The organism is Nocardia veterana NBRC 100344 (genome assembly GCF_000308855.1).
In the GTDB taxonomy this organism is placed as follows: Bacteria; Actinomycetota; Actinomycetes; order Mycobacteriales; family Mycobacteriaceae; genus Nocardia; species Nocardia veterana.
In genome coordinates, this window is record NZ_BAGM01000132.1 from 1 (window position 1) to 56,764 (window position 56,764).

58 protein-coding genes and 1 pseudogene are annotated in these 56,764 nt (G+C 67.8%); 32 read left to right on the top strand and 27 right to left on the bottom strand.

All coding sequences use genetic code 11. The features are described from left to right. Positions 1-503: pseudogene (locus ON37_RS25390) on the top strand (hypothetical protein); the annotation flags it as partial. A gap of 302 nt (positions 504-805) precedes the next feature. Here the strand turns inward: ON37_RS25390 and ON37_RS25395 are convergent. The 6 genes from ON37_RS25395 to ON37_RS25415 form a co-directional block, all read right to left on the bottom strand. Beyond that, complete coding sequence (locus ON37_RS25395; RefSeq protein ID WP_040722860.1) at positions 806-1,684, bottom strand: hypothetical protein; 879 nt, start codon at positions 1,682-1,684, stop codon at positions 806-808. Between the two features lie 6 nt (positions 1,685-1,690). Continuing rightward, positions 1,691-1,819, bottom strand: a complete 129-nt coding sequence (locus tag ON37_RS34515) for a hypothetical protein (RefSeq protein ID WP_281004699.1) — start codon at positions 1,817-1,819, stop codon at positions 1,691-1,693. A gap of 210 nt (positions 1,820-2,029) precedes the next feature. Further along, positions 2,030-2,743: a DUF1707 SHOCT-like domain-containing protein gene (locus ON37_RS25400; protein WP_083893282.1), complete on the bottom strand. Its 714-nt coding sequence runs from the start codon at positions 2,741-2,743 to the stop codon at positions 2,030-2,032. 90 nt (positions 2,744-2,833) lie between these two features. Further along, positions 2,834-3,502 (bottom strand): response regulator, encoded by a 669-nt coding sequence (locus ON37_RS25405; RefSeq protein WP_040722861.1) that lies wholly within the window; start codon positions 3,500-3,502, stop codon positions 2,834-2,836. After that, on the bottom strand, positions 3,499-4,656 hold the full coding sequence (gene macS, locus ON37_RS25410; RefSeq protein WP_040722862.1) for a MacS family sensor histidine kinase: 1,158 nt from the start codon (positions 4,654-4,656) through the stop codon (positions 3,499-3,501). Before macS ends, ON37_RS25405 begins: the two co-directional genes overlap by 4 nt. Before the next feature lie 5 nt (positions 4,657-4,661). Beyond that, a complete protein-coding gene (locus ON37_RS25415; RefSeq protein WP_083893283.1) occupies positions 4,662-5,837 on the bottom strand; it encodes an AI-2E family transporter in 1,176 nt (391 codons plus the stop codon). 307 nt (positions 5,838-6,144) lie between these two features. Between ON37_RS25415 and ON37_RS25420 the strand changes: the two genes are divergently transcribed. Further along, positions 6,145-6,342: a hypothetical protein gene (locus ON37_RS25420; protein ID WP_157171587.1), complete on the top strand. Its 198-nt coding sequence runs from the start codon at positions 6,145-6,147 to the stop codon at positions 6,340-6,342. 190 nt (positions 6,343-6,532) lie between these two features. Here the strand turns inward: ON37_RS25420 and ON37_RS25425 are convergent, their stop codons facing one another. Next, entirely contained in the window at positions 6,533-6,760 is a 228-nt protein-coding gene (locus tag ON37_RS25425; protein WP_157171588.1) for a hypothetical protein, read from the bottom strand. A 315-nt stretch (positions 6,761-7,075) separates the two neighbouring features. Between ON37_RS25425 and ON37_RS25430 the strand changes: the two genes are divergently transcribed. From ON37_RS25430 to ON37_RS25455, 6 genes are all read left to right on the top strand, one after another. Next, positions 7,076-7,324: a hypothetical protein gene (locus tag ON37_RS25430; RefSeq protein WP_245553456.1), complete on the top strand. Its 249-nt coding sequence runs from the start codon at positions 7,076-7,078 to the stop codon at positions 7,322-7,324. Continuing rightward, positions 7,302-7,823, top strand: coding sequence for a DUF6879 family protein (locus tag ON37_RS25435; protein WP_051032032.1), 522 nt, complete (start codon positions 7,302-7,304; stop codon positions 7,821-7,823). The genes ON37_RS25430 and ON37_RS25435 overlap by 23 nt, the downstream gene beginning before the upstream one ends. Next, entirely contained in the window at positions 7,820-8,656 is an 837-nt protein-coding gene (locus ON37_RS25440) for a helix-turn-helix domain-containing protein (RefSeq protein WP_051032033.1), read from the top strand. Before ON37_RS25435 ends, ON37_RS25440 begins: the two co-directional genes overlap by 4 nt. A 140-nt stretch (positions 8,657-8,796) precedes the next feature. Next, a complete protein-coding gene (locus tag ON37_RS25445; RefSeq protein WP_040722899.1) occupies positions 8,797-10,272 on the top strand; it encodes an adenylate/guanylate cyclase domain-containing protein in 1,476 nt (491 codons plus the stop codon). 119 nt (positions 10,273-10,391) lie between these two features. After that, on the top strand, positions 10,392-11,573 hold the full coding sequence (locus ON37_RS25450; RefSeq protein WP_245553458.1) for a lysylphosphatidylglycerol synthase transmembrane domain-containing protein: 1,182 nt from the start codon (positions 10,392-10,394) through the stop codon (positions 11,571-11,573). A 49-nt stretch (positions 11,574-11,622) separates the two neighbouring features. Then, positions 11,623-12,033: a DUF3054 domain-containing protein gene (locus ON37_RS25455; RefSeq protein WP_040722864.1), complete on the top strand. Its 411-nt coding sequence runs from the start codon at positions 11,623-11,625 to the stop codon at positions 12,031-12,033. 21 nt (positions 12,034-12,054) lie between these two features. Here ON37_RS25455 and ON37_RS25460 read toward each other — a convergent pair whose 3' ends face one another. Continuing rightward, the gene (locus tag ON37_RS25460) at positions 12,055-13,737 is read right to left on the bottom strand and encodes an NTF2-like N-terminal transpeptidase domain-containing protein (protein WP_040722901.1); all 1,683 of its coding nucleotides are present in this window, start codon (positions 13,735-13,737) and stop codon (positions 12,055-12,057) included. Positions 13,738-14,006: 269 nt separating this feature from the next. Here ON37_RS25460 and abmR point away from each other — a divergent pair, with 269 nt between their 5' ends. Next, entirely contained in the window at positions 14,007-14,618 is a 612-nt protein-coding gene (gene abmR / locus ON37_RS25465; protein ID WP_040722865.1) for an ATP-binding transcription factor AbmR, read from the top strand. A gap of 109 nt (positions 14,619-14,727) precedes the next feature. Beyond that, positions 14,728-15,156, top strand: a complete 429-nt coding sequence (gene aroQ, locus ON37_RS25470; protein ID WP_040722867.1) for a type II 3-dehydroquinate dehydratase — start codon at positions 14,728-14,730, stop codon at positions 15,154-15,156. Between the two features lie 8 nt (positions 15,157-15,164). Here aroQ and ON37_RS25475 read toward each other — a convergent pair whose 3' ends face one another. Continuing rightward, positions 15,165-16,016 (bottom strand): NAD(P)-dependent oxidoreductase, encoded by an 852-nt coding sequence (locus ON37_RS25475; protein WP_040722902.1) that lies wholly within the window; start codon positions 16,014-16,016, stop codon positions 15,165-15,167. Between the two features lie 138 nt (positions 16,017-16,154). Between ON37_RS25475 and ON37_RS25480 the strand changes: the two genes are divergently transcribed. Continuing rightward, on the top strand, positions 16,155-16,502 hold the full coding sequence (locus ON37_RS25480; protein ID WP_040722868.1) for a winged helix-turn-helix transcriptional regulator: 348 nt from the start codon (positions 16,155-16,157) through the stop codon (positions 16,500-16,502). A 37-nt stretch (positions 16,503-16,539) separates the two neighbouring features. Here the strand turns inward: ON37_RS25480 and ON37_RS25485 are convergent, their stop codons facing one another. Next, positions 16,540-17,760, bottom strand: coding sequence for a glycerate kinase (locus ON37_RS25485; RefSeq protein ID WP_040722869.1), 1,221 nt, complete (start codon positions 17,758-17,760; stop codon positions 16,540-16,542). A 62-nt stretch (positions 17,761-17,822) separates the two neighbouring features. Beyond that, complete coding sequence (locus ON37_RS25490) at positions 17,823-19,424, bottom strand: alpha/beta hydrolase (RefSeq protein ID WP_245553462.1); 1,602 nt, start codon at positions 19,422-19,424, stop codon at positions 17,823-17,825. Positions 19,425-19,553: 129 nt separating this feature from the next. On the opposite strand from ON37_RS25490, the gene ON37_RS25495 reads away from it, so the two are divergent. From ON37_RS25495 to ON37_RS34520, 4 genes are all read left to right on the top strand, one after another. Beyond that, complete coding sequence (locus tag ON37_RS25495) at positions 19,554-19,883, top strand: GNAT family N-acetyltransferase (RefSeq protein ID WP_245553464.1); 330 nt, start codon at positions 19,554-19,556, stop codon at positions 19,881-19,883. Positions 19,884-19,939: 56 nt separating this feature from the next. Then, positions 19,940-20,563 carry a YqgE/AlgH family protein gene (locus ON37_RS25500; RefSeq protein ID WP_083893285.1) on the top strand — a complete coding sequence of 208 codons (624 nt, stop codon included), beginning with the start codon at positions 19,940-19,942 and terminating at the stop codon, positions 20,561-20,563. Between the two features lie 81 nt (positions 20,564-20,644). After that, complete coding sequence (locus ON37_RS25505) at positions 20,645-21,181, top strand: sigma-70 family RNA polymerase sigma factor (protein ID WP_051032042.1); 537 nt, start codon at positions 20,645-20,647, stop codon at positions 21,179-21,181. After that, positions 21,178-22,086: an anti-sigma factor family protein gene (locus ON37_RS34520; protein ID WP_051032034.1), complete on the top strand. Its 909-nt coding sequence runs from the start codon at positions 21,178-21,180 to the stop codon at positions 22,084-22,086. Before ON37_RS25505 ends, ON37_RS34520 begins: the two co-directional genes overlap by 4 nt. A gap of 10 nt (positions 22,087-22,096) precedes the next feature. Here ON37_RS34520 and ON37_RS25515 read toward each other — a convergent pair whose 3' ends face one another. After that, positions 22,097-23,119, bottom strand: a complete 1,023-nt coding sequence (locus ON37_RS25515; protein ID WP_157171589.1) for an AraC family transcriptional regulator — start codon at positions 23,117-23,119, stop codon at positions 22,097-22,099. A gap of 117 nt (positions 23,120-23,236) precedes the next feature. Between ON37_RS25515 and ON37_RS25520 the strand changes: the two genes are divergently transcribed. Beyond that, complete coding sequence (locus ON37_RS25520) at positions 23,237-23,818, top strand: UbiX family flavin prenyltransferase (protein WP_040722870.1); 582 nt, start codon at positions 23,237-23,239, stop codon at positions 23,816-23,818. 16 nt (positions 23,819-23,834) lie between these two features. Beyond that, positions 23,835-25,367 (top strand): UbiD family decarboxylase, encoded by a 1,533-nt coding sequence (locus ON37_RS25525; protein WP_210741297.1) that lies wholly within the window; start codon positions 23,835-23,837, stop codon positions 25,365-25,367. A 24-nt stretch (positions 25,368-25,391) separates the two neighbouring features. On the opposite strand, the gene ON37_RS25530 is transcribed toward ON37_RS25525, so the two are convergent. The 5 genes from ON37_RS25530 to ON37_RS25550 form a co-directional block, all read right to left on the bottom strand. Further along, positions 25,392-25,868: a hypothetical protein gene (locus tag ON37_RS25530; RefSeq protein ID WP_040722872.1), complete on the bottom strand. Its 477-nt coding sequence runs from the start codon at positions 25,866-25,868 to the stop codon at positions 25,392-25,394. A 109-nt stretch (positions 25,869-25,977) separates the two neighbouring features. Continuing rightward, positions 25,978-27,078, bottom strand: a complete 1,101-nt coding sequence (locus tag ON37_RS25535; RefSeq protein WP_083893278.1) for an aminotransferase class I/II-fold pyridoxal phosphate-dependent enzyme — start codon at positions 27,076-27,078, stop codon at positions 25,978-25,980. Then, on the bottom strand, positions 27,075-28,115 hold the full coding sequence (locus tag ON37_RS25540) for a 3-oxoacyl-ACP synthase III family protein (RefSeq protein ID WP_051032036.1): 1,041 nt from the start codon (positions 28,113-28,115) through the stop codon (positions 27,075-27,077). The genes ON37_RS25535 and ON37_RS25540 overlap by 4 nt, the downstream gene beginning before the upstream one ends. An 11-nt stretch (positions 28,116-28,126) precedes the next feature. After that, entirely contained in the window at positions 28,127-28,795 is a 669-nt protein-coding gene (locus ON37_RS25545) for a DUF8713 domain-containing protein (protein WP_040722873.1), read from the bottom strand. Next, positions 28,792-30,483, bottom strand: a complete 1,692-nt coding sequence (locus ON37_RS25550; RefSeq protein ID WP_040722913.1) for a thiamine pyrophosphate-binding protein — start codon at positions 30,481-30,483, stop codon at positions 28,792-28,794. The genes ON37_RS25545 and ON37_RS25550 overlap by 4 nt, the downstream gene beginning before the upstream one ends. 158 nt (positions 30,484-30,641) lie before the next feature. Between ON37_RS25550 and ON37_RS25555 the strand changes: the two genes are divergently transcribed. The 5 genes from ON37_RS25555 (at position 30,642) to ON37_RS25575 (ending at position 34,961) form a co-directional block, all read left to right on the top strand. After that, complete coding sequence (locus tag ON37_RS25555; RefSeq protein WP_040722875.1) at positions 30,642-31,157, top strand: EXLDI protein; 516 nt, start codon at positions 30,642-30,644, stop codon at positions 31,155-31,157. Between the two features lie 130 nt (positions 31,158-31,287). Then, positions 31,288-32,226, top strand: coding sequence for a daunorubicin resistance protein DrrA family ABC transporter ATP-binding protein (locus tag ON37_RS25560; RefSeq protein ID WP_040722914.1), 939 nt, complete (start codon positions 31,288-31,290; stop codon positions 32,224-32,226). Then, positions 32,223-32,987, top strand: coding sequence for an ABC transporter permease (locus ON37_RS25565; RefSeq protein WP_040722876.1), 765 nt, complete (start codon positions 32,223-32,225; stop codon positions 32,985-32,987). The genes ON37_RS25560 and ON37_RS25565 overlap by 4 nt, the downstream gene beginning before the upstream one ends. A gap of 190 nt (positions 32,988-33,177) precedes the next feature. After that, entirely contained in the window at positions 33,178-34,527 is a 1,350-nt protein-coding gene (gene gdhA / locus ON37_RS25570; RefSeq protein WP_040722877.1) for an NADP-specific glutamate dehydrogenase, read from the top strand. Between the two features lie 38 nt (positions 34,528-34,565). Next, positions 34,566-34,961, top strand: a complete 396-nt coding sequence (locus ON37_RS25575) for a cupin domain-containing protein (protein WP_040722915.1) — start codon at positions 34,566-34,568, stop codon at positions 34,959-34,961. A gap of 20 nt (positions 34,962-34,981) precedes the next feature. Here ON37_RS25575 and ON37_RS25580 read toward each other — a convergent pair whose 3' ends face one another. After that, the gene (locus ON37_RS25580) at positions 34,982-35,593 is read right to left on the bottom strand and encodes an HAD family hydrolase (RefSeq protein ID WP_040722878.1); all 612 of its coding nucleotides are present in this window, start codon (positions 35,591-35,593) and stop codon (positions 34,982-34,984) included. 19 nt (positions 35,594-35,612) lie between these two features. Then, positions 35,613-36,017, bottom strand: coding sequence for an SdpI family protein (locus ON37_RS25585; RefSeq protein ID WP_040722879.1), 405 nt, complete (start codon positions 36,015-36,017; stop codon positions 35,613-35,615). 239 nt (positions 36,018-36,256) lie between these two features. On the opposite strand from ON37_RS25585, the gene leuS reads away from it, so the two are divergent. Next, on the top strand, positions 36,257-39,163 hold the full coding sequence (leuS, locus tag ON37_RS25590) for a leucine--tRNA ligase (protein ID WP_040722916.1): 2,907 nt from the start codon (positions 36,257-36,259) through the stop codon (positions 39,161-39,163). Positions 39,164-39,184: 21 nt separating this feature from the next. Here the strand turns inward: leuS and ON37_RS25595 are convergent, their stop codons facing one another. Both ON37_RS25595 and ON37_RS25600 read right to left on the bottom strand, forming a co-directional pair. Further along, entirely contained in the window at positions 39,185-39,940 is a 756-nt protein-coding gene (locus ON37_RS25595; RefSeq protein WP_245553466.1) for a polysaccharide deacetylase family protein, read from the bottom strand. Positions 39,941-40,111: 171 nt separating this feature from the next. Next, positions 40,112-40,786, bottom strand: a complete 675-nt coding sequence (locus ON37_RS25600; RefSeq protein WP_040722880.1) for an SDR family oxidoreductase — start codon at positions 40,784-40,786, stop codon at positions 40,112-40,114. Positions 40,787-41,143: 357 nt separating this feature from the next. Between ON37_RS25600 and ggh the strand changes: the two genes are divergently transcribed. Then, positions 41,144-42,478, top strand: coding sequence for a glucosylglycerate hydrolase (ggh, locus tag ON37_RS25605; protein WP_040722918.1), 1,335 nt, complete (start codon positions 41,144-41,146; stop codon positions 42,476-42,478). A gap of 82 nt (positions 42,479-42,560) precedes the next feature. Beyond that, positions 42,561-43,316, top strand: coding sequence for a glycoside hydrolase family 25 protein (locus ON37_RS25610; RefSeq protein ID WP_040722881.1), 756 nt, complete (start codon positions 42,561-42,563; stop codon positions 43,314-43,316). On the opposite strand, the gene ON37_RS25615 is transcribed toward ON37_RS25610, so the two are convergent. The 3 genes from ON37_RS25615 to ON37_RS25625 all read right to left on the bottom strand — a co-directional run bounded on the left by ON37_RS25615 (position 43,313) and on the right by ON37_RS25625 (position 46,855). After that, positions 43,313-44,026 (bottom strand): amino acid ABC transporter ATP-binding protein, encoded by a 714-nt coding sequence (locus ON37_RS25615; RefSeq protein ID WP_040722920.1) that lies wholly within the window; start codon positions 44,024-44,026, stop codon positions 43,313-43,315. The two genes, ON37_RS25610 and ON37_RS25615, sit on opposite strands and share 4 nt — an antisense overlap. 116 nt (positions 44,027-44,142) lie before the next feature. After that, on the bottom strand, positions 44,143-45,939 hold the full coding sequence (locus ON37_RS25620) for an ABC transporter substrate-binding protein/permease (RefSeq protein ID WP_040722882.1): 1,797 nt from the start codon (positions 45,937-45,939) through the stop codon (positions 44,143-44,145). A gap of 121 nt (positions 45,940-46,060) precedes the next feature. Continuing rightward, on the bottom strand, positions 46,061-46,855 hold the full coding sequence (locus ON37_RS25625; protein WP_040722883.1) for an LLM class F420-dependent oxidoreductase: 795 nt from the start codon (positions 46,853-46,855) through the stop codon (positions 46,061-46,063). A 195-nt stretch (positions 46,856-47,050) separates the two neighbouring features. On the opposite strand from ON37_RS25625, the gene ON37_RS25630 reads away from it, so the two are divergent. After that, positions 47,051-48,130: an ABC transporter ATP-binding protein gene (locus ON37_RS25630; RefSeq protein WP_040722885.1), complete on the top strand. Its 1,080-nt coding sequence runs from the start codon at positions 47,051-47,053 to the stop codon at positions 48,128-48,130. 16 nt (positions 48,131-48,146) lie between these two features. On the opposite strand, the gene ON37_RS25635 is transcribed toward ON37_RS25630, so the two are convergent. Next, positions 48,147-48,665, bottom strand: coding sequence for a winged helix-turn-helix transcriptional regulator (locus tag ON37_RS25635; protein ID WP_040722886.1), 519 nt, complete (start codon positions 48,663-48,665; stop codon positions 48,147-48,149). 109 nt (positions 48,666-48,774) lie between these two features. Here ON37_RS25635 and ON37_RS25640 point away from each other — a divergent pair, with 109 nt between their 5' ends. The 3 genes from ON37_RS25640 (at position 48,775) to ON37_RS25650 (ending at position 52,090) form a co-directional block, all read left to right on the top strand. Then, positions 48,775-49,944 (top strand): thiolase family protein, encoded by a 1,170-nt coding sequence (locus ON37_RS25640; RefSeq protein ID WP_040722887.1) that lies wholly within the window; start codon positions 48,775-48,777, stop codon positions 49,942-49,944. 264 nt (positions 49,945-50,208) lie between these two features. Then, complete coding sequence (locus ON37_RS25645) at positions 50,209-51,180, top strand: o-succinylbenzoate synthase (protein ID WP_040722888.1); 972 nt, start codon at positions 50,209-50,211, stop codon at positions 51,178-51,180. A gap of 109 nt (positions 51,181-51,289) precedes the next feature. Continuing rightward, positions 51,290-52,090 carry a VOC family protein gene (locus ON37_RS25650; RefSeq protein ID WP_040722889.1) on the top strand — a complete coding sequence of 267 codons (801 nt, stop codon included), beginning with the start codon at positions 51,290-51,292 and terminating at the stop codon, positions 52,088-52,090. Positions 52,091-52,138: 48 nt separating this feature from the next. On the opposite strand, the gene ON37_RS25655 is transcribed toward ON37_RS25650, so the two are convergent. Both ON37_RS25655 and ON37_RS25660 read right to left on the bottom strand, forming a co-directional pair. Then, a complete protein-coding gene (locus tag ON37_RS25655) occupies positions 52,139-52,651 on the bottom strand; it encodes a TIGR04338 family metallohydrolase (RefSeq protein WP_040722890.1) in 513 nt (170 codons plus the stop codon). A gap of 97 nt (positions 52,652-52,748) precedes the next feature. Then, positions 52,749-53,588, bottom strand: a complete 840-nt coding sequence (locus ON37_RS25660; protein ID WP_174362150.1) for a DUF2786 domain-containing protein — start codon at positions 53,586-53,588, stop codon at positions 52,749-52,751. 329 nt (positions 53,589-53,917) lie between these two features. On the opposite strand from ON37_RS25660, the gene ON37_RS25665 reads away from it, so the two are divergent. From ON37_RS25665 to ON37_RS25675, 3 genes are all read left to right on the top strand, one after another. Next, the gene (locus ON37_RS25665) at positions 53,918-55,246 is read left to right on the top strand and encodes an ABC transporter substrate-binding protein (protein WP_051032039.1); all 1,329 of its coding nucleotides are present in this window, start codon (positions 53,918-53,920) and stop codon (positions 55,244-55,246) included. 36 nt (positions 55,247-55,282) lie between these two features. Continuing rightward, a complete protein-coding gene (locus ON37_RS25670) occupies positions 55,283-56,320 on the top strand; it encodes a carbohydrate ABC transporter permease (RefSeq protein WP_083893281.1) in 1,038 nt (345 codons plus the stop codon). Between the two features lie 70 nt (positions 56,321-56,390). Beyond that, positions 56,391-56,764: ABC transporter permease family protein (locus ON37_RS25675; RefSeq protein WP_040722892.1), on the top strand; the 374-nt coding region annotated here is incomplete at its 3' end.

Here is a 56,764-nt window from a genome sequence, read left to right on the forward strand (position 1 = left end):
AGGGCCAGGCCGGCCGTGCCCCCCAGAGCCCCGGCCGCTCCGACCTGCCCGGCCGCGAACAGTCGCTCGCCACACCGCCGGGTCCCGCGCGGCCCGGTACCGATCAGCCACCGGCCGCCCCGGCTTCACCCGGGCGGGACCGCTCGACCGCCACGCCCGATGCGCCGGAATCCCCCGGCGCGGCAACCGGATCCGATCGGAACCGAGCCGCCGAATACGGGAGCCCGAGCGTCACGTCCACCGGCCCGGAATCCCCCGGCGCACCGACGGCCGCCCCCTCCGGAAATGCCACCCCGACAAGTGAATCCGGTGCCGATGCGCAGCGGCCGCCGCGTCCGGCTCCGGGTGCGGACAACCGCAGCAGTATCGAGCAGTGGATGGCCGACCTGCGGTCCTCGCGTCGTCGCCCGGAGCCCGAGGAAACCGACGACGAGGGTAAGCACCGCACCAGCGGTCGCACCGTCAGCGTCAACGAACTGCTGCGCCGGCAGAACCGCGACTGAGCATCGTTTCGCAGCGGCCCGCCCGGTGGTTTCGGGCGGTGCCGTGATCGAGCGACGGTAATCACGAAGGGTCCGGGCGTAACCGCGCGAAAACAAGGTACGCCGTTTCGCGCCTCGGATAGTTCGATACCCGCGAGGGCGGCATCGGCGGCCTGGTTTCCTCGTGGTGGATCGGCAGGCCTTCGCCGCTCTCCCGTACCGCGCATTCGAGTTGCTCCGGTGGCAGGTACTTCGCGTACGCGGCGTCGAATGGGCCGGTAGCACGCAGCTCGGGTCCGGTCCTGGGCGCAGGTGGTGGGTGCTCAGCGCTGGATCAACAGGGCGGTCGGGTTGAGTACGACCCATTCCTTGTTCGAGAAGGTGTCGGATCCGTCGATGGCGTCCCAGCCGCGCACGGCACCGTATTGGCCGATGTCGGCGAACACAAGCTCCTTGTCCTGCAGCGCGATGTAGCGCGCCGTGTCCTCGGCGGTCGGGTTGGCTATATTGCGCAGGGTCCGTAGGTCACGGGCGATTTGCATCCGGGTGCGGGTACGTTCGGACTCGAGTTCGCGCAGGGTGATCTTCTTGGCGTCGGGGCGGAGTGCCATCCGTAGCACCCGGGCATGCCGGGTGGCGAGGTCCTGTTTCCGCGTGGGATCGGCGTAGTGGAGTGCGACCTCCTTCAGCGGCGTGGCATAAGTCCCGGATCCGGTGGGACCGCCGCCAGGTCGCACCTGGCCCGCGACGAAGGCCTGGAGATAGCCGTCCTCCTCGAACCCGCGGAACAGTTCTTGCCCGCCCGCCGCGATCGCCGCGTCGACCTCGTGCTGTGTGGCGATGGTGAGGGGGCCGTCGAATCCTTGCCGCCGTTGGATCTCTTCGAACGTCGGGTAGCTGCCCGAGGACGCGGTTCGCCTTGCCTGCCGCAGCGCGGTGTAGTCCACCTCGTCGATCAGATCGCGGCCGCGTGCGTAGGCGGAAGACGTTGCGGTGGTGGCGATCCCCCCGGAGAGGTCGGAGAATGCGCCCGTCAGAGCCGGTACGTTTGCCGCATCGGCATCCACGAACCGGGCAACGCTCTCGGTGACTTCGCGGGCGGCATGCCTGGGCACCGCGGCGACCACGGCGCTGTAGTCCTTGGCGGCCGTGCCGAGCATATCGCGCACCGACCGCCACGCCGCGTCCAGTTCACCGCCCACAGCTTGTCACCGTGGCGTACTTGTGCCGCGCAAAGTCTGCGTTCCGGGTGGGCGGCGGTCCTCGGCCCGGCCGAGAGCCAGGTCCGGGCTGCGCTCGATGTCCTCACCGACGGCGATGCCGTGCAGGATCTTCACTCTTCGAATACCTTCACGCAGATCGGAACGAGGTCGTCGTGCGACTACCGGGTAGGACCCTACCGGAACCGAAATACTCCGCCATCGCTCCTGGTCCAGCCGCATTTTTGTTTCGCACGACTACTGCCGGGACCTTGGAGGCCATCGGCAGGGCGGCGCGCGGTTCCGCGCCGGCGAGGGCATAGATCAGGCGCGACGTCGACCAGCCGGTCAGAACCCCGACATCAGCTTCTTCCACTGCACCCCGAACGGGTGTTTCGCGGTGATCGAGCTGAACCGGATCCGGCCGTGCACCACCACGTGCAGCGGCCCCATCGGCGGCCCGGTGCGTACCTTGTTGTTGGTGCTGGAGCCGATCAACTCCACACCGTTGAGGTCGACGGTCGCCTCGCCGGGCAGGATCATGGTGAGTGAACTGCAGAAGTCGTCGACGCGGATCTCCACCACCTGCGTCGCCATCACGGCCTGGGTGAAATCCAGGGTGACGCCGGAGAAGATGCTGTTGACGAACAGCGAGGGCGGCACCTGCCAGGGACCTTTCCGGGTCACCCCGGACAGCCGGGGCCGGATCTCGGTCTCGGCGACGCCACGGTTGCCGCCGGGCGCACCCCACTGCCCGGACAGACGCGCACCGGCGCCGCCGGGCGGAGCCGCGGTCACCGGATTCGGTTGTCCGGCAAGGCGAATGCCGGGCAGGTCGACCAGCACGGCGTTGAGCTCGCCCCGGGTCTTGGCGGCCAGCGCGGTATCCATCCGCTCGCTGAACTCCCCCAGCGACAGCATGCCGAGCCCGACCGCGCGCTGCAGCAGGGTGCCGACGTGTTCGCGCTCGGCATCCGACACCCGCAGATCACGATCGCCTACGGCGCCCCCGGCTGCCGGAGCGGACCCCGCGCCCGGGGTGGAAACGGTTTCACCACCCATATCGACGAGGCTACCGACGCCGCGCTCGCCGCACATCAGGGCAATCCCTGATCTCGACAGCTCGCCCCCTCGGCATTCTCGGCGGCGGGTCTAGTCGAGGCCCTGTTCGATCGCGTAGCGAGTGAGCTCGACCCGGTTGCCCAGTTGCAGTTTGCGCAGCGTGGCCTGCACATGGTTCTCCACGGTGCGATGGCTGACGCCCAGTCGGGTGGCGATCTGCTTGGCGGACAAGCCCTTCGCCACCAGTCGCAACACCTCGGTTTCGCGTTCGGTCAGCACCGGCCGCTCGGTGCGGGGGTCGGCGGGCGCGCCCGCGATCCGGCGGAACTCCCCGAGGACGACACCGGCCAGCCCCGGGGTGAAGACCGCATGCCCCGCGGCGGTAGCCCGGACCGCCTCGATCAGCTCCGCCGCCGAGGCGCTCTTGACCAGGTAGCCCGTGGCGCCCGCCTTGATCGCCTCGAGGACGTCGCCGCGTTCGTCGGACGCGGACAGCACCAGCACCCGGCTACCCGGCGAGACCCGGAGGACCTCGGCCGTGGCGTCGGCGCCGCTGCCGTCCGGCAGTTGCATATCCATCAGGACCACATCCGGCCGGACGGCGGCGGCGCGACGGGTGGCGGCCGCAACCCCTTCCGCGGTGGCGATCACCCGAAACCCGGCTTCGGTGAGGTCGCGCGAGACACCGTCCCGCCACATCGGATGGTCGTCCACCACCATCACCGAAACACTTTCCGCCGCATTGCTTTCCGAACTCATCCGCCCTCCCCCTCGCGTGGTATCCGAAATTCCCATTCCGTGCCGTCGGTGGTGTCCAGCAGTTCGGCGGTGCCCCCGAGCGCCTCGACGCGGCCGACGATCGACTGCGATACTCCGAGCCTGCCCTCCGCGGCGGCCGCCGACAAGCGGCCGGGCGTGATTCCGGGACCGTCGTCGCGCACGCTGATCACCACCGCGTCGCCCATATCCTCCAGCAGCACATACGCTTTCGAATCGGCGCCGGCGTGCAGCACGGTGTTGGACAGCGCGGCGCCCACCGCCGCCGTGATCTCGCGCGCCGTCCAGCCGCCCAGGGAGACCGGTTCGCCCGGTGCCGAGACACAGACCGAAGGCGAGGCGAAACCGTTCAGCAACGATCGCAGATCCTCGTTCGAACCGAGGCCACCGGATCGTTCCCGGCCGCCCTGTTCGGAGATCAGCACCCGCAGCGCCACCTCCTGCTCGCCGGCGCGCTGCGCCAATTCGGTTGTGGCTCCGCCGATCTCACTGCCCCGACGCTTGATGTAGCTGAGGACCTGCAGGACGCCGTCGTGTACCTCGCGCGCCAGCCGCTCGCGTTCTGCGGTGGCCGCGCTCAATCGCATCGCCTGCTCCAGCTGCCCCTGTGCACGCCGCGCGGTCGCCGCCGCCAACCCGATCGCCAGTCCCACCGAAACCAGCACCGGCGCCGTGGCATCCGACCACAGATCCAGCTCCCACTGGGCCCGGACCACGATGCTGACCACCGAGATCAGCAGCCCCGACAGCACCCCGCCGACGGCGCCCCATTCGATCGCCGCCGACATCACGGCATTGGCGACCCACAGTGTCGTCGGCAACGTCTGATGGCCGTGGTACCAGCCGTAGTCCGCCACCAGCCGGGTCGCGGCCATGAGCCCGGCCACCACGACCAGATCGCCGATCACCACCGCGCGCCGCGCCCGGCCGGTGGTCGGCCGGCGGGAGAGCAACAGCGCCGACACCACCGACCAGACAACCAGAGCGCCGATCAGCACCCAGCTGAGCGCCGGATGCCGATACGACGACACCGACACGAACTGCTGCCCCACCGCGTACACCATGGTGACCAGGCGAAATACCTGCGCGGCTCGCCACAGCGGCGCGGTCGCGGCGGACTGCGCCGGCCCGGTCACCGCGGCTAGCCTTCGCCCACGGTCCCGCCGCCCGCTTCGGCATCGGCTCGGGGGTTGTACGGCTGATAGCGATCCCGATCCGGGCGGTCCGGATCGGCATGGAACATCGGCTCTCCCGGCTCACCGGTATTGAGCTCCTGATACAGCTCCTCCGGACTGTCGGCCAGCAGCGATCGGATCGCGGTGTTCATCACCGCGACGAACGGCACCGCCAGCAGACCGCCCGCGATACCCGCCAGCACCACACCGGCGGTGATCGCCAGCACGACCGCCAGCGGATGGATGCGCACCGCCCGGCCCAGCAGCAAGGGCTGCAGCACATGGCTTTCCAGCTGCATCACCGCGATCGTGATGCCCAGCACGATGAGCGCGGTGACGAAGCCCTTGGTCATCAGGGCCAAGAAGACCGCCACCGATCCGGCCAGCAGCGAACCGATGATCGGGATGAACGCGCCGATGAACACCAGCGAGGCCAGCGGAAGTGCCAGCGGCACACCCAGAATCGCCAGGCCGGCGCCGATACCGATGGCATCGACCGCCGCCACCACGACCGTGGCCCGGACGAATCCGATCAGGGTGCCGAATCCGAGGCGTCCCGCGGTGCGGACCCGTTCACGTTGCGGGGTGGGCACGACCCGGGTCACGAAGTTCCAGATCTGATCGCCGCCGTAGAGGAAGAAGATGAGGATGAACAGCGTCAGGAAGGCGCCGGTGAGGAATTCGCCGATCGCCGCGGCGGTGGTGAGCGCGCCGCTGGTCAGCGAATCCTGATTGGCCTCCAGCGTTTTGATGATCGTGTTGCCGCCGTTGCGGATTTGATCGTTGCTCAGATGCAGCGGGCCGTTGATCAGCCAGTCCTGCACGGTGTGGATGCTGGTCTTGAATTCGTCGGTCAGCTGCGGCACACCCGTGATGAACTGCTCGATGACGAAGGTGAAGATGCCGGCCAGCAAGCCGATCGAACCGACCAGCGCCACGAACACCCCGATACCGCGCGGCATTCCGAGCCGTTGCAGCAGATCCACCAGCGGGGACAGCAGCGCCGCCGCCAGCAGTGCGATCGCCAGTGGGATGACCACGGTGGTCAGCTTGTGCGCCAGGTAGGCCACCGCCAGCACCGCCACCAGGATGATCAACAACCGCCAGCACCATTCCGCGCCCTGGCGGACCAGCGGATGCACGGAATCGGCGGCACTGCGCTCGCGGCGGGTACCGACGGCCGGCGCCGTGGATCCCGCGCTCGGCACGGCTGATTCGTCCGGACTCCCGGCGGTACTGCTGTCCCCACTCACGTTCGCGAGCCTATCCGCCGAGGCGGCAACCGGCACGTGTCCGCTCCGTCCGATTCGATCACTCGTGGGCGTTCTTGCCCTGATGGCGGATCACGGGTGCCCGCGCCGGTGCGCCCGAACTCCCGGTGACTTGGCCGAATGCCGTGTCAGTGGCCGTATCAGGCCGGCATCAGTGGGCTGTCGGCCGCGCCGGACCGTGGCCGAGCTCGCCGACCAGGTGCTGCCGGCCGTGACCGCCGCCGTCACCCTGCTCGACCGGCACGATCCAGCCGAGGCCGACAACTTCCGCAGCACCGTGCTGGTCGCCCTCGATGCCGCCGCGGCGACGAGCCGGCCCGGCCCCGTCCTCGCCGAAATGACCCGCAAGGTGACCGCGGCCCTGCACACCGCCTGACCGGAGGCCGGAACCGTCCGGTTCCCGGATCGACCTCCACCGCGTACCCGAACCATTCGGGCAAACCTCGGCAGAAAGGCGAGAAAACCACCGGCCACCCACTGGGCAACCGTCGGTACCACCTCGCGGCAGCACCATACGGTCACACCGAGCGGCACCCCGACAACGACAATCCATCCGAGCGCGAGCATTACAGCGCCCGCAACGACCCGAGCACCCGACGGCACATATCGGCGTCGGCAGGCTCGACCGGACACCGCGGCGCAGGCACCTCGGTAGCGCCCGAATCACGTTGCGGCAGTTCGGAATTGCCGAACTCCAGGTAAACTCCGCCGGGGTCGCCGTCGCCGTAATCGGTGGTCTCCAACATCCCACCCGGAAACACATACAGCCTCGTACGTCGCGGCTCCGCGCTCATGTCGTCTCCGTAGTCTCGTGACCGGGGTGGTAGGGCACCCGGCACCGGGGAAGTCGGTTTCGGCCCGATGCCGGGGCTCGGTCAGGACCGTACGGAGCAATCGACCCGCCAATCTATAAGCTTGCAACTACTTGCCAAAATTGCGGTGTTCTTGTGAAAAACTGCGATGTGGACGGCACCCTGGAACACGTGTGTCGCAAGTAGTGGCACACTTTGACGAAAGGTATGGCCATGCGCCTAACGTTCCTGGGCAAGGGTGGATCGAACAGAGACGGGTGTCCCACGTTGTACGCCACAGACCGAGACACGTACGTCGTGATCGGGTGGCGGACCGATTGCGCGGAGACGGTCGAGATACCGCATCTGCTCACCGGGTTCCTCGAACCCCGGACCTACCTCGGTTCACCGCTGACCGATACCGGCCGGGGTACCTTCCGGTTGACCGGAACACCAGTCGCAGACGGCGAAGCGCTGTCTCAGATGACCATGGAGCCGGACGAGACCTGCATCGAGGTGCCGAAGAACGAAAGGACCTATTTCGGTGGAACTCCGGCCGACGATTGATCTGATACGTGAAGCCCGTTCAACGGCATTCCATTACGAGTGCCGCGACACCTACGCGGAACCGGACGAAGACGACGCGTTTCGGGCGTTCCTCCACAACGAACCGTTCGACTACCGGGGGTGGTTTCAAGACTGGGTCACGTTCGTCCAAGAGCTCGCGGAACGCGGAGTGTCGGTCAGTCGGGTGAGAGTCGTCACCGTGCCACACAGCGACTATCAACGTTGGTCGTTGCGGGTAGCCGGCCTCAACATCGAGGCCGGGGAAGACATCCGGTATCTGCCCCGGCACCTGGCCCAGGATGTTCCTCCCGACGACTGGTGGCTCATCGACGATCACACGGTTGCGTTCAACTTGTCGTCCCCGGATGGTCGCGGCACGGAAACTGCTGCCGTGACCACCGATCCGGCGATAGTCGGTCTGTGCCGTAGCGTCAAAGAACGGTTGTGGAGTATATCGACGCCACACGCCGAGTATGCGCAGGTTACGCCACTCCCGTGACGAGTTCGGTTCAGGAACAGCGGCAAGCTTTCGGTAAACGCCTCCGCGAGATACGCAGACGCGGTGGGGTGTCGGGCCGGGAGCTCGCCGCACACCTGGGAGTCCACGAATCCCGTATCTCGAAAATCGAATACGGGAAGCTACGCCCCACCGACTCGGATATCCGGGCCTACTGCAAATACGCCGGGGCCGACGATCAACTCGCAGACTTGTTGGCAACCCTGCACAACATCGACTCGGCGTATGTCGAATGGCGGCAAGCTCTCAGCTCCGGTATGAGGAACCGGCAACAGCAAACGCTCCAGCTCGAAGCGCGAGCGAAACTTATTCGCAACTGGGAACCGATGATCGTATCCGGGTTGCTGCAAACGCCGGATTACGCCGCAGCCATGATGCGGAACATCGTCGAGTTCGACCGAATACCCGACGATGTGGACGCAGCCGTAGCCAAGCGAATGGAACGCCAACAAGTTCTGTACCGGCCCGGCAAACGGTTCCACATCCTGTTGGCCGAGCAGTCGCTCTACACCACAATCGGAAACAGCCAAATCATGCGCGGGCAACTCGACCGCCTGTATTCGGTGATCGGGATGCCGCGAGTGACGGTGGGCATCGTTCCGAGGGACTACGACGCACGTGTCATAGTCGAGAACTTCTTCATGTTCGACAACCGCATGGTGAAGGTCGAAGGCCACACCGCGAGTATCACCATCACGCAGCCGCGAGAGATCGCCCAGTACGGTCGAGCGTTCGATTCGCTCGCCGCCCAATCCGTCACCGGCGATCGGGCGCGGGCGTTGATACGCAAAGCGCTGGAATCACGGTCCAGGTAGCGGGCGACGGCCCTCGTCCGGGCCACAATCCCTACGTTGCGCCACGCCTACTCAGGCACGCGCACTCCCTTCTCCGGCGCGTCGCTCCCACCGCTAGATTGGTCAACGTGTCAGCGCCTCTGGAAGCGGTCAAACAGACCATGCGAACGCGCTGGCCGCTGTACCTCGCATCGATGCTGGCGGCCAACGCCTTCGGTGCGGTTCTGGTGTACGCGTTCATTCAATACGGGCTGCCCGCGCCCGAGGGCACGCCGAACGGTTTGCGCCGGGCGGGTCTGTTGCTGCCGGCGCTGGTCTTCTCGATCGGCGGACTGCTGAGCGTCACCGCCTCGGCACTGATGCTGCGGCCGGTGATGCGCTGGCAGGTTCGCGGCGGTCCGCCCAGTCGCCAGGAGCAGATGGCGGCCCTGCACGCGCCGCTGCGGCAGTCGATCCTGCACCTGCTGTTGTGGTTGGTGGGTGGCGCGGTGCTGGCCGCGCGGATCATCGTGGAAACTCCCGAGCTCGCGGGCGCGGTGATCGTCACCGAATGTATGGCCGCCACCATCGTGTTCGGCTTCACCTACATGCTGGGCGAGCGAATCCTGCGCCCGGTCGCCGCGCACGCGCTGACCACCGGCACCTTCGACCACACCCTCACCCCGGGCGTCGGTACCCGGATGGCGATGACCTGGGGGATGGGCACCTTCGCCCCGACCATCGCGATCGTGCTGCTGTGCGTCACCCAGATCACCTCGCAGGTGCATTTCTCGGCGCAATCGCTGGCGATCTCGATCCTGCTGCTGTGCGGGGTGGTGATCATGCAGGCGCTGGCGTTGTCGATGCTCACCGCGTCCAGCATCTCCGACCCGGTGCGCCAGCTCTCCCGGGCGATCAACCGAGTGCAGGCCGGCGCGCGCGATGTGCAGGTCGAGGTGTTCGACGGCAGTGAGATCGGGCTGCTGCAGGTCGGTTTCAACCGCATGATGGAAGAGGCCGCGCAACGCCGCGAACTGCAGGAACTGTTCGGTCAGCACGTCGGCGAGGAGGTGGCCCGGCGAGCGCTCGAATACGGCACCGAACTCGGTGGTGAAACCCGGTTCGTGGCCGTGCTGTTCGTCGACATGGTCGGTTCCACCGCGACCGCCGCCGAACGGCCACCCACCGAGGTGGTCAGTCTGCTCAACGAGTTCTTCCGGGTCGTGGTCGACGTGGTCGACCGGCACAACGGCCTGATCAACAAGTTCGTCGGCGATGCCGCGCTGGCGATCTTCGGCGCCCCGCTGGACCGCCCGGACGCGCCGACCGCCGCACTCGCCGCCGCCCGTGACCTGCGCGAAGCGCTGCGCGAAGTGCCCGGCCTGGATATCGGCATCGGGGTCTCGGCCGGGCTCGCGGTGGCCGGAAATATCGGCGCCGCAAACCGATTCGAATACACCGTGATCGGCGATCCGGTCAACGAAGCGTCCCGGCTGACCGAATTGGCGAAGGAACATCCGGGCCGGGTGCTCGCCTCCGGCAGCGCGCTGTACTTCGCCGACGACGACGAACAGCAGCAATGGATCTCCGGCGACGAGGTGCAACTGCGTGGCCGCCGCCGCAAGACCAGGCTGGCCTGGCCGAAAGCATCGGGCTGAGTCGCCCGCCGGAGCGGTCCGAGCCTTCGAGCTGGACCGCCGATGAGCCTCCCGACGCGGTCGCGCACGGCGACGCGTCCGCTGCCGCCTTCCGCCGGAACGGCACTAGGCTGAGCAGGGTGACGGCCCACGCTGAACCAGTCGGCGAACCGGCGCGTCCCGCGCGTCGCAGGTTCCGCTGGTTGAAATGGGTCCTCGGCGTTGCCCTGTCGGCGTTGCTGATCGCCGAGGGCGTGTACCTGTGGCCGCGTCTGCACGACTCCTGGCGCAACCTCACCGAGATCCACTGGGGTTGGGTGGTCGCGTGCATCTGGATGCAGGCGTTGTCGATGAGCGGCTTCGGCCGGATCCAGAAGCAACTGCTGCACGCGGGCGGGGTCGACGTATCCCAGCGCGCGTCGGTATCGGTCGTGTACGGCGCCACCGCGATGTCGGTGACGCTCCCGGCCGGGCAGGTCTTCTCCACCGCCTTCACCTACCGCCAGACCCGCCGGTGGGGTGCCAGCCCGATCGTCGCGTCCTGGCAATTGTTGATGTCGGGCGTGGTCGCCACCGCCGGCATGCTGCTGCTGGGAATCGGTGGGGCCCTGCTGGTGGGCAATCGGGTCGGGCCATGGAAGGTGGCGCTGACCCTGGGTGCGGTGGCGCTGCTGGTGTGGGCCGGCAAATACGTATCCGGTAATCCCGGCGCACTACAGGCGCTGATCCGGCAGGCGGTGCGGCTGGTCAACCGGCTGCGCCGGCACCCGCCGGAGGCGGGCATGGACCGGGTCGACGAGATGCTGCGGCAGCTCGAATCGGTGGATCTGGGCCGCCGCGACGCCGGCTGGGTCGCTTTCTGGGCGGTTGTGCACCGGCTCGGTGACGTGGCCTGTCTCGGCGCGGCCTGCTATGCGGTGGGTGCGGATCCGCGCTGGGCCGGTCTGCTGATCGCGTTCAGTGTCGGAAAGGCCGTCGGCACCATTCCGTTCGCACCCGGCGGGATCGTCTATGTCGACGCCACCCTGATCTACAGTCTCACCGCGGCCGCCGGCCTGCCGGCCGCCCAGGCGGTGGCCGCCGCGTTCGTCTACCGGATGGTGAGCTTCATCCTGGTCGCGATCATCGGCTGGATCGTCTTCGCCTTCCGCTTCCGCAGCCCGCAGGTCGGTGACGCCGAGTTCGAGCAGGAATTCGAGCAGCGCTCGGCACTGCTGGCCGAGCCGCGGCGCGGCGAGAATGCCGCCGAGCACGGCCTGCGCGAGGAGCCCGGGCGGGAGCCGCCCGGCACGGCCGAGCCCGAGGGCGACGCGCAGTCCTGAGCGGATCCCGTGGACCGGTGCATCGCCCGCTGTCACTACCCTGGCGGCCGTGAGGAAACTGCTGCCGCTGCTGATCGATGTCGTTCTGGTGATCGTGTTCTGCGCGATCGGCCGGCGCAGTCACGACGAAGCGGTGGCGGCCGGGCTGCTGCGCACGGTGTGGCCGTTCGGCGCGGGGCTGCTCCTCGGCTGGATATTTGCCGCACTCGTCGCGAGCCGGGGCCGGGCGGCCGGGGCCGCCGCGCGATTCGACGGCACCGCGCTGTGGCCGACCGGCGTCGCGGTCTGGTTGTCGACGCTGATCGGCGGCATGGTGCTGCGGGTGGTCAGCGGCCAGGGCACCGCGGTCAGTTTCGTCATCGTCGCGGCGACCGTCCTCGCGGTCTTCCTGCTCGGCTGGCGTGGGCTCTGGTCGGTGGTGGGCCGACGCATCCGGGTCACGGGCGCATCTGTGAACTGACGCTCCGGAACCGGCCGTCGGCTACTTCTTGTCGTCCGGTGTCGCCAGTGATTGCAGCATCCGGGCCGCCATCCGCGAGGTGGCGTCCCCACTGTCGATATCGTCGATGTGGATGGCGAAGGCCAGGTCACCGGCATTCGCCAGCAGCCAGCCGCCGGTCCCCGCATTCGCGGTGAAGGCCGTGACACCGGCATAGTGCGCGACGGTCGCCTCCTGCGGGCTCGCGGTGGCGTCGCGCAGCATGCCGCGCAACTTCTCGACCACATCGCCGGGCAGCGGTTCGAGCTCGGCCTCGGTGGTGCCGGGCCGTCCGATTTCGATCATCGGCGGCGCCACCGAACCGCGGGCGATGGTGGCCGCGGCGATGGCCATTCCGAACGGGCTCGCCAGAATCGGGTCGTTGGTCCCCTGTTTCACCTGCTCCACACCCCGGCCACCGATGGGCAGCCGGCCGGTGGTCTCGTCCAGTCCGGGCACCTTGAAACCGATGCCGATACCCAGCATCGCCGCGCCCTCGGCCGCGTCCTGCACCGAAACGTCCTGCGGCGACTTCTTCTTCACGATCGAGGCGACCGCCTTGAACAGGTCCATCGCCCCGCCGACCGGATAGGTGGCGGTGAACGCGGGTGCGCCCTGAGCGCTGGCGTAGTTGTTCTGCGCGGCCGCGACCACCGCACCGGTGGACGGCTGGATCGCCACGATGGATGCGGCCGTGCCCACGCTGACCACCGCGTCCTCGGCGGCACGCTGCAATTTCTGGTCCATGGTCGAGGCGATATCCGGCCCGGGCGGGCCCTGATATCCAGCGAGCTGGGTGACCATCTTGCCGTCGGGTTCGAACAGCTGCACGCCCCAACCGGCGTGCTGATCCCGATTCTCCTGCCAGACCTTCTGCAGCGCATCGGTCAGCGGCGACCACACCCGACGATCGGCGACGATGAGCTTCGGCTGCTTCTCCATCACGATGCCCGGGATCGGGGCCATCCGCGGTTCGAGGATCGCGAAATCGTCCTCGCGCAGGCTCACCGCGGTGATCGGCTTACCCTGCGAACCCGCGAGCTGCTGCATCAGCGACGCACCGGTGATCAGCGGCGCGACCGGTGAGATGGCATCGGCGAGCGCATTGGTGGAGGCGACCGGATCGGGCGTTTTCGCCGGGTCCAGCTTGATGACGTTGATGGTCTGCTGGGTCAGCAGCGGCTGGCCGTCGTTGTCGTTGACCTTCGGCGCGGGGGTCGCTTCGGTGCGGACGAGTTTGACCGTGCGCTTGTAGTCGAGCTGCGGCATCACGACGGTCGGATCCCAGGAGATCCGCCAGCCGATAGCCAGCTTCCGGATATTGCCCTGCAGGTCGTAGTTCCAGTCCTTACCGGGCCCGAAGTGCCAGCCGGCCTTGAGATTGAACATGGCCGAATCGCCGTCCAGGCTGATGAACTGAACCAGCTTGTAATCGGGTTTGCCGGGCTCGAGTCCGGCGAACATCGACTTCAGCGTGCTCTCGGCACCGGAGGGGTAGGAGGTCAGTGCGGCGGCGCCGGCGGCATCGCGTTCGTCCATTAGCTGGGTGAAATGCTCGACGACCGCTTGGGGTCCGCTAGGTGCGCTGTGAAAATCGCACGACCCCATCACGATCGTTACGGCAGCAACTGCAGCCAATGCCACTGCGCCCCGAACGCGAAAGCGGCGGGATCCCCACACATCCATGTCGCCCACTCTTCACTCTTGTCACTCCAGCAACAAGACCAACGGTACCCGAAGGAGTAGCCCCCGGTACCACTCGGCACCGACCGCATTCTCCATGCTCAGCGACCACAATAGTGCCCGATGATCGGCAGGGGTCGCACCCGGTCGGCGAAATCGTCACCCGTGTTCGGGCCCCTTCCCATTCCTCCGACAGCGAAACCCGCATTCTCGTGCAGCGGCGTAATCTTGTAATCACAGTTACACCGCAACTCCCGTAGTGAGGAAATGCCATGAGACACGGACATGGACGCGGTTTCGGCCGTCCCGGAGGCTGGCAACAGGCCGATCTTCCCGACGCCGCGGACGCACCCGATTGGTTCGCCGGAAGGTTGCCGAACGACTGGTTCGTCGGCCCCGCGACCATCGAAATCGACCGCGACGAGATCGTGGTCATCGGCGAACTGCCGCTTCCCCGGCGCGAATCGGGCGCCCCCGGTGATGCCGGGGACGCCGCCGCCCCGGACAACCCCGAAGCCGAACCCTCACGGGCGACGGTGGACGGTCTGATCGCACGATTCCGGGAATCGACCCGGCCGGCCCGTATGCAGATCGCCCAGGAGGCCCAGGCGCGCTACGGCCGCAACGTCGCGTGGGGTGTTTCGGTGAACGGCGAACGGACCCTGTTCACCCACCTGTCGGTTCCGGTGATGACGCGGCTGCGCCAGCCCGAACGCAAAGTGCTCGACACCCTCGTCGACGCGGGAGTGGCGCGCTCCCGCGCGGACGCCCTGGCCTGGACGGTCAAATTGGCGGGCAAGCACGCCGAGGAGTGGTTGGCGGAATTGCGTTCGGCGATGCGCAAGGTCGAGGACCTGCGAGCCGAGGGACCGCGCGGCCTGTGAGACCGCGGCCGGTGCCGGACGAACCTGCCGTTCGCCCGGTCCGGCGGGCCGAGCTGCGGGGGGTCTGAGGTATGCGGGGGTCTGAGGTATGCGGGGCTAAGGTAGCGGCATGGCACCGATTCTCGTGCTCAACGGCCCGAATCTGAATATGCTCGGCACCCGGCAGCCCGAGGTGTACGGCTCCGACACCCTGGACGACGTGGTCGAGCTGTGCCGCAAGACCGCCGCCCGCTTCGACCGGGAGATCACCGCCTTCCAGTCGAATTCCGAAGGCGCGCTGATCGACCGAATCCACGCCGCCCGCGGGGCGGAAGCCGGGATCGTGATCAATCCCGGCGGCCTCACCCACACCTCGGTCGCACTGCGCGACGCCCTGGTCATCCCGGAGGTGCCGATCGTGGAGGTGCACATCTCGAATGTGCATGCGCGCGAAGAATTTCGGCACCACTCCTACATCTCGCCGATCGCCACCGCGGTGATCGCCGGCATGGGCATCCAGGGCTACGCCGCCGCGATCGAATTCCTCTGCACCCGTTGACCTTCGGCTCAGGGCGCGCCGCGGAGCAATCGGTACATCGGCACGTCGGCATCGGCGACCCGGCGCCAGAGTTCCCGCACCGCCGGTGACAGCCCTGGATCCACTCCCACCTCCGCACCGGTTTCGATGATGTGGGCGGCGCTCGCCACCATCATTCGCGTGCTCGCCCCGTCCCCCCATCCGCCGGACTGGGCCGCGGCGGCGTACGCGGTCATGAAGTAGGGAAACGCCTCCGCGGAGCGGAGGGTATAGGGCAGGAACCGGTCGATGTCGTTGCCCGAACGGTCGATCACGGCCAGGGCCTGGGTGAAGCCGATCAGCCAGGGATGGAACTGGGTCAGCAGCGCCTGATAGAACAGCTGCGCCGCGCCGTCGTCGGATCCCAGGTATTCCGGCGCACTGAGCGGGCGGAGCAGGTCGACGTGGGCATCGAACACCTCGCGCGGCCCGCTGTAGAAGATGTAGGACGCGGGGTGGGTGATGTTGTCACCGGCGGACATGAACCCGCCCGAGAGGAACTGTGCGCCCTGCGCCCGCACCCACTGCGCGCCGGCGCGGGTGTGTTCGGGGGAGTCGGAGGACAGGTTCACGATCACCTTGCCGCGCAGGCGTTCCCGGTCCCGGTCCAGTACGTCGTACATGGCGGCGTAGTGGGTCAGACTCAGGATGACGACCTCGTTGCGGTCGAGCGCCTCGGCGACCGTTTCGGCCCGGTGCGCACCCAGTTCGGCCATCGCCTCGGCCTTGTCGACACTGCGGTTCCAGACCGTTACCTCGGTCCCGGCGTCCAGCAGCACCCGCACGCTCGCCCGGCCCATCGGCCCCAGACCGATCACCGTGACGGATGAACGTTCGGACATGATGTACCCCTTGCTGTTTCGAAGTTCTTCCGATCGGCGCCGTGATTCGATCGTCATCGGTTTCGACAGCGCGGGCAATAACGCACGTTCGGGTGCGGTTGCTTACGTCGAGGTTGGGAAAAAGGTCAGGAGGTCCGGATGACGACTGTTGGTGACACAGATCACGAAGTGTGCGGGATGTCGGTGGCGATCGAGGTGGTGGGCGGGAAGTGGAAGCTGCACCTGATGTGGGTGCTCGGCGCCGGCCCGCAGCGGTTCGGCCGGATCCGGGCCCTCCTGCCCGGCGTGAGCGAGAAGGTGCTGACCGAGAATCTGCGGCAGCTGGAAGCGCACGGGGTCGTCCGCAGGGAGGTTTTCCCGGAGGTGCCGCCCCGCGTGGAGTACTCGCTGACGAGCGACGGCCGAGCATTGGCCGATGCGCTGCGCCCGCTGGAAGTGTGGGGCGAACAGCATCGGGACTGTCTCGCGGAGTGCGTCCCAGCCTGAGCACGCCTGAGGCCGGGCCTCCCGTTGCCGTCGGCGCTCAGCGCAGGTGGTCTGCCGCTATCCGAGCCCCGATTTCGGACAGCAGAGGCGCGGCGTCGGCGACGGAACAGGCGGGATCGGGTTCCAGATCGGTGAGTGGATAGCAATCGGCGATACCGGCGACGCGGAGTCGTTCCGGGCTCAGGGCGCAACGGCCCGCCACGGCCACCACCGTCACGCCCTCGGCGCGGGCGGCCGCGGCGACGCCGGCCGGCGCCTTGCCGCGCAGCGTCTGCTCGTCCAACGCGCCCTCCCCGGTGACGACCAGATCCGCACCACGCACGGCGTCGGAGAACCCGATGAGTTCCAGGACGACCTCGATACCCGGTCGCGGCCGCGCCCCCAGCACCGCCATCGCACCGAATCCGGTACCACCCGCCGCGCCGGCCCCCGGCCGGCGGGCGAAGTCGATCTCCCCGTCGGGTTCGGTAACTCCGCTCCCGGCTCGATCTCGGCCGCGACCCGTGTCCGCACCGTCGCCGGCCGCCCCTCGGGTGGCGGGCCGCGCCGCTCGAACAAGCTCGGCCCAGTGCGACAGCGCCGCTTCGATTTCCGCACATTGCTCTCGATCCGCACCCTTTTGCGGTGCGAAAACGGCCGCCGCGCCGTGCGGGCCGAGCAACGGGTTGTCGACATCACTGGCGAGGGTGAAGGTCGTCGACGCCACGGCCGGATGCAGGCGCGAGCAGTCGATTCGGTGGGCGCGGCGGAGAGGCGCTGCGCCCCAGGGTAATTCGTTGTCGTCCGCGTCGAGGATTCGCAGTCCCAGAGCGTGCAACATGCCGGCGCCACCGTCGGAGGATGCGCTGCCGCCGAGCCCGAGCACGATCTCGTGGTATCCACGGTCGAGCGCATCTCGAAGCACCAGGCCGAGGCCGTAGGTACCGGCGTACATCGGATCGGGTTGCGCGCCGGGCAATTTCACCAATCCGACGACCTCGGCGAGTTCGACCACCGCGGTCCCGTCGCGCACCGCGTAACTCGCCGTCGTCGGCGCACCGGTGGGGCCCACGGCGGCGACGCGGATGCGCTCCCAGCCCGCGGCCACGAAGATGTCGACGGTGCCGTCACCACCGTCGGCCACCGGCAACTGCCGGATCTCGGCTTCGGGGGCCACCTGGGCGATTCCGGTCGCCAGCGCGGCGGCCACCTCGGGCGCGGTCAGCGAACCCTTGAACTTGTCCGGGGCGAGCACCACTCGCCGGTGCCGCTGCGTCATGGGCCCTCCCTCGGTCGTCCGGTTCACTGCTACGGGACGTCCGGCGCGCAGGTCGGACGCACTCACCGCATGGGCGCCTGATCCACGTGATCGATCCGCACCTCGCCCGTGCGCAAATATTCCAGCACCGCGTCGTCGAGCGGTGCGTTACCACGTCCGAAGGTGCCGTGGTCGCCGCCGTCGACGGTGATCAGGCGCCCGTGCAGGGCGTTCGCCATCGCCGGGCCACCCGGATAGGCCGTCACGGCGTCGTTGCGGCTCTGCAGAATCAGCGGCGCCGTCGCCGGTTCGCCCGCCACGATCGGCACCGGCGTGGCGACCGGATCCCAATCGGCACAGGCCAATCCGCTCCGTATCAGTTCCGCGCGGGCATTGAGCGCATTACCGCCGGAAGCCACGATCGCGGCGGCCGAGCCGATGGCATCCAGCCGGGCGGGCACCGCGTTCTCGTTGCAGGTGATGGCCGAGAACACCGCCTGTCCGGTCGGATCGGTGGTCGTGGCGCCGGCGATGGCCTGCATCCGTCGCAGATCCGCCGGCTGCGCATTCGCCTCCGCCATGGCCTGCGCCAGCGCGGGCCAGAATCCGCGGGTATACGCCGCCACCGTCGTGGCCGACACCAGCGGCACCTGCGCGGAGGCACCACCGGAAGCCAGGGCGCGCACCAGATTCTGCGCTTTGACCAGTTCCTCGGCGCCGGCGTCGGCCCCGGATCGCGCGACCGTCGCCAGCGGTTCGGGCAGCTCCCGCGGCAGATCGGCGGCCGCGACCGGCGGTGGGGTCAGATTGGCGTACCAGCCGCCGCCCTGCGCCGACACCAATCGGGCCCAGGTCTGATAGACCCGCAGCGGTGAATCGCCCAGGTGATAGCGATCGTCGTGCTCGGCGATCCAGGCGAACAGGTCGTCGAGTCGCTGTTTCCCGGCGAGCTGCTGCTGGGCGAACTGTTCGGTCCACACCCACTGCGGATCGACGTTGGAATCCAGCACCATCCGCTCGACACGCTGCGGAAACAGAGTGGCGTAGACCGCCCCCAGATAGGTGCCGTAGGAGATGCCGAAGAAGTCGATGCGGTCCAGCCCGAGCGCATCCCGCACGACATCCAGATCGCGGGCGGTGTTCTCGGTGGTGATGGTCTCCAGGTAACCGGGTTGCGCGCTGTCGCAGGCCTTTCGAAGCGATTCTCGCCCCGGGTCGGTGCCGCCGCAGGTGAGCGGCGTCGACCAGCGCAGCCCGCGGGGCTGCACGGCCGCCAGGTCGTAGTGCTCGGTCAGGGCGGCCGGTAGCTTCTCGGCGCGCGCTCCCCAGTAGTCGAGCGCGTCGGCGCCGGGGCCGCCCGGGTTGGCGAACACCGTTCCGTACCGCTGGCCCGTCGCGCGAATTCGGCTGACGGTCAGCTCGATTCGCGGTCCGTCCGGCGCCGCGTAGTCCATCGGCACCGAGATCACCGCGCACTCCGCGCGGTGCCCCACACCGATCGCGCCGTCCGGGCAGGAACCGAAGCTCGCGTCCGCCCGACCCGTGGCCGGCAGCAGTGCGCCGGTGATCACCACGGCCGACGCGGCGGCGGCCACCCATCGCGCCGCCGCGGCTAGTACCCCTCGTGCCATCCGCGCCGTCTCCCCGTCCGGCCGGATCCGCTCGGCCGTCGTCGTGTCGAGCATCCGTCCCACTCGAGCCCCTGCATTGTCGCCATCACCGCCGGTGGCGACAACTCGAACACTCGCCCGACACGGCCGGAGCTCCGGCGGATCCGCTCCCGTCCGGCCGACCCGAACATCTAGGCTCAGCAAATGACGCAGGGCTCGCAGCTGAAGACCGAGATTCGAGACAACCCGGAATTCGACCGGTTCGACCTGTATGTCGACGGTCAGCACGCCGGTGTGGCCGCCTATCAGGACACCGCCGCCGAGCGCGCATTCGTGCACACCGAGATCTATCCCCAGTTCGAGGGCCAGGGGTACGGGCGATTGCTGGTACAGGGCGCCCTGGACCGGACCGTGGAGCAGGGTTTCGGGATTCTGCCGCTCTGCCCGATGGTTCACCACTTCGTGGAATCGCGGCCGCGGTATCTGGCCATGGTGCCGCAGTGGGCGCGCGAGCGATTCGGTCTGCCGCAGTGATCCGGCCGGGGAATCACGGTCGGTAAACACAGCGCGCGCCCGGCGACGGTGCGATGATGACAAGCGTGGCACGCGCAGAGGAACACGGCGACCGCCCCGGACGTGAATCTCGATACGAGGAACAGGTGGTGCGGCCCGGCACCTTGCTGGTCTCGGCGACAGAGCTGGTCGAGCCCACCTTCCGGCGCACCGTGATCTACATCGTCGAACACAACGATGCGGGCAGTCTGGGCGTGGTGCTCAATCGCCCGAGCGAAACCGCCGTGCAGGATGTGCTGCCACGCTGGGCCGATCTCGCGGCCGGACCCCGCACCCTCTACGTGGGCGGGCCGGTGAAACGCGATTCGGCGCTGTGTCTCACCACGGTCCGCGTCGGTGCCTCGATCGAGGGCATCCGCGGGCTGCGCCGCGTCGACGGACGCGTGGCGCTGCTGGATCTGGACTCCGATCCGGACACGATCGCCCCGCTGGTCGAAGGCATCCGCATTTTCGCCGGTTATGCCGGGTGGACCTTCGGCCAGCTGGAGGGCGAGCTGGAGCGCGGAGACTGGATCGTGTTGTCCGCCCTGCCGTCGGATCCGCTGGCCGGGCGCACCGACCTGTGGGCGCATGTGTTGCGCAGGCAGCCCTTGCCGCTGTCGCTGCTGGCCACGCACCCCATCGAACTAGAACGCAATTGATTACGTATCCACCGAGTGTGGTCCCCCAACGCTCGCCTCGACCGAGGCGGCGGAGTCGCGCAGTCGGCGCACGCCCGGCCGATGTCTGATTCCGCGGTCCCCCCCGTCGACGCCGCGCCCACACGGGCGCAGTTGTTACGGGTGCTCTACGACGAGCACGCGCCCACACTGTGGCGATTCACCTACAGCCTCGTCGGCGATGCCGGTCGCGCCGAGGACATCGTGCAGGAGACGCTGCTACGAGCGTGGCAGCGTCCGCAGGTGCTCGATCAGACGACCGCCTCGGCCCGCGCCTGGTTGTTCACGGTGGCCCGGCATCTGGCGGTGGACGAGTTCCGCAGCGCGCGGCATCGTCGGGAATACGGCACCGACGCGCCGCCGGAACAGGCGAGCCCGGACGAGGCGGAACGCGCAGTGGACAGTTGGCTGATCACCGATGCGTTGGCCCGGCTGAGTCCCGACCACCGCGAGGTGATCGTGCGGGCCTACTACCGTGGCCTGTCGACCCAGCAGATAGCGAACGAATTGGCGATTCCCGAGGGCACGGTCAAATCTCGGATGCACTACGGGATGCGCGCCTTGCGTTCGGCCCTACAGGAAATGGGGGTGACGAAGTGACAACGGCCGATACCGACTCGCACGACGAGTATGCGACCTGGGACGGCCCGTATGTGCTCGGCGCCCTCGATCGTGAGCAGCGGCTGGAGTTCGAGGCGCATCTGTCCGAGTGCGCCGAGTGCCGGGCCGCCGTCGCCGAGCTGTCCGGACTGCCCGGGCTGCTACGGCAGGTGCGCGGCGATGTCGCCCTGTCGCTGATCGACACGACGGCCGACGACTCGCGCGCCGACTTCGGCGATGCGGGCTTCGACGCCCTGCTCGACCGGGTGCGAGCTGCCGAGGGCCACCCCGGCGGTGCCGCCGACGGCATCCTCCCGTTCGAGGCCGGCCGCGGCGCTTCGGCCGCACCCGCCGAGCCCGAACCGGACCGCGTCACGCCGCCCTCGGCCGAGACCACGGCGGGCAGTACGGAAATCGGGCGGGACACGGCTCCCCGTTCCTTGGCGGCGGCGCGCGAGCGCAGGCGACGCCGCAGCGGTCCCTGGCTGGCCTTGGCCGGAGCGGTGGCCGCCGCCGCGGCGGCGGTCGCGATCACCATCCCGGTGACCATCTCCAACACCGAGAGTCACACTCCCCCGACCGCCGAGCAGGTGGTCACGGAACGACAGATGGATCAGGTCGCCCCGTCGCCGATCACCGCGAGTTTCAGCCTCACCCAGCTCGATTCCGGTACCCGCGTGAACATGTCGTGCAGTTACGCGCCGTCGGACACCGACTACACCTGGGACGGCGCCCTGTGGGTCGTCCATACCGACGGCACCCAGTCGATGATCTCGCAGTGGTCGGCCCACCCGGGCCAGACCGTCACGGCCGACGGCATCACCTCGGCCCCGGCGGATCAAATCCGCTATGTCGAAATCCGTTCCAGCACAACGAATCAGGTGTTCCTGCGCGGAAACGTCTAGGGCCGGAGCATCATCCGGTCCGCCGGGAGTCCAGCTCCGGATCCACTGCGGTCTCGGTGTTCCAGCGGCGCGCGGCCCGACGCAGCGCCCGTGCATCGGAATAGCCCAGCCGCGCGGCCAGCGCCGATTTCGTCGTGGTGGCGGGAACATTTCCCGCCGCGGCCCGGCGCGCGCGGTCCAGTTCCCGCCGCCAGGTGGTCCCCGCCTCCGCCAATCGTCGCTGCAGGGTGCGGGGGCTGACCGCGAGCCGGCGTGCGACGGTGTCGAGGGTCGCGTCGCCGCCCGCCAGGGCTGCCGCGAGGACCCGCTGCACCCGATCGGGCCAGGAAACGTCGTGCAGTAGCGGCATCGGCACGATCGTGGCGTACCGCCGGACGATCCCGGCCAACACCGGATCGGCGGTGGCCAGCGGTAATTCGAGATCGGCGGCGCGCAACGTGATGCTGTCGGCGGGCGCGTCGAATTCGATCCGGTTCGTGCCGTATGCCTCGACGAAGGCCCGATGCGAGCGCGGTGCCCGCTGGCGCAGCGTGATTCGCACCGGTACCACCGCTGTCCCGGAGGCGTGTCGCATCCGCGCCACGGTGCTGGCGAACGACGCCTGCACGGTCAGCTCCGCGCCGCGCCCCTCACCCTGCATCAATTCCAGAGTCGTGGTCCGTTCACCCCGCAGATCGTCCGAATCATACGAATAGCGATGATTGGTCGCCATGGCCGCACCGAACCGGTGAATGGTGGCCAGACCTTCGCCGACGGTCCCGGCGGTGGTGAACAAATAGTCGAAAATTCCGTGCTTGCCGAGATAGTAGGTGGTGCTTATCCGCAAACCGCTGTCCGGGGCCGGTTGCCCGAATTCGGCGCGCTCCCATAGTCGAAGATACGCATCGCTGGCCACCATGCCGTATTCGCTGGTGAGAACGGTTTCCGGAATTCCGGCCGTCCGCAGCAACGCTCGTTTGTCGAGTCCGTCCGCAGCGGTTTGGAGTACACATCGGACAATTACCGCATTATACGCGGGGACCGGGTCGAGCACGTGTTCATGATAAGCCGTTCGCCCGAATGTCGCCGGTTCCACGAGTGACGTAAACGGTCCCATGACCGACACGTACGGACCTACCCGGCGGGGCCGGCGATTGGTCAGGCTGAAGCGGTGTCTGGAGCAGTAGCGGATCCGCCGTCGCGGTTGGTTGTCGGCATCAGTGGAGCCACCGGAATCGCCTATGGCGTTCGGGCGCTGGAATTCGCTCGCAAGGCGGGGGTGCAGACCCATCTGGTCGTGACACCGGCGGGTCAGCAGACGCGGCACTACGAAACATCGTTGAGTGCCGGAGATCTCGCGGCGATGGCGGATGTGGTGTACCGGCCCGCCGATATCGGCGCGGCCATCGCGTCCGGATCGTTTCGCACGGCGGGAATGCTGGTAGCGCCCTGCTCCATTCGCACCTTGTCCGCGATCGCCTACAGCAACGGCGACAATCTGCTGACCCGCGCCGCCGATGTGACGTTGAAGGAGCGGCGGCGGCTGGTCCTGCTGGTCCGCGAGACTCCCCTGACCCTCGGCCATCTGCGGGCGATGACGGCCGTCACCGAAATGGGCGGCATCGTGATGCCGCCGGTACCCGCGTTCTACCTGCGCCCGAGCAGCATCGACGAACTGGTCGACCACAGTGTCGCCCGGGCGTTGGATCTGCTGGGCATCGTCGTGCCGGATATGCCCCGCTGGGGCGAATGAGAGTGTGGAAGAACCTGTGACTGCGACGAATATGCCGGTGCCGTCCAGCCGGCCGCTGAAGCATCTGAAGAGCTTGCGCGAATTCATCGACGAACTGGATCGCATCGGCGAGATCCAGCGCATCGATACCGAGGTGGACTGGGATCTCGAGATCGGGGCGATCATCCGTCGCTCCTACGATCTGCGCGCGCCCGCACCGCTTTTCACCGATATCACCGGATACCGCGATTCCGGGTTCAAGGTGCTGGGCGCGCCCGGGTCGCTTTCGGGGCCGAATCATCCGCTGGCTCGGATCGCGCTGGCCCTCGGTCTGCCTGCCGATGCGTCGGGTCAGGAAATCGTCGATCTGCTGGCGAGTGCGCGGACGAAGCCGGGTATCGCACCGGTCGTGGTGGATCGGGATCAGGCGCCGTGCAAGCAGAACGTGATGCTCGGCGACGATATCGACCTGTTCGCCTTTCCCACGCCGAAACTGCACGGCAACGACGGTGGCCGCTATATCCAGACCTACGGCATGAATATCGTCCGCACCCCGGACGGCTCGTGGACGAACTGGTCGATCAACCGCATGATGATCGCCGATCGCAACACCCTCGCCTGCCTGATTCCGGCACCCCAGCATCTCGGTGTGATCCGGTCCCGGTGGACCGAGATCGGTGAGCCGATGCCGATCGTGCTGGCGATCGGCGTCGAACCGGCCCTGCCGTGGGTCGGTGGCATGCCGTTGCCGGAGGGCGCGGACGAAAGCCACTACCTGGGCGCGCTTTTCGGTGAGGGTATCGAGGTGGTGCCGGCCGAGACGGTGGACCTGATGGTGCCCGCGACCGCTGAAATCGTTGTCGAGGGCCATATTTCGCTCGACGAAACGGTCCTGGAGGGGCCGTTCAACGAATTCCCCGGCTACAACGCGACCGAGGCCTCCCCGAAGCAGGTGTTCCACGTGTCGGCGATTACCTATCGCGACGGCGCGATCCAGCCCACCGTGGCGGCCGGGCCGCCGGTGGAGGAGGACCACACGATCATCGGTACCACCAGCGCCGCGGAAATCCTGTATCTGCTGCGCGAGGCCGGACTGCCGGTCTCCTCGGCCTGGTACAACTTCGAGGCCGCCGTGCACTGGCTGACGCTGGCGGTCCGCCAGGACTGGCACGAGAGCACCGGTCTGGCATCGCACGAGTTGATCGACCGGATCGCCGCGGTGATCTTCACCGGGAAGACCTCGGTCAACGCGCCGAAGATCCTCGTGGTCGAAGACGATGTGGACATCACCGCTCTCGACGAGGTGGTGTGGGCCTTCGCAACGCGCTCGCACCCGGATGTCGATCGCGGCGAATTCCACTATCCCCCGGCGGTATCCGATCAACTCGCGGTCTACCTCTCCGAGGAGGAAGCACACAGCTTCAAGGCGGGCAAGGTCGTCTACAACTGTCTGCTGGCCGATCTGTATCCGGGTGGCCGCCGGCCGGTCAAGGGCAGCTTCGAAAACGGCTGGCCGGCGCAGATCCAGCAGCGGGTGCTGTCGAACTGGCACAAATACGGCTACCGCTGAGCGGGGCCGGACCACCCGGCCGGATCACAGCAGGATCAGGGTGAGGCACAACCCGGTGACCGCGAGGGCCTGCAGCCCGACCCGGAATCCGAGAATGCTCTCCCACTTGTCCTGCAGCGCACGGGCATCCGAGGGAATGGCGCCGGTCTGCGCCGCGAGCGTCTGCGCGGTATTGATCGGCTTGGCGATCCGGACGTAGAACCCGAGCCAGCAGAGCAGGGCGAGCAGGGCCACACCGGCGGCCACCGCGGCGCCGGTGTGGCCCGCGACGGCGGCGAGGCCGACGGCGAGAAGGGTCGCGATGACACCACCGGCGCCGACGAACGGCATCCGGCGGTCGGCGTAGTAGTGGCCCCAGCCGGCCGAGACGGTCATCGTCGCGTCGTCGAGTTTGCGGTTGACGGCACGGGTGATCAGGGCGGCGCAGACATCGATTCCGTACACGATGCCGTTGGTGAGAACGGCGGCGACGGTCAGGATCTGGGCGGTGGTGGTCAGCATCGGGGCAACTCCTACTCGAATTTCTAGCATTGCTAGCTTCGCAGCAACCATAGCTGTTCACAACTAGCTTGTCTAGCGTTGCTAGCTTCGATACCGACCCCGAGGCCGATCAGGCCGGACCACACCCCCACCGCGCCGTCGCGGTCCCGACCCCCGCATGGCTGCGGATCCGTCCACTCCCACTCGCCGCGCCGATGCGTCCGTCGAACGCGTCCAGCACCGCCGCGTCGGCGCGGGGATCTCCCACCGCGATCCGCGCCCTGCCGTCGGGATACCCCTTCGCCGCGATGCCGGCCTTCGCCAGCGTCGAGTGGGCCTCGCAATTCGGCAGATAGAGGAAGTTGCCACGACTGCGGGGGACGGCGATTCCCCGGTGCCGCAACGCGGTGCGCAGGCGTTCGCGCGCGGCGGTGATATCGGCGATCCGGGCCGCCAACTCGGCCGACGCGGCATAGCAGGCCCGCACGGCCGCGACGGCATAGTCCGGCGTGCCGAACGGCAACTGCAGCCGACGGATTCGACCGACGAGTTCGGGCGCGCCGAACGCGTATCCGATCCGCAGGCCCGCCAGGCCGTACGCCTTCGAAAACGTCCGCAAGACAAGGAGATTGGGATAGTGCGCCAGCAGGTCGGCGGTGTCCGCGCGTTCACCGTCGGCCAGGAATTCCACATAGGCCTCGTCCAGGATCACCGGAATGTGGCGCGGTATCCCGAACAGGAACGCCCGCAACTCGGCGACCAGCGGCACCGTTCCGGTCGGATTGTGTGGCCGGCAGACCGCGACCAGCGCCGTCCGCTCGTCCACCGCCCGGGCCATCGCCGGAAGCCGCTGCCGCCCGCTCGAATCCAGCGGCACCGCAACGGATTCCAGTCCGGCCATGGCCGCCATGATCGGATAGCCGTCGAAGGTGGGGGTGGCGAACACCATACGCCGGCCCGGCCCGGCGACGGTCTGCATGATCTGCAGCACCACGCCGGTCGCCCCGGTACCGACCACCACCTGTTCGGCATCGACACCCAGGTGATCGGCGATCAGCGCGGGCAGCCGACGGGGCAGAAACTCCGGGTACCGGTTCCCGCCGCGCATCGCCTCCTGCACCACGGCCAGGACCGAAGGCAATGGCGGGAACGGGTTTTCGCTCAGGGTCAGATCGAACCGCACCGGCGGCACGGCGCGGACCGCGAGCGGGTCGTGGGACGGGAAGGTCATCGCCCCGCTCCCCAGCGCACCGCCGCAGCGGCGGCGAAATCGCCGGCATGCGCAAAGGCCGACAGCAGTACCACCGACCCGTTGCGCAACCGGCCCGCCCGATTCTCGATATCCAGGGTCACCGGGATACCGGCGGCGAACAGATTCCCGCACCGATCGAAGGAATCGGGGTGCCGTTCGGCAGGCAACTCCAGCGCATCGTGCCAGTTGCGCAAGAACAACCGATTCGGCTGATTGGTGACGAAGGTATCGATATCGCGGCCCTTGACCCCGATGCGATCACAGACGGCCAGCGCCAACTCCGGCACCAGCCGATTACCGCGCGCGAACACCTTGGTGATCTTCGATTCGGTGAAGCTGACACAGCCCTGCCCCACACCCGGCTCCCAGTACTTGCGTTCGGATCCGGTGGAGAAGTCCATATCCCCGGCGAATTCCGGATAGGTGCGGCATTCGATATCGAGGATCGGCGCTCGGTTGTCCTTGGCCAGCAATCCGACTCCGCAGCCGTCCCCCGGCACCGGCGCCTGCGCGAGTTTCCGGATCTCGGTCTGGGTGAAAACCGGCCCGGCCGTGTTCTGCGTCGCCGCGATGAGCGCGGTGCGGGCATCGGTGGTCTGCAGAATCATCCGCGCCAGCATCATCATGTGGATGAATGCGGCGCAGCCGCTGTTGTGTACGTCGAAAACCCATTTCGGTCGCATTCCCAGCCGCCGCGCCACCTCGGGACCCGCGCCCATCACCGGATTGTCCGGAAGCTGGGTGTGCGTGATCAGCACATCGATATCGGCGACCGTGGCCGCACCGTGCCGTTCGACCAGGGGCGCCACCGCCCGCTCGACCATATCGACGGCCGTCTCGTCGCGATCCTTGTGATGCCGGGTACGGGGCGCGCGGAACATGACGTTCTTCGCCATCCGCTCCGATCGCGAGAACTGGGTGAAGTATTCGGTGCCGACCGGTTCTCCGGGTAGATAACAGGCCACATCGATCAGGCTGACCGGCGGCTTCGACAGTGCGGGATCGGTGAAGTCCATCTCGTACTCCCTCACCGCATCCACTCGGGCGTGATCGGAAGCCCGTGCGCGGCACGGTATTCGGCGATCGCCTTGAGGTTGTCCAATTCGAGCCGATGCCCGGCGGAGAACATCTCCCAGAAATCGCCGACCCACACCTTGCGGCCGGCGGGCGCCTTCTCGGGATACGGATTCTCGTCGTAGAACGGGTGCCGGCAGTTGGTCCACAGCACCACCGATCCCGGTTTGCCGAGGACGACCTCGGCGTCGACCACCCGCATCAAGTAGATCATCCACAGGTGTTCGCCCTGATCCCAGGCACAGTGGTAATCGACGGTCATCGCCTCCGGATTCGCCACGGTGCGGGTGAAGATGCGCGTGTCCTTACCGAGTCGATCGTAGGATTCCCACAGTCCGGGGGTCGCGGTTTCGGTGAAGCCACGCAGGCTGTAGGTCCACTCCTCCAAACTCCTGGTGTGCGAGAGATATTCGTACAGCTCGCGGGGCGGAGCGGCGATGTAGTCCTGCACCGGGCAGAAGCGGCCGAACACCTGATCGTGCGGATAGACCGAACGCAGCATATCCATGATGATCGGGGTGGTCTGCTCACGATCGGAATTCTCGATTCGCAACAGCCCGGGGATGACCCGGTGCGGCAGATCGGGAATATCGCTGAGGGCGGGCGTGGTGCTGATGGTCACGGATTCCTCCTCGAGGTGGTCAGGAAGGGAATGAACGGCGGAATCTCGTCCGGATCGCAGTCGATCGAAACGAACGACGGCCCCGGCGTTTCCAGGCAGTAGGACAGAACGGTGGCAAGCTCCTCCGGGGTATCGGGTGCGAAGGACGGGAGTTCGGGGAACATCGCCGCCATTCCGGCGCTCAGATGCGCCTTGTGAAATCTGTTGAAGCTGTATCGATCTCCGTAGAACAGCTGCTCGCGAGTGACGCACATGGCATGGGCGGAGTTGTCCAGGACGACGAAGGTCACCGGGAGCCCGTACTGGACGGCGGTGTGGATCTCCATGCCGTGCATGTAGAAGGCGCCGTCGCCGGCGACCACGACGGTTCGCCGCTCGGTGCCGTCGGCACGGTGGCGCCGCGCCAACGACGAACCGATCGCGGCGCCGAAGGCGTAACCCATCCCTCCCATCCCGAGTGCCACCACGAATCGACCGGCCGGTGGGGTGCGCAGGTAGTGCACCACGGAGGCGCCGGTGTTGCCCGCGTCGGCGAAGACATCGGTATCGGAACGCAGTGCGGCATTCAGTGTTTCGACGATGTCGCGGTAGCGCAGGCCGGGGCCGTGGGCGGGCGGAACCGGCAGCGGGCTCGGCGCCCGCCGCGGCCGGCGCGGATCGATCCGATGCACCCTGCCGTCGCCGGCGCCGAGCGCCACGACCAGCTCGCGCAGGGTGGTGCGCAGGTCGGTACTCGTGGCGTGGACCACCGCGTCGAGGTAGGGCGGATCGGCGCCCACCGATGCGGTCGAGGCGCCGAGTACCGTCTCCAGGCCCGCCCGCGCGGTGACCGGCATCCGGGTTCCGACCAGCAGGCACAGGGCACATCCGCGCAGAGCGTCCGCCAACTCGGCATGGCCCATACTCCCTGCGACACCGAGATATCCGTGATCGGCGTAGCCGTACACGTCCAACGCATCGGGCGCCACGCCCACCCCGGCATCCAGCGCTGCCGCCAGATCGCGCAGTTCGCCCCGCGCGTCGTCGCGGGCCACCTGCGCTCCGGCGATGATCACGACCTTGCCGATCGCCCGCGCCGCGCGCAGCCCGTCGAGGATCCGTTCGATACCGGCGTCGTCGCGCCCGTGCACCCGGCGTGGCGGTACGAAGGCGGGAATCGGCCCGAGGTCGGCCTGCTGGACGTCCTTGGGCAACAACAGCACTGCGGGACCGCCCGCACCGGCGGCGGCGACCGCCCGCGACAGGTGCGCGGGCAGTGTCGCCGGATCGGTCACCCGGGCGCAGTACAGCGCGATGGCGTCGAAAAGTTCTGCGGCATCGAATGTTCCGGCCCGGCCGCTGGAATCCTGGAATGCGCCCCGGCCTTCCAGGGCGGTGGGCGCCTGACCCACCAGCGCCAGCACCGGTACCCGGGAGGCATGTGATTCCGCCAGCCCGGCAACGAGATTCATCGCCCCACCACCGGAGGTCGCGCACACCACACCGAGCCCGGAGGTGGAGCGGGCGTAGCCGTCGGCCATGGTGGCGGCGGCGAATTCGTGTTTCGCTACCACCGCCGTGACCCGATCCGCGGCAGCGTGGGCGGCGTCGTACAGATCCTCGATATTGGCGCCGTCGACGCCGAAGATATGTCGTACGCCCAACGCCGACACGGCGTTCACCAGGTAGTCGACCACTCGTGACGGCATCGCCGCTCCTTCCGATCGGGCCCGCTCGGTGCGGCAGCAGGTGCCGATCCGAACGCGCTCAGCGAGGAAACGAAGCACGACCCCACCCGGTTCACCGCCGTCGGCATGCGATCCGAGCACATCTTGCGTGTATGTATACATCTACGTATAGTGAGTGCATGCCCAACAAGACCGTGTACGTATCCGACGACGACCTCCCGCTTTTCCAGCGGGCACAGGAGTTGGTCGGCGGCAATCTGTCCGGGGCGATCGTGACGGCGCTGCGGCGCTACATCGAACTCGAAGAGGGTCGGCAGGCCGGCTTCGACGAGGTCGTGCTACGGGTCGGGCACAACGGCGCCCGGCAGGTGCGCTTCTCCGGCGTACTACTCACCGAAGCCACCGATATGGGTAACGAGCGGTACGAGCGCATCCGCGTCTACCGCAGCCGCAAGGGCAAATACGTTCTGCACCGGCAACGTTCGGAATGGGCGGACTACCCCACCGACACCAATTGGCTGAAGGACCTGACCAACTGGCGGCGCATGCTCGGCGTCACCGATCCGGACTGGGGCGAATTCAGCATGGACATCTATGACACACCCGCCGAGCTGAAAGGCAGGATTCCCGACAAGTTGTACGAGCGGATCACCGATCTGACCGAACATCCGCAGATCGAGGATCTCGACATCTGATTCATCCGGGGGCGTAAACCCCTCGGCCACAACCGAAAAGACCGAGCGACACCCTTGTCCGCGCCGAAACGAGCGGACACGGCTCGGTCGAGTCATGCATAAATTGCTATCTCATTATGAAAGGATGGCCATGAACGCACCCGCGATCTCGGTCACCGGCCTGCGAAAATCCTTCGGCGATCAGGTGGTGCTGGACGGCATCGACCTCACCGTGGGCGAGGGCACGATCTTCGCGCTGCTCGGCCCCAACGGAGCGGGCAAGACCACGACCGTCCATATCCTGTCGACGCTGACCCGCCCGGACGGCGGGTCGCTCCGCGTCGGCGGCCACGATCCGGTCACCGACGCCGACGCCGTCCGGTCCGCCATCGGCGTCACCGGCCAGTTCTCCGCGGTGGACGAACTGCTGACCGGCCGCGAAAACCTGTTGCTGATGGCCGATCTGCACCATCTGCCCCGAAGTGAGGGCCGGCGCATCGCCGACGAACTGCTGGCCCGATTCGATCTGCGGGAGGCGGGCGACAAGGTGGCCGGCAGTTACTCCGGCGGGATGGCGCGGCGGCTCGATCTGGCGATGACGCTGGTCGGCGAGCCGCGCATCATCTTCCTCGACGAACCGACCGTGGGACTGGACCCGCGCAGCCGGCGCGGCATGTGGGAGATCATCCGCGAACTCGTGGCCGGGGGCGTCACCATCTTCCTCACCACGCAGTATCTGGAGGAGGCCGACGAACTCGCGCAGCGGATCGCGGTGCTCGATCACGGCCGAATCGTCGCCGAAGGCACACCCGATCAGCTCAAACGCCTGGTGCCGGGTGGCCACATCCGGCTGTCCTTCGGCGATGCCGAGCAGTTGCGTGCCGCGGCCGACCTGCTCGGCGGCACCACCGCGGATTCGACGCTGGCCGTCCCCAGCGACGGCGGCGTTGCCGCCCTGCGCGACGTACTCGACCGGCTCGATCGTGCCCGAATCGAACCCGAGAGCCTCGCCGTGCACACCCCCAACCTCGACGACGTCTTCCTGACCCTCACCGGCCACCCCGCACCCGAGAAGGAAACCGCACGATGACCACTCACGCCCTCGCCGATTCGCGCACCATGTTGCGCCGGAATCTGGTGCACGCCAAGCGATATCCGGGCATGACCATCAGCATGTTCATCATGCCGCTGGTGATGCTGCTGATGTTCAACTACATCTTCGGCGGCGCCCTCGAGAAGGCCACCGGCGGCAGCTACATCGACTACCTCGTCCCCGGCATGATGCTGATCATCCCGGCCTATCTGGTGGTCGGCGTCGCCGTGGCGATCGCCTCCGACATGACCAAGGGCATCGTGAACCGGTTCCGGACGATGCCGATGGCACATTCGTCCATCCTCACCGGGCAGGTGGTCGGGACGGTGATTCAAGGTGTGCTCGGGGTCGGACTCATGGTCGCGGTCGCGGTGGCGATCGGGTTCCGGCCCGATGCCACGATCGTGGAGTGGGCCGCGGCATTCGGCCTCATCGTTCTGGTCATCTTCGGATTGTCTTGGCTCGGAGTGGGTTTCGGCTTGGCCGCCCGGACCCCGGAGAGCGCCAGCAACACCCCCACGCCCCTGATCTTCCTCCCCTTCCTGGGCAGCGGGCTGGCCCCCACCGACACCATGCCCGCCGGTGTCCGGCAGTTCGCCGAATACCAGCCCTTCACCCCACTGACCGAAACCCTGCGCGGCCTGCTGATGGGCGCGCCCATCGGCGGCAACGGAGTCGTAGCGGTGGCCTGGTGCCTCGGTTTCGCGGTGGTCGGCTATGCGTGGTCGCGGTCGCTGTTCCGGCGTAAGACCAACTGAGTCGGACGATGTCGCGGGCGCCCCGGTTCGCCGGGGCGCCCGCGCCCGCCGGATGCGCCCGGCGCCGACTCCGCACCTCCCGCCTCGGGGTCCGAGGCGGATCCGGCATGATCGAGGTTGGTGCCATTCGGAAGTAACCGGACAGGTTTCGGCCGATCGCCGCTGGACGTGAACAGAACAGGAGCGCCCCATGCCCGGACTGGATGAGAAGTTGCAGGACATCTACGCCGAAGTGCTGCAGCGCAACCCCGGCGAAGCCGAGTTCCACCAGGCGGTGCGCGAGGTTCTCGACAGTCTGGGTCCGGTGGTCGCGAAACATCCGCAGTACGTGGACGCTGCGGTGATCCGCCGGTTGTGCGAACCCGAGCGGCAGATCATCTTCCGGGTGCCGTGGGTCGACGACGCCGGGACGGTGCAGATCAACCGCGGCTTCCGGGTCGAGTTCAACTCGGCGCTCGGCCCCTACAAGGGCGGGCTGCGGTTCCACCCGTCGGTGTATCTGGGAATCGTGAAATTCCTCGGCTTCGAGCAGATCTTCAAGAATTCGCTCACCGGCATGCCCATCGGCGGTGGTAAGGGCGGATCGGATTTCGATCCAAAGGGCCGCTCGGACGCCGAGGTGATGCGCTTCTGCCAGTCCTTCATGACCGAGCTGTACCGGCATATCGGCGAACACACCGACGTGCCCGCCGGTGATATCGGCGTCGGCGGGCGGGAGATCGGCTATCTGTTCGGCCAGTACAAACGGATCACCAACCGGTACGAATCCGGCGTGCTCACCGGGAAGGGACTCAGCTGGGGCGGTTCGCAGGTCCGTCCCGAGGCGACCGGATACGGCACCGTGTTCTTCACCGAGCAGATTCTCGACCGCCGCGGCGACAGCTTCGAAGGCAAACGGGTGGTGATCTCCGGATCCGGGAACGTCGCGATCCACGCGGTCGAGAAGGTGCACCAGCTCGGCGGCACCGTCGTCGCCTGTTCCGATTCCTCGGGTTACATCGTCGACGACAAGGGCATCGATCTCGAACTGCTCAAGGAGATCAAGTACGAACGCCGCGGCCGCATCCACGAATATCCCGAATTATCCGGTAGCACGGCGTATTTCGTGGACTCCGGGTCGATCTGGGAGGTGCCGTGCGATATCGCGCTGCCGTGCGCGACCCAGAACGAACTCAACGGCGCCGATGCTCGCGTCCTCGTCGAGAACGGGTGCCGCATCGTCGCCGAGGGCGCCAATATGCCCTGCACCCCCGAGGCGACCCGCCTGTTCGCCGAGGCCGGCGTCACCTTCGCCCCCGGAAAGGCCGCCAATGCCGGCGGCGTCGCCACCAGTGCCCTGGAAATGCAGCAGAACGCATCCCGCGACTCGTGGAGTTTCGAACACACCGAACAACGCCTGGAGTCGATCATGCGCGGCATCCACGACCGGTGCCTGGAAACCGCGGAGGAGTACGGCACCCCGGGCGACTACGTCGCCGGCGCCAATATCGCCGGGTTCACCCAGGTCGCGGACGCCATGCTCGCGCTGGGCATCGTGTAAGTGGTGGTGCGCGGACGCGAGCGGGCATGATCGGCGGTATGGCGCTGTTCGGACGCGAGCCGGGTGGGTATCGGAGCAATCCGGCGCCGGCGGTCGGCACCCGCAGCCGCATCTTCGCCCGAGTTCGGGTCGGGCGGTGGGAGCTGGTGGTGCGGCGGACCATCGTCGAACCAGGTGGCGACAGCGGCTGGCACTACCACGACGGGACGCTGTTCGTACTGGTCACCGGCAGCACCCTGAATCACCCGGGGATGGACTGCGTACCGGTGACCTACCGGCCCGGCCGGATCTTTCGTGAGCCCGCGGGCGCCGCGCACGCGCACACCGCGCGCAATCGGAGCCGGAAACCGTTGCAGCTCACCGTCTTCTACATCCTTCCGGCCGGGAGCCCGCTGTCACGTCCGGCGCCGGCACCGGGCTGCGACCGGGCATGACGGTCGGCGGCGACCCGGTATCAGCCGAGAAGGGTGGGCAACAGATCGGGAAATTCGGTGAGGTCGCGCAGCACCGTATCCGCACCGGCCGCCCACAGCTGCTCCGCATCGCACGGACCGGTGGGCACGCCGACCGCGTGGGCGCCGGCGGTGCGGGCACCGCGCATATCCCCGACGTGATCGCCGACGTAGACGGCTGCCTCGTATTCGCGCAGCGCCGCGCCCTTCTGTTCGGCCCACAGGTCGCCGATCACGGCATCGACGGCGATGTCGAGGTGGGTGAGATGGAGTTCGGCGTTCGGCTCGTACTTCCCGGTGACGACGATGACGCGGCCACCGACGGCATGCACCGCCGCGGTCGCCGCGCGGGCGCCCCGCATCTCGACCGTGCCGGTGATCGCGAAATCCGGATACATCTCGCGATACAGGGCCGCCATCGCCGGAACCTCGGCGGCGGGGAACCAGTTGGCGAGCTCGTATTCCAGCGGCGGGCCGAGACGGGTGACGACCAGGTCACTGTCGATCGGCGTGCCGGTGCGCGCGGACAGCGCCCGGTAGCAGGCCCGGATACCGGGCCGCGAATCGATCAGCGTCATATCGAGGTCGAACCCGACCGTCGGCGGGCGGGTCACGACGCACCGCCGGGGGTGATCAATTGGCGGGCTGACAGGCGTCGCGCAGGGAACACGCGCCGCAGGAACTTCCACAACCACCGATATCGGCCGGAACGAGTTCGGCAATGGCCTCGGTCGCCGCATTCGCACCCGCGCCGAGGGTGAACAGCGCCACCACCAGCGCCACCACCGTGGCGATCACGCCGACCCAGACGCCCGCGACCAGCGCGATCGCACCGGCGGCGGCGAGCAGTAGGCCCGCACCGACCGAGGTGGGCCCGGCCACCCGGTTGGCCACCCGGAACGTCTCCTCGGTACTGAGGGCATCGTCGGTGTGCACACCGAAGAATCGATTGCGGGGCAGAGCGCCGGTCAGCCCCAGCACCCCGGTGACGACGGCGACGGCCGCCAGCAGAAACAGGATGAGCGCGACCACGAACACCCCGAATACGGTACTCCGGTATCAAACCGCCCCACCGGCGGGGCCGCGGCGGTCACGCCGACGGCCCCGCTCACCCCTTTTTGGGTGCTGACGTGCGCACGCTCTACCCTGAGGGGCGACGTTGTCCACAGACGTTCACCAGGGGAACTCGGCGACAAGAAGGCAGGATCGTGCAGGACACTCGTGCAACCGATACAACCGGCGCATCGACCGGTCGGAGCGACGGGCCCGGAAGCAGCCTGCCGAACTCTTCCGACGCAGCGGTCGACGGCGGCACTCCGGCGCACCGCTACAACGCCGAGCTGGCCGGCGCCATCGAGCGCAAATGGCAGCGGGTATGGGCCGAGCGTGGCACCTTCCACGCGCCGAACCCGGTGGGTCCGCTGGCCGGCGAGACCCCGGCGGACAAGCTGTTCATCCAGGACATGTTCCCCTATCCGTCCGGCGCGGGCCTGCACGTCGGTCACCCGCTGGGCTATATCGCCACGGACGTGTTCGCGCGCTATCACCGGATGCACGGTCGGAATGTGCTGCACGCCCTGGGCTACGACGCCTTCGGCCTGCCCGCGGAGCAGTACGCCGTCCAGACCGGTGCACACCCGCGGGTGACCACCGAGTCCAATATCGCGACCATGCAGCGACAGCTGGACCGGCTGGGGTTGGGCCACGACCGGCGCCGCTCGTTCGCGACCACCGATCCCGAGTTCTACAAGTGGACGCAGTCGATCTTCCTGCGCATCTACAACGCTTGGTACGACACGTCGGCGAACAAGGCCCGGCCGATCGCCGATCTGGTGGCCGAATTCGAATCCGGCGACCGGCCGACCCCGGACGGGCGCGCATGGGCCGATTTGACACCGGCCGAACAGGGCGCGATTCTGGACGATCATCGCCTGGTGTACCAGTCGGATTCGATGGTCAACTGGTGCCCCGGACTGGGTACCGTCCTGGCGAACGAGGAGGTCACCGCCGAGGGCCGCAGTGAGCGCGGCAACTTCCCGGTGTTCCGGAAGCGCTTGCGGCAGTGGATGATGCGCATCACCGCCTACTCCGATCGACTGGTCGACGATCTGGAGCTGCTGGACTGGCCGGACAATGTGAAAGCCATGCAGCGCAACTGGATCGGGCGGTCGCGGGGTGCGCAGGTCTCCTTCGCCGTGGCGCGGGCGACGGGTGCGGAGCAGGCAGCTCGCCCCGGCAGCACCAGCGCCGACGCGGCCGGCGAGAACATCGAGGTCTTCACCACCCGGCCCGACACGCTGTTCGGCGCCAGCTATGTGGTGCTGGCTCCCGAACACGATCTGGTGGACCGGTTGGTCGCCGATCGGTGGCCGGCCGACGTGGATCCCCGCTGGGTGTTCGACTCCGCCACACCCACCGAAGCCGTTGCGGCATACCGCAAGTCGATCGCGGCGAAATCGGATCTGGAGCGGCAGGAGAACAAGGAGAAGACCGGCGTCTTCCTGGGCGCCTACGCCACCAATCCGGTCAACGGCGCGCAGCTGCCGATCTTCATCGCCGACTACGTGCTGTCCGGCTACGGCACCGGCGCGATCATGGCGGTGCCCGGACACGACCAGCGGGACTGGGAGTTCGCACGCGCGTTCGGTCTGCCGATCGTGGAAGTCATTGCCGGCGGCGATATTTCGGAATCGGCGTACTCCGGCGACGGAACCCTGGTCAACTCGGACTTCCTGAACGGCCTGGATGTCGAAACCGCGAAGGCCACCGTGATCGAGCGGCTGGAGCGGGACGGCACCGGCAAGGGCACGGTGCAGTACAAGCTGCGTGACTGGCTGTTCGCGCGGCAGCGGTACTGGGGCGAACCGTTCCCGATCGTCTACGACGAGACCGGCGCCGCGCACGCGCTGCCGGAATCGATGCTGCCGGTGGAACTTCCGGAGGTGCGGGATTTCGCCCCGGTGACCTTCGATCCGGACGATGCCGACTCCGAACCGTCCCCGCCGCTGGCCAAGGCGACCGACTGGGTGAACGTCACCCTGGATCTGGGCGACGGCCCCAAGACCTACCGCCGCGACACCAACGTAATGCCGCAGTGGGCCGGTAGCTCCTGGTACCAGCTGCGCTACACCGACCCCACCAACACCGAGGCGTTCTGCGCGCCGGAGAACGAGCGGTACTGGCTGGGCCCGCGCCCGGCCGAACACGGTGCGAACGATCCGGGCGGCGTCGACCTGTACGTGGGCGGCGTGGAGCATGCGGTCCTGCACCTGCTGTACGCGCGGTTCTGGCAGAAGGTGCTGTTCGACCTCGGCGAGGTCTCCGGTCCGGAGCCGTACCGCCGGCTGTTCAACCAGGGCTACATCCAGGCCTACGCCTACACCGACGAACGCGGCGCGTACGTCCCGGCGGCGGAGGTGGTCGAGCGCGACGGGAAGTTCTTCTGGACCAACCCCTCCGGCACCGAGATCGAGGTCTTCCAGGAGTACGGCAAGATCGGCAAATCGCTGAAGAACGCCATCTCGCCCGACGAGATGTGCGATCTGTACGGCGCGGACACCTTCCGGCTGTACGAGATGTCGATGGGCCCGCTGGACACCTCACGCCCATGGGCGACCAAGGATGTCGTCGGTGCGCACCGCTTCCTGCAGCGCGTGTGGCGTCTGGTGGTCGACGAGGAATCCGGAGCGGTCCGGGTCACCGACGCCGAACCGGCGGATGCCACACTTCGCCTGCTGCACAAGACGATCGACGGAGTCGACGCCGACTACGCCGCCCTGCGCGACAACACCGCCGGCGCCAAGCTGATCGAGCTGACCAATCATCTGACCAAGCAGTACCCGCAGGGCGCACCGCGCACTGTGGTGGAGCCGTTGGTGCTGATGCTGGCCCCGATGGCCCCACATCTGGCCGAGGAGTTGTGGGAACGCCTGGGGCACACCACCGCCCTGGCACACGGGCCCTTCCCGGTCGCGGATCCCGCGCTGCTGGTGGAGGAGTCGGTGGAATATCCGATCCAGGTCAACGGCAAGGTGCGCAGCCGGGTCAGTGTCCCGGCCGACGCCGACGCGAAGGCGGTGGAGGCCGCGGCGCTGGCCGATGCGAAGCTGCTGGAATTCCTGGCCGGCAAGACCCCGCGCAAGGTCATCGTCGTTCCCGGCAAGCTGGTCAACGTCGTCGCGTAAGTGCCTGCGGCGGCCTAACTTTCACTTCGGCGGTAGCAGCACGTCGTCGAGTGTCACCAGCGAGAGGCGCCGTTCGCGGATGATGTCGACCATTCGGCCGTAACAGTGGGTGACGGCCGGATGGTTGGCGTGACCGATGACGATGGCCTGCGGATTGAAGTACTTCGTCGCCATCTGCACCAGATAGTCCTCGGTGATGATCGACGAATCCGACAGCGAGCCGTACCACAGCGTCGGCACGGTGTAGCCGAGGTCGGCGGCGATGCGGTCGACGACGGCATTGTGGAATCCGTACGGCGGTCGGTAGTACGGGGTGCCGTCGACGCCGAAGGTGTTGTGCAGGAACGCTTTCGTCCGGGCGAGTTGATCGGCGACCGCCCGGCCGGAGAGTTTGGTCAGCGCGGGATGGTCCCAGGTGTGGTTGCCCAGTTGAATCTGCCCGGCATCGACCAAGGGCCGCAACGCATCCCGATGCACGGTCCACGAGTCGTAGGCGGCGGTGACGAAGAAGGTGAAGCGCGCTCCGGTATCGCGGGCGAAGCGGATATAGGCCCCGACCACCTCGGGACTGGCCCCGTCGTCCACGGTCAGCGCGAGACTCGTGCCCGGACCCGGCAGCGCGGTGATGGTCCCGGCGGGCAGCGGCACCTTCGGCCCGCTCGGCGGTGGGAGTAGTAGCGGGGGTGGCGGCGCAGCGGAGGTGGTCGGCCGGACCGGCGCGGCCGCCAATCGTCGGTCCGTCCGGTCGGCACTGTGCGCGGAGGCACATCCGCTCATTGCGGCGACGGTCCCCGTCGCAAGCAGCATCAGCAGTTGCCGTCGGCTCGGTCCCACACCATCCATCACACGGTCACCCCTGGTCGGAGGCAGGTTCCGCCAAGATACCGCAGTGGCCACGGGATGCGCGGCCGCGGTGGCAACCGGCGTGTCGAGGGACCGATCGCGAACTCAGCGAGCGATGGGGCGCAACACTATTTCGGTGGGATGCGCGTCACGCGGGGTTTCGATCGCGGTCCGGACGGTCCGCGCCACCGTCTGCGGAGTGAGGAATTCGTTCGGGTCGTAGTCACGCCGTTCGGCGGCGACGATCGCGCGCTGCATATCGGTATCGATGCGGCCGGGGTGGATCGAGGTGACGCGCAGCCGCGGCTCCTCGAGCCGCAACGCATCGCCGAAGGCGCGCAGCCCGAATTTGCTCGCGGCGTAGACACCCCAGCCCGCATTCGCGCGCAGTCCCGCACCCGAATTGATCAGCAGCACATGGCCGCCCGCAGCACGCAGCGCGGGCAGCAGCAGGCGGGTCAGCTCGGCGACGGCGACGAGGTTGGCCTCCAACGTGTTTCGCCACATCTGGACCGAGGATTCGGCGATCGTGCCCAATTCGGCGACCCCGGCGTTGTGCACCAGTACGTCGAGCCGGTCGATGCCGGCAGTCGCCCGCGCCAGCGCGGGGTAGTCGGTCAGATCCACCGGCCACGGGACCGTGTCGGGCAGCTCCGCCCGGATATCGGTAAGAGATTCGGCGGACCGGGCGCCCAGCAGCAGTCGATGCGTTCCCGACAGCTCCCGCGCGATGGCTGCGCCCAACCCCCGGCCGGCGCCGGTGATCAGAGCGGTCGGCATATCGCGCGCAGCAGTGGAATCCGAAGATGCGGGCATGGGTTCACCGTAATCCCGCGCATCACGCGGACGCGCACCGGATGGTGGGGACGCCCAGGACAATCACATCGCCCCGGCGGACATCTGCCGCTCATCGGTGGCGAGCCGATGCCGATGGGTGTAATCAGTCTCGGGACCGTCCTACCGCGGTGGTCGCACCGGCGGCCGGGCCGGATACGGCCGATGACACAGAACGAGGCGATGAGGGTGGACACTGCCGAACAGGTGCCCAGATCGGAGCGCCCGCAGCCGACGGGGCGGGTGCGGCACGCAACGCCCGGGCGCCGCGCATATCTGAAGGTGACATCGCAGAATAAGGAGATGAACGGTCCCGGATTCACGCCCACCCAGCTGGCCGCCCGGGCCGCCTACCTGCTCCGCGGTAACGACCTGGGGACCATGACCAGCGCGGCGCCGAAACTCTATCCACACATGTGGAGCTGGGATGCCGCGTTCGTCGCGGTCGGGCTGGCGCCGCTGAGCGTGGAACGTGCGGTCGTCGAACTCGACACCCTGCTGTCGGCCCAGTGGCGCAACGGCATGATCCCGCACATCGTGTTCGCCAACGGCGTCGACGGCTATTTCCCCGGTCCGGCCCGGTGGGAATGCCGACGGTTGGCGGCCGACGCGCCCGCCGGGCCCGATACCTCCGGTATCACCCAGCCCCCGGTGCACGCGATCGCGGTGCAGCGCATCCTCGATCATTCGCGCCGGCACGGCCGCACCACCCGGGCAGTGGCCGCGGAGTTCCTCGATCGGCGGTGGGTGGATCTGATGCGCTGGCATCGCTGGCTCGCCCATGCCCGCGACCCCAAACAGCACGGCCGGATCACGCTGTATCACGGCTGGGAATCCGGTATGGACAACTCGCCGCGCTGGGACCGGGCCTACGCGAATGTCGTGGTCGGCGATCTGCCGCCCTATCGGCGCGCCGATGTCGACCTGGTCGACCCGACCCAGCGCCCCACCGATCGGGAGTACGACCGCTATCTGTGGCTGGTGGAGCAGATGCGCCGGTGCGGATACGACGATTTCCAGCTGGCCTCCACGATGAGTTTCGCGGTGGAGGATGTCTTCGTCACGGCGATCTTCGCCTTGGCCTGCGAGGTCCTGGCCGGCATCGGTGAGGACTACCGGATGCCGCATGCCGACGTCCGGAAACTCTACGAATGGGCCGACTATTTCCGGGCCGGGGTCATCGCCACCACCGATCCCCGCACGGGCGCCGCCCGCGACTTCGATGTGCGCGCCGATCAGTGGATCGGCACCGAAACGCTGGCCATGTTCGCACCACTGCTGTGTGGTGGCCTGCCGCGCGCCACCGAACGCGGGCTTCTGCGCTTGTTCGAGGGCCCTCGATTCTGCGGTCACCCGGATCTGCGCTATGCGCTGCCGCCGTCGACTTCGCCGGTGGCCAAGGGCTTCCGTCCGCGCGAATATTGGCGCGGGCCGGTCTGGCCGGTGATGAGCTGGCTGTTCTCCTGGGTCTTCGCCCGCCGGGGCTGGGCCGAACGCTCCTTCATGCTGCGGGCCGAAGGGCTACGCCAGGCGGGGGACGGTAGTTTCGCCGAGTACTACGACCCGTTCACCGGCGAGCCGCTGGGAAGTATGCAACAGTCGTGGACGGCGGCCGCCGTCCTGGACTGGCTCGGCTGAGCGCGTACCCGCAGCTATCATTTTCCACAGACCACCTGTTCAACTCTGGCCCCGCGAGCATCGGCTGTTTACTCTCGTATCCATGTATCGACGCACCGTGGCTCGTCCGAAAGTTCGTCGCTTCACCGCAGCCCTGCCGCTGCTCGCGGTTGCCGGCATATTCTCGGCAACCGGAATCGCCACCGCCGCACCCACCGGGCCGGACGTATCGTCCTGGCAACATGTCGACGGTCGTTTCATCGACTGGTTCGCCGTGCGCGCCTCCGGCCACAGCTTCGCCATGGTCAAGGCGACCGAGGGGCTGAACTACGTGAATCCGTACTTCGTCCCGGACAGCCTGCTCATGCGAGCCGCCGGGGTGGCACGGGGCACCTACCACTACGCCCATCCGGAGCTTCCACCCGAACCGCAGGCCGCGCTGTACGCCACGGTCGTCCTCGGCCAGAACGGGCCGCTGGATCTGCCACCGGTGCTCGATATGGAGAATTCCGGCGGCCTACCCCCGGCGGCACTGATCGACTGGACCCACCGCTACCTGACGACGGTGCAGGCGCTGACCGGCCGGGTGCCGATCATCTACACCTACCCGAGGTTCTGGCAGACGGCGATGGCCGATTCCGACCAATTCCATCAATATCCGCTGTGGATCGCCGATTACCGCGGTAATCCCCAGCCCGAGGTGCCGGGCGGCTGGCCGGCGTGGACCTTCTGGCAGACCACCGATTCCGGCCGGGTGCCCGGGATCGCGGGCAATACCGACCTGAACGTCTACAGCGGTGCGCAGGGCAATTTCGCCCAGTACGCGAATATGCCGTTCAGCGGCAGTTCGGGTGGTTAGAGGATTTGTGACAGGAACTGCTGCAGGCGCGGGGTCCGTGGATCGTCGAACAGCCGATCCGGAGACCCCGATTCCACCACCTTGCCGCGGTCCATGAAAACCACACCGTCGGATACCGAACGCGCGAAACCCATTTCGTGGGTCACCACGATCATCGTCATTCCGCCGGACGCCAGATCCGCCATCAGCGACAGCACCCCTTTGACCAACTCCGGGTCCAGCGCCGAGGTCGCCTCGTCGAACAGCATCAGTTCGGGCTTCATCGCCAGCGCGCGGGCGATCGCCACCCGCTGCTGCTGACCGCCGGACAGATTCGCCGGGCGGGTGTCGGCGCGTGCGGCCAGTCCGACCGCCTCGAGCTGTTCCAGGGCGAGCGCCCGCGCGGCCTCCTTGCTCAGGCCGTGCAATTTGCGCGGGCCAAGCGCCACATTCTCGGCGACGGTCTTGTGTGGAAACAGATTGAAGTGCTGGAACACCATCCCGATGCGCCGGCGCAGCCGGTCCGGATTTTCCCCGAGAACCGACACCCCGTCGATCAGCACATCGCCGGAATCGGGTTCGTGCAGGCGATTCAGCACACGCAGCAGGGTGGACTTGCCCGAGCCCGAGGGACCGATGACCGTCGTGGTGTGCCCGGCCTCGACATGGATGTCGACCCCGCGCAGCACCTGGTTGTTGCCGAGGGTGAGATGCAGATCGACCCCCGTCAACGAGGAGCTGCGAGGCGTGTCGCGCCCCGTCCCGGCCCGGTCGCTCGCGCCCTTGTCCGCTCGGTCGCTCACGCCGTTATCCGCTCGGTCGCTCACGCCCTTGTCCGCTTGGTCGCTCACGCTCCGCGTCCTTCCGTGATGACGGCCTGTTCGATTTGGTCGGCCGCTGCTTCCGCCCGGCCGGTCCGCAAGCGGCGATCGATGTAGTTCACCAGGTGGGTCAGCGGAATGGTGAGCAGCAGGTACACCAGACCGGCGGCGACCAGCGGTGAGAGGTTCCCGGTCTGCGAATTCAGATCGCGGCCGACGGCGAACAATTCGCGCTGTGAGGCGAGCAATCCGAGGAAGTAGATCAGCGAGGAATCCTTGATCAACGCGATGAACTGATTCATCAGCGCCGGCAGTACGCGCCGCACGCCCTGCGGAATCACCACCAGCGTCATGGCTTGGCGGTAGCCGAACCCGATCGCTCGCGCGGCCTCCAACTGCCCCGGTTCCACCGACTGGATGCCGGAACGGAAGATCTCACCGATGTACGCCGACGCCAGCAACGCCAAGGCGACCGCGCCCAGCCAGTAGGGATTGTTGCCCGTGAGGCCCTTCACCACCGGCCCGATACCCAGACCGATCAGCAGTATGATCACCACCGCCGGCAAGCCACGGAAGATGTCGGTGTAAACCCTTGCGGGCCAACGCAACCAACGCGTGCGCGAGATCCCCGCCACCGCGAGCAGGATGCCGATCAGCGTGCCGAGCACACCCGAAACCAGCGCCAGAATCAGGGTATTCGGCAGGCCGGTCTTGAAGAGGTCGGGAAATGCCTTGCGGTACAACGACCAGTCGAAGAACGTGTCCTTCAACTGCGCGACCGTGGATTTCGGCGCGTTCTGCCGGTCGGTGTGCTGATGTTCGGCGGCGATCTTCTCGAAGTCCGGCAGCTGCGGCATCGGTGCGGCTTTCGACCCCGGCTTCCAGCCCGGCGGCAGTGGCCGCGGCACCCAGTCCGAGTAGAGCTTGGCGTAGGTCCCGTCGGCGATCACCGCGTCGAGTCCGGCGTTCAGCGCGTCGATCAGTGGCTGATTGTTCTTACGGACCGCCCAGGCCGTGAAATTGTCCAGGCTGAACGTGTTCTGCACGATCGAGGTGGGATCACCCGGTTTGATCGCGCCCGTGGCCTGCTGTGAGGGCGCCACCCAGGCATCGATCTGCCCGGTCTTCAGATTGGCGTAGGCGGTGTTGTAATCGGGAAACTTCACCGCGTCCAAATGCAGGGTGCCGGTGACGTATTCGTCCTGCACGGTGCCCTGCACCACGCCGATCCGGGTGCCCGGCTTCAGATCGGAGAACCCCTGGATCGCGCTGCCGTTGGGTACCACCAGCGAGAAGTAGCCGAAGTCGTAGCCGTTGGTGAAACCGACCTGCTGCCGCCGGGCATCGGTGGTGGTGATGCTCGACGACCCCACGTCGAATCGTCCGGTCGCGACCAGCGACAACAGCGACGCGAATTCGGTACCGGAGAACTGCACCCGCAGGCCGAGCTTGGCGCCGATGGCCTTCAGCAGTTCGTTGTCGAAGCCGGTGAAGGTGCCCGAGGAATCGACACAGATACTCGGCGGCGCGTCCGAGAGCGTGCCCACGCTCAGCACGCCGGGCTGCGACAACCCGAGTTTGCCGATGTCGATGGAGTTCAACGGCACCGTCGTCGCGGTGGTGTAGCGGTCGGTCCCGGCCGTCGCACCGCTCGCCAATTTGGTCGGCGCCGGCGAGGCGGCGGCCGGCCCCGGCGGCGCGCACAGATTCGCGGCCTGTGACGAGCCGCCCTCGTCGGAGCTGCAGGCGACGGCGAACAGCAGCATCATCGCCGCCATCAGCGCGATCAGCGCACGAGGGCGCGAGACGGGCAAACGGGCCATAGCCGAGCACCCTATCGGCCGCCTCGGCGTGTCGGACGTCACCGGCGCGCCGCGACGGCCTTGCGGTGCTGCTACCGCACCCCGGAAGAAATGGAATCCGGGTGATTCGAGCGGGCCGGGATCACGCGATACCGGACACCGGCTCCGGATTCACCGAGTCGCGCCAGGCGATGGCCTGTTCGACCTCGGTCAGGTCGTAGTCGGGCCCGCCGACTCCGACGGTGAACAGCGTCGCCCCGGCCCGCACCAGTTCCGGCGCCTTCTCCGCACCCGGCCAGTCCACCGACCGTTCGATCCGGCCCGGATCCGAACCCACCGCCGCGCAGTGCTCGGCGAGGATCTTCGACTTGCGTTCCAGCACATCGACCTGCGCGAAGGTATGCCAGATATCGGCATACTCGGCGACCAGCCGCAATGTCTTCCGTTCGCCGCCACCACCGATCAGGATCGGAATCTTGCGCACCGGCGCCGGATTGAGTTTGCCCAGCCGGGCGTCGATCCGGGCGAGATATTCCTTCAGCAGCGCCAAACGCGTTCCGGGCGTACCGAAGTCGTAGCCGTACTCGTCGTAGTCCTTCTGGAACCACCCGGCCCCGATTCCCAGGATCAGCCGGCCACCGGAGATGTGGTCGACGGTGCGGGCCATATCGGCGAGCAGATCGGGATTGCGGTAGCCGCCGCCGGTCACCAGGGCGCCCAGTTCCACCCGCTCGGTTTGTTCGGCGACCGCGGCGAGCATGGTCCAGCATTCGAAGTGGGCGCCGTCCGGATCACCGTAGAGCGGATAGAAGTGGTCCCAGTTGAAGACGATGTCCACGCCCGCGTCCTCGGCCCGTCGCACGGCATCCCGGATCAACCCGTACTCGGGAGCATGCTGGGGTTGCAGCTGCACTCCGATGCGAACCGGTCGACTCATCGCTTGCTCCTTCGTCCAATGAGCTGTTGGCACGGCCGGTCGGCGGCCGTTGCCGAGGCTACTCGTCGCGCCCGCGCGACGCCCGGTCCGCGACCGTCGCGCCCACCACCGCGCCGCTGCGTAGGATGCGATGGACCCAACGCCCTCTACTCGGATCGTCCGGCACGTTCCTGCCGGTGAAGGGATTGATTCACCATGGCCACGGTCACCTTCGACCACGCCACCCGGCTGTATCCGGGCGGCACGAAACCCGCCGTCGACAAGCTGAATCTCGAGATCGCCGATGGCGAGTTCCTGGTGCTGGTCGGGCCGTCCGGCTGCGGTAAATCCACCTCGTTGCGCATGCTGGCCGGGCTCGAGGAGGTCAACGCAGGCCGAATCCTGATCGGCGACAAGGACGTAACCGACGCCGAACCCAAACAGCGGGATATCGCGATGGTGTTCCAGAACTACGCGCTGTATCCGCATATGACGGTGGCGGAGAACATGGGTTTCGCGCTGAAGATGGCCAAGGTGCCCAAGGCCGAGCGGAATCAGCGGGTACTGGAGGCGGCCAAGCTGCTCGATCTGGAGCAGTTCCTCGACCGCAAGCCCAAGGCGCTCTCGGGCGGACAGCGCCAGCGCGTGGCGATGGGACGGGCGATCGTGCGGCAGCCGCAGGTCTTCCTGATGGACGAACCGTTGTCGAACCTGGATGCCAAACTGCGCGTGCAGACCCGCACCCAGATCGCACAGTTGCAGCGGCGACTCGGCACCACGACGGTCTATGTCACCCATGACCAGGTCGAGGCGATGACCATGGGCGACCGGGTGGCGGTGCTGAAGGACGGTCTGCTGCAGCAGTGCGCCGCACCGCGCGACCTGTACCGGGACCCGGCGAATCTGTTCGTCGCCGGATTCATGGGTTCGCCGGCGATGAACCTGTTCACGCTACCGCTCTCGGACGGCGCGGTGACCCTCGGCGGACACGCCGTGCCGGTGCCGCGCACGGTGGCCGACGCCGCCGCGGAGACGGTCGTGGTGGGTATCCGCCCGGAGCATTTCGAACCGGCCGCCGGCTCGGACGGTATCGCGATGGAAATCGACGTGGTCGAGGAGCTGGGCTCCGACGCCTACATCTACGGCCGCACCCTCGGCGAGGCGGGCAGTGGCGAAACCATCGTGGCTCGCGCCGACTGGCGCAATCCCCCGCAGAAGGGTGACAAGCTCACCCTCACCACCGATTCCGAGCACATCTACTTCTTCGATCCGGACACGGGTGCGCGGCTGACCTAGACGCCGGCCGAGCCGGTCATCGCGGCGTGGTCGCGCCCTGCGTCCCGCCGCGAGACCGGCGCCAGTCCCGGTTGATCCGGACCCGGATGTCTTCGAGTCCGACCTCCTCACCCCCGGCACTGCGCAATTCCACCCGCACCGGTTCGCCGGTGGTGTCCGCCACCCGCTCCAGGGGCGGCACTCCGTCCTGCAGATATTTGTCGCCCCACTGCCACAGGGCGAAAATCGCGGGGAGCAGATCCCGGCCCATCTCGGTGAGCACATATTCGTGGCGGGTGCGCTTGCCTTCCTCGCGGTAGGGCTGTTTGCGCAGCAGCCCGGCCTCGGTCAGTTTCCGCAGCGCGGCCGCCGCCGCGGCGTCGGTTATTCCCACGCGTGCGGCGAAGCCGTCGAAACGCGTTGTCCCGTAGATGGTCTCGCGCAGAATCAGCATGGCCGAACGGGCGCCGACGATGTCCAGCGCCTTGACGATGGAACAGCCGTCCGGCTTCCACGAATCGAGATCGCGCAAGGGTCCTTCCAGCTTTGCGGGCATGATTCTCATCATACCAACTCTGACTTGTCACAACTAAGGTCAGGTCCTAGCCTGGCTATAGAGCAACTTAGTCAGATCGTCGCAACGGCGCGATACCCGGAGGAATGCCATGAGAGACGCAGTGATCGTCGAGGCCGTACGCACCCCGATCGGCAGGGGGAAGGCCACCGGTGCGCTGCACGACGTGCACCCGGTCGACCTGTTCGCCCACAGCCTGCGCGAGGTGGTCCGGCGCAGCGGCATCGACCCCGCGCTGATCGACGACGTCATCGGCGGTGTGGTCACCCAGGTCGGGGAACAGTCCGTCAACGTCACCCGCCGCGCCGCACTCGCGGCCGGATATCCGGAGTCGGTGCCGGCCACCACCGTCGACCGGCAGTGTGGCAGCAGTCAGCAGGCCATCCACTTCGCCGCCCAGGGCGTCCTGGCCGGGGCCTACGACATCGTGGTGGCCGGCGGCCTGGAATCGATGAGCCGGGTGCCGATGGGCTCGAACGTGCTCGGCGCCGCCGATATCAACGGTGTCGCCTTCGCCGAACGGTATCCGGAGGAGTTGGTGCCGCAGGGGATCAGCGCGGAACTGATCGCCGCCCGCTGGGGGATCTCCCGCACGGCCATGGACGAGTTCTCCCTCGCCAGCCACGAAAAGGCCGCCGCCGCAACGAAGAACGGGGCGTTCGAGGCACAGCTGGCGCCGGTGGCGGGCCTGACCGCCGACGAGGGAATCCGCCTCGGCAGCACGCTGGACACCCTGGCCGGCCTGCGGCCCGCCTACTACAGCGAGGCCTACGCCGCGCGGTTTCCCGAGATCGGCTGGAATGTAACCGCCGCCAATGCCAGCCAGATCAACGACGGCAGCGCGGCGGTGCTGATCATGACCAGCGAGAAGGCTCGCCAACTCGGCCTCACGCCGCTGGCGCGGCTGCACAGCTTCGCGGTCGCCGGCGACGATCCGCTGCTGATGTTGACCGCGATCATTCCGGCGACGCGAAAGGTGTTGCAGCGCTCCGGATTGTCGCTGGCGGATATCGATCTGTTCGAGGTCAACGAGGCATTCGCCGCGGTGGTGCTGGCATGGGCCGCCGACACCGGCGCGGATCTGTCGCGGGTGAACGTCAACGGCGGGGCGATCGCCCTGGGGCATCCGCTCGGCGCCTCCGGGGCGCGGCTGGCCACCACCCTGGTGCACGCCCTGCACGAGCGGGGCGCTCGCTTCGGACTGCAAACCATGTGCGAGGCAGGTGGTTTGGCGAATGCCACCATCTACGAACGGCTCTGATCCTCGGGCCGACGCGACGACCAGCGCGACCGCGTAACCGAGCAGCCGGGCCTCGGCGAGCAGCGGCAGGATGAGCAACGCGTAACGCCGGGCCCGGCGTCGTTCGCACAACGCGCGCGGGGTCCACCCCACCCGGCCGGCGGCAGCGCACCGACCAGGGCCTGCAAAGCCAGGGCGTCAGTCGGCCGGTCCCGGACACGTGCGCTGCGGCGCCATATCGCGGGACGGCAGGCCGTACCGCCGGCGATGGCTAGGCTGACTCGGGTGAGCGACCTCGATCCGGCATCGGCCCTGGTGTACGCGATTCCACTGCGCACTCGCTTCCGTGGCATCACCCTGCGCGAGGGAATGCTGCTCGAAGGGCCGCGCGGGTGGGGCGAGTTCTGTCCGTTCATCGAATACGACGACCACGAGGCCGCCCACTGGCTCGCCACCACCGTCGAGCAGATCGAGACCGGGTGGCCGGAACCGGTTCGGGACCGCATCCCGGTCAACTGCACGGTGCCGGCCGTCGGCCCGGAACGCGCCTACGCGATCGTTGCCGAATCCGGTTGCCGTACAGCAAAAGTCAAAGTGGCCGACCATCCCGGATCACTGGCCGAAGATATCGAGCGGGTGGCCGCGGTGCGCGATGCGCTCGGTCCCGGCGGCGCCGTCCGGGTCGATGCCAACGCGGTCTGGGACGTCGATACCGCTGTGACGAATCTGCGCCGGATCGACCGGGCCGCACAGGGTTTGGAGTATGCCGAGCAGCCCTGCCGCACCGTCGAGGAGCTGGCCGCGGTGCGGCGGCGGGTCGACATCCCCATCGCCGCCGACGAATCGATCCGCCGGGCCGAGGATCCGCTACGGGTCGCGGTGGCCGGCGCGGCCGATATCGCCGTGCTGAAATGCACGCCACTCGGGGGCGTGCGGCGGGCGCTGCGGGTGGCGGCGGCGGCCGGGTTGCCCTGCGTGATCTCCTCGGCACTGGAGACCAGCGTCGGCCTCTCCGCTCAGCTCGCCCTCGCGGGCGCCCTACCCGAACTCGACCATGCCTGCGGGCTCGGCACGGTCGCCCTGTTCGACGGGGATGTGGTCGCGCAACCGCTGCGACCGGTCGGTGGCTACCTCAAGGTGCCGCGCACCCCACCGGCGCCGGACCCGGAACTCCTGCAGCGGTTCCGCCACCCCGATCCCGACCGTGTGGTGTGGTGGCGCAAACGATTGGACCGGGTGCGTCGACTGCTCGCCTGACCAGGAACGAGGGCCGATTCGAGGGTGTTCCCGCCGCCCGCGCTGTGATTAGCTGATCGTGTGCTAACGGCAGTTCCCAGGTGCTCGAACACACGACAGGAGTTCTGCTATGCCCACCCGTGATACTGCGTGGCCGCAGGGTACGCCCTGTTGGGTCGACTGTTCGGTCGACGACCCGCAGGCGGCCCGCGACTTCTACTCCCGGTTGCTGAATTGGGAGATCATGGACAGCCCGCCCGAGGCCGGCGGATATCTGATGGCCATGCTCGGCGGTAGACCCGCCGCCGGGATCGGGCCCAAGATGGGCGAGGCCCCGATGCCCTCGGTGTGGACCACCTACCTCGCGGCCGACGACGTCGACGCGATCGCCGCGGCCATCTCCGCCGCCGGCGGCAGCGTCTTCGTCCCGCCCTTCGATGTCATGGATGTCGGCCGCATGTGCGTCGCCGCTGACCCGACCGGTGGAGTCTTCGGCGTGTGGCAGGCCAAGGCGCACACCGGCGCCGGCATCTACAACGAGCCCGGCTCCTACTGCTGGAACGAACTGCACACCCGCGACTACGTCACCGCCCAGGAGTTCTACCGCCGCGTCTTCGGCTGGACCTTCGACGAGATCGGCGACGGCGAGAACTTCGTCTACTCGACCTTCTCCCCGCCCGGCGCCGATGTCGCCGGCGGCATCATGGATGCCGGCAACCTGCCCGGCGACACCCCGCCGTACTGGCTCACCTGGTTCCAGGTCGCCGGTACCGACGAATCCCTCTCGCGGGCAACGGAACTGGGGTCCACTGTTCTGATGGGTCCGGACGACACCCCGTTCGGCCGCTCCGCGGTCGTCCAGGCCCCGCAGGGTGAGATCTTCGGGCTCATCGACCCGACCGTGCGGTCCGCCGCGGCGCCCGGACAGTAGCGCTCCCGCGTCCCGGGCCGCGGCGGCACGGGACGCGCCGGCGCTGGTTCAGCCCACGCGGGCGCCACAGTCGTGCAAAGTGGCGCGTAGGAGCAGGGCGGCTTCGGGGCCGATGATCCCGTCGACCAGCTCGAGATAGCGGGTACAGAACTCCGGGCCGTGCGGCGCGTAATCCGCGCCGGGCGGCTCCAGGTGGTGGGCGAGTTCGTGCAGGATGACCAATTCGCGCAGGGCCCAAGCGGTTCCGCCGGTGTGCAGCGGCACCGCGAGCACACCGCGGCCGGTTTCGTAGTGGGCCGCGGCAGCACCGGCCCGGGCCCGCACCGTGAGCGGCGCTTCGGCCCGAACCCACCGGGCGCGAACCCAATTCAGCGCGAGCACCCGATCGACGTACTCCTGCACCGATTCGACCGAGGCGAACTTCCGCTCGATCGGCAGGGTGAGGTGCGATCCGTGCAGTTCGACCGTGCGCGCGCCGAACTCCTCGGCGCGGTCGAACATGCGGCGCACCAGCCCCTCGGCATCGTAGACCCGGCTACGCTGCGAATCACGCTGCGTCACAGGGCTTTCCCGTAAACTCGTACGTGCCGACCGCGGAGCCGGTGTCGGGCGATCGTCCGCGCGCGGTAGCCGACAACGGCCGGCGGTCGCGGACGGCTCATGCGCCCGGCGCTTCGAGACGTCCGCGGGCCGAAGGCAATTCCGGGGACAATCCCAGCCGGGCGGTGCGGCCGGCGCGGTCGCCCGCGCGCCGGGCGGCCGGGGAGTAGCCGGTGGATTCCTGCGGGCCGCGCCAGGTGCCGCGCGCTTCGGAGGTGCGGGCGTAGAAGTCGGTCAGTTCGAGGTCCTTGTTGCGCAGGGCGAGGGCGGTTCCGGCCGGGGACTCGGCGGCGGCGGTGTCGTCGCGGACCGCCTCGGCCTCCACATCGGCCTTCACCGCCGCCAACCGTCGGCCGATGCGGTCGGCGAACGCCATCTGGAAATTCAGTCGCGCGGTCACGGCTGCGACAGGGGCCTGAATGCGACGCTGCACCTTCCGGCCCCAGCGGGTCTCGACCACGATCTTCTCCACCGTCGCCGATCGGTAGGCACCGGATTTGATGTAGTGGTCGGAGGCCCGCACCATCTGCACCAGCAAACTCGTGTACAGCGCCTCGCAGGTCGCGATATCGGTGTCGAAGCCGTACGCGTAGACCTGGGTGGACGTGCGGGTCACGTCGCAGCGCACATCGTTGGCGGCGGCGATCGCCACGAACAACTGCACGTAGGTGCGCAGGCCCTTCTTACCGGCCTCCCCGATCGGGACGACCTTCTGGATCGGCGTCGGCCGTCGCTCCCGGCCGGCGATATGGGCGCGGGCCACCGCCAGGTCGATCGACGAACGGGTGGCCAGGCGCTGGGCGGCCGCCATGAACGCCTCGGCCTCGTGCTCGTTGTCGGTCGACTCGGCCTGACGCAACAGCCCACCGATCCGGGTGAGCAACTTGTCCTGGGGCAACTGGGTCGACATCGAGCGCCAGCCTACGAGACGACACCGACAACCGGCGCCGGCCTGCGTAACCACGCAGGGCGGTGCGGACGCCGAATCCCACCCGGCGGGAGCAACGACCGGAGGCGGCAGCCTGCGTAACCACGGAGGGCGGGGCGGACGCCGAATCCCACCCGGCGGGAGCAACGACCGGAGGCGGCAGCCTGCGTAACCACGGAGGGCGGGGCGGACGCCGAATCCCACAGAGCAGCCGAACAATGTATCTTGCCTTGTGCAACCGGCGCAGTGTGCGGGCGCTCACGCGTGGCAACTGTGTTCGTTACGACCCTGGAGTATCGATGGCTTTGAACAAGGCGTCCTCGGACAAGGCTCTGACGCGGGCCACGTCGCGGCGCTCGTCCCTCGTGTCCCGTGCCGCGCTGGCCGCTGCCTCGGTCGCGCTGCTCACCGCCGGACTCACGAGTGCGTGTTCGAGCGGGGACGGTAGCAACCCGACCACTCAGAATCTGGGTGGCCGCGGCCCGATCACCTACGTCGAGGGTAAGGACACCACCGAGACGGGCGCGGTCAAGCAGCTCATCGACCGCTGGAACGCCGCGCATCCGAACGAGCAGGTCACCTTCAAAGAGCAGTCCAACGACGCCTCCCAGCAGTACGACGATCTGGCCCAGCACATGCGGGCCAAGCAGTCCGACTACGACGTGATGGCGCTGGACGTGCCGTGGACCGCGGAGTTCGCGGCCAAGGGCTGGATTCAGCCGCTGAAGGACTCCTTCGCTCTCGACACCTCCACACTGCTGTCGCCGACCGTCGCCAGCGCCACCTACCAGGGCACCCTGTACGCCGCACCGCGCAACACCAACGGCGGCCTGCTGTACTACCGCAAGGATCTGGTCCCGAATCCGCCGAAGACCTGGCCGGAACTGCTGGCCGACTGCAACATCGCGCGCGATCACGGAATCGGTTGCTACGCGGGGCAGTTCGCGCCCTACGAAGGTTTGACGGTGAACGCGGCCGAGGTGATCAACGCCTACGGCGGCTCGTTCGTCGGCCCGGACGGCAAGACCGCGACCGTGAATTCCCCGCAGTCCCGCGCGGGCCTGCAGGTGCTCACCGACGCCTACAAGAACGGCGACATCCCCAAGGAGGCCATCTCCTTCAAGGAGCCGGAGAGCCAGAACGCCTTCGCCTCGGGCAAACTGCTGTTCCTGCGCACCTGGCCGAACTTCTACGGCGTGGCGCAGGCCGATTCGTCGGCGGTGAAGGGCAACTTCGGGGTCTCCCCGCTGCCCGGTAAGGACGGCATCGGCGCCTCGACGCTCGGTGGGTACAACGCCGCGATCAGCGCGTATTCCAAGCACAAGGCCACGGCGCTGGACTTCCTGCGCTTCCTGATCAGCGAGGATGCCCAGCGCATCGTCGCCGAGGGCGCGTTCCCGTCGGTCCGGTCGTCGATGTACGACGATCCGGCGCTGATCGCGAAGTTCCCGTACCTGCCCGCGCTCAAGGATTCGATCGCCAGCGCCGTGCCGCGTCCGGTGACGCCGTTCTACCCGGCGGTGTCGAAGGCCATCCAGGACAACGCATATGCTGCCCTGACCGGTAAGAAAACCGTCGATGAGGCGATCATCGGCATGCAGAAGGGCATCGAAGCCGCCGGCTCCTGACCCTGTCCGCAGTCTGCCCCGTAGGAGAGTTTGAACGTGTCGAATCCTTCGGGTGCGACCGATCTCGCGCCACCCGACGATCAGCCGGAGAGCCCGAAGCCGCAGCGCGACAACAACTCCCGAGGCCTGCGGTGGACGCCGCAGGGCTCGGGCCGCGCGTGGTTGTTCGTCGCACCGGTGTTGGTGGCCTTGGCGGTCGTCATCGGCTATCCGGTGATCCGCGCGGTGGTCATGTCCTTCCAGAAGGACGCCGGTCTCGACCCGGCCACCGGCATGTTCGTCGAGGGCGGCAACGCCGGGTTCAGCAACTACACGCATTGGCTGCTGCAGCAGTGCACACTGCCGGGCGGCGGCACCGAGGCCTGCCCGACGGGCAATCTGGGTTCGCAGTTCTGGGCGGCCATCGGGATCACCCTGCTGTTCACCGTGATCACCGTGACCTTGGAGGCCACCATCGGCCTCGGCATGGCGACGGTGATGGGTAAGACCTTCCGCGGCCGCGCCCTGCTGCGTGCCGCCGTGCTGATTCCGTGGGCGATTCCGACCGCGGTGACGGCGCGGTTGTGGGAGTTCATGTTCCAGTACGACGGCGTGGTCAACCGCGTACTGCACACGCACATCCTGTGGCAGACCGATCCGATGTGGTCGCGGTTCGCGGTGATCATCGCCGACGTCTGGAAGACCACGCCGTTCATGGCGCTGCTGATTCTGGCCGGGCTGCAGGTGATTCCGAACGACGTGTACGAAGCGGCCAAGGTGGACGGCGCCTCCGCGTGGCAGCGGTTCACCCACATCACGCTGCCGCTGCTGAAGCCGGCGCTGCTGGTCGCGGTGCTGTTCCGGACCATGGACGCCCTGCGCCTCTACGATCTGCCGGCCATCATGACGCAGGGCAACCCGGCGACCCGGACGATCTCGATCCTGGTCGTCGATCAGGTGCGGCAGGGGCAGAACAGCGCGGCCGCGCTCTCGGTGCTCACCTTCCTGATGATCTTCGCGGTGGCATTCGTCCTGGTGAAGGTGCTGGGAGCGAATGCGGTGGCGACGCAGGAAGAACTTCGGAGGAAGCCATGAGTTACCCTCGCGCAGCGCTCATGGGGGCCGACCGGGTGCGGGTGTCCCGCAAGTCACGGAAGGCCCACTGATGACGACTGCCACCACGCCGGCCACCGCCACTGCCACCGCGCCGCGGACGGCACGCAAGCCGTGGCGATCCGCCCGGACCTACATCGGCGCCCTGATCGTGCTCGTCTGGGGTCTGGGCCCGTTCTACTGGATGGCGGTGACCGCCTTCCGCGACGCGGACTACACCTTCGACAACACCCCGTGGCCCACCCACCTGACGTTCGAGAACTTCCGCAACGCCTTCGACACCAGTCGCGGTAACGACTTCGGGCGGGCGGTGCTCAACAGTGTGATCATCGGCGCGGCCACCACGGTGATCGGCCTGCTGATCGGCATGATGGCCGCATATGCCTTGGCGCGCATCGCTTTCCGCGGGAAGACGCTGGTGGCCGG

What these genes read in the sequence shown, in the direction of transcription:
- ON37_RS25625 (WP_040722883.1), bottom strand. Translation starts at nt 46,855, where the DNA reads ATGAGTCGACCGGTTCGCATCGGAGTGCAGCTGCAACCCCAGCATGCT.
- ON37_RS25505 (WP_051032042.1), top strand. Translation starts at nt 20,645, where the DNA reads ATGTCTGATTCCGCGGTCCCCCCCGTCGACGCCGCGCCCACACGGGCG.
- ON37_RS25665 (WP_051032039.1), top strand. Translation starts at nt 53,918, where the DNA reads ATGGCTTTGAACAAGGCGTCCTCGGACAAGGCTCTGACGCGGGCCACG.
- ON37_RS25600 (WP_040722880.1), bottom strand. Translation starts at nt 40,786, where the DNA reads ATGCCGACCGCTCTGATCACCGGCGCCGGCCGGGGGTTGGGCGCAGCC.
- ON37_RS25405 (WP_040722861.1), bottom strand. Translation starts at nt 3,502, where the DNA reads ATGAGTTCGGAAAGCAATGCGGCGGAAAGTGTTTCGGTGATGGTGGTG.
- ON37_RS25640 (WP_040722887.1), top strand. Translation starts at nt 48,775, where the DNA reads ATGAGAGACGCAGTGATCGTCGAGGCCGTACGCACCCCGATCGGCAGG.
- ggh (WP_040722918.1), top strand. Translation starts at nt 41,144, where the DNA reads ATGAACGGTCCCGGATTCACGCCCACCCAGCTGGCCGCCCGGGCCGCC.
- ON37_RS25445 (WP_040722899.1), top strand. Translation starts at nt 8,797, where the DNA reads ATGCGAACGCGCTGGCCGCTGTACCTCGCATCGATGCTGGCGGCCAAC.
- gdhA (WP_040722877.1), top strand. Translation starts at nt 33,178, where the DNA reads ATGCCCGGACTGGATGAGAAGTTGCAGGACATCTACGCCGAAGTGCTG.
- ON37_RS25475 (WP_040722902.1), bottom strand. Translation starts at nt 16,016, where the DNA reads ATGTCCGAACGTTCATCCGTCACGGTGATCGGTCTGGGGCCGATGGGC.
- ON37_RS25550 (WP_040722913.1), bottom strand. Translation starts at nt 30,483, where the DNA reads ATGCCGTCACGAGTGGTCGACTACCTGGTGAACGCCGTGTCGGCGTTG.
- ON37_RS25635 (WP_040722886.1), bottom strand. Translation starts at nt 48,665, where the DNA reads ATGCCCGCAAAGCTGGAAGGACCCTTGCGCGATCTCGATTCGTGGAAG.
- ON37_RS25480 (WP_040722868.1), top strand. Translation starts at nt 16,155, where the DNA reads ATGACGACTGTTGGTGACACAGATCACGAAGTGTGCGGGATGTCGGTG.
- ON37_RS25565 (WP_040722876.1), top strand. Translation starts at nt 32,223, where the DNA reads ATGACCACTCACGCCCTCGCCGATTCGCGCACCATGTTGCGCCGGAAT.
- ON37_RS25490 (WP_245553462.1), bottom strand. Translation starts at nt 19,424, where the DNA reads ATGCTCGACACGACGACGGCCGAGCGGATCCGGCCGGACGGGGAGACG.
- ON37_RS25650 (WP_040722889.1), top strand. Translation starts at nt 51,290, where the DNA reads ATGCCCACCCGTGATACTGCGTGGCCGCAGGGTACGCCCTGTTGGGTC.
- ON37_RS25540 (WP_051032036.1), bottom strand. Translation starts at nt 28,115, where the DNA reads ATGGACTTCACCGATCCCGCACTGTCGAAGCCGCCGGTCAGCCTGATC.
- ON37_RS25555 (WP_040722875.1), top strand. Translation starts at nt 30,642, where the DNA reads ATGCCCAACAAGACCGTGTACGTATCCGACGACGACCTCCCGCTTTTC.
- ON37_RS25530 (WP_040722872.1), bottom strand. Translation starts at nt 25,868, where the DNA reads ATGCTGACCACCACCGCCCAGATCCTGACCGTCGCCGCCGTTCTCACC.
- ON37_RS25485 (WP_040722869.1), bottom strand. Translation starts at nt 17,760, where the DNA reads ATGACGCAGCGGCACCGGCGAGTGGTGCTCGCCCCGGACAAGTTCAAG.
- ON37_RS25560 (WP_040722914.1), top strand. Translation starts at nt 31,288, where the DNA reads ATGAACGCACCCGCGATCTCGGTCACCGGCCTGCGAAAATCCTTCGGC.
- ON37_RS25620 (WP_040722882.1), bottom strand. Translation starts at nt 45,939, where the DNA reads ATGGCCCGTTTGCCCGTCTCGCGCCCTCGTGCGCTGATCGCGCTGATG.
- ON37_RS25630 (WP_040722885.1), top strand. Translation starts at nt 47,051, where the DNA reads ATGGCCACGGTCACCTTCGACCACGCCACCCGGCTGTATCCGGGCGGC.
- ON37_RS25575 (WP_040722915.1), top strand. Translation starts at nt 34,566, where the DNA reads ATGGCGCTGTTCGGACGCGAGCCGGGTGGGTATCGGAGCAATCCGGCG.
- aroQ (WP_040722867.1), top strand. Translation starts at nt 14,728, where the DNA reads ATGGCACCGATTCTCGTGCTCAACGGCCCGAATCTGAATATGCTCGGC.
- ON37_RS25495 (WP_245553464.1), top strand. Translation starts at nt 19,554, where the DNA reads ATGACGCAGGGCTCGCAGCTGAAGACCGAGATTCGAGACAACCCGGAA.
- ON37_RS25460 (WP_040722901.1), bottom strand. Translation starts at nt 13,737, where the DNA reads ATGGATGTGTGGGGATCCCGCCGCTTTCGCGTTCGGGGCGCAGTGGCA.
- ON37_RS25595 (WP_245553466.1), bottom strand. Translation starts at nt 39,940, where the DNA reads ATGAGCGGATGTGCCTCCGCGCACAGTGCCGACCGGACGGACCGACGA.
- ON37_RS25610 (WP_040722881.1), top strand. Translation starts at nt 42,561, where the DNA reads ATGTATCGACGCACCGTGGCTCGTCCGAAAGTTCGTCGCTTCACCGCA.
- abmR (WP_040722865.1), top strand. Translation starts at nt 14,007, where the DNA reads ATGAGACACGGACATGGACGCGGTTTCGGCCGTCCCGGAGGCTGGCAA.
- ON37_RS25425 (WP_157171588.1), bottom strand. Translation starts at nt 6,760, where the DNA reads ATGAGCGCGGAGCCGCGACGTACGAGGCTGTATGTGTTTCCGGGTGGG.
- ON37_RS25400 (WP_083893282.1), bottom strand. Translation starts at nt 2,743, where the DNA reads ATGGGTGGTGAAACCGTTTCCACCCCGGGCGCGGGGTCCGCTCCGGCA.
- ON37_RS25535 (WP_083893278.1), bottom strand. Translation starts at nt 27,078, where the DNA reads ATGACCTTCCCGTCCCACGACCCGCTCGCGGTCCGCGCCGTGCCGCCG.
- ON37_RS25500 (WP_083893285.1), top strand. Translation starts at nt 19,940, where the DNA reads ATGACAAGCGTGGCACGCGCAGAGGAACACGGCGACCGCCCCGGACGT.